Source organism: Streptosporangium sp. NPDC087985 (genome assembly GCF_044741965.1).
GTDB lineage: Bacteria > Actinomycetota > Actinomycetes > Streptosporangiales > Streptosporangiaceae > Streptosporangium.
In genome coordinates, this window is the sequence record NZ_JBIUTQ010000007.1 from 114,129 (window position 1) to 169,902 (window position 55,774).

Here is a 55,774-nt window from a genome sequence, read left to right on the forward strand (position 1 = left end):
GGAGATCCAGGGCTCGGTGCACTGGATCACCCACCGGGACGGCCCGGCGCGGCAGCTCAGCACCGGCCTGGCCGCCGGAAAGCCGCGCGTCCTCGGCCCGGACCAGGTGGTGTGGGTCTTCGACGACGGCGAACGGCAGGGATTGGAGATCAGCCCGGCCGGTGGCGGGGAGAGCCGCAGGATCGCGGCGGGTGAGCTCGGCGAGGTCGGTGACCTGGCCGTCGCGCCCGACGGGAACACGGTCGCGGTGGCCGCCAGAGACGGTCGGCTGCTCCTGACGGACGTGGCCTCCGGCGAGGTAACCGAGCTGACCCGCGCCAACGGTGAGATCGACGGGCTGGCCTGGTCGTCCGACTCCGCCTGGCTGGCCTGGTCACACCCGGACACCACGCGGCTGCGCCGGATCCGGCTGGCCCGCGTGGCGGACCGGGTCGTCACCGATGTCACCGACGGCCGGTTCGTGGACGTCTCGCCCGCGTTCGCCGGGGAGTATCTGGCGTTCCTGTCCCGGCGCGGCTTCGACCCGGTCTACGACGGGCACTCCTTCGACCTGTCCTTCCCGCTCGGCTACCGTCCCTACCTGGTGCCGCTGGCCGCGGCGACTCCGTCGCCGTTCGCGCCCAGCTCCGACGGGCGGCCCGTCGGCGAGCCCGATGACGACGACAAGAAGAAGCGCGAGGACGACGCCGCGATCACCGTCGATCTGGACGGCATCGCCGCCAGGGTCGTACAGGTACCGGTGCCCGAGGGGCGTTACTCGGAGCTCCGCGCGGTCAAGGGCGGGTTCGCCTGGCTGCGCGAGCCGCTGGCCGGAGAGCTCGGCGAGGACCGCGACAAGGTGGGGGGCGAGCCTCCCCGGCCCGCGCTGGACCGCTACGACCTGTCCAGGCGTACGCGCGAGGAAGTGGTCGACAAGCTCGACGGGTACTGGGTGAGCGGTGACGGTACCCAGCTCGTCGTCCGGGACAAGGGCACACTCACCGTCCGCCCAGTGACCGGCAAGAACGGGGGCGACGACGCGACCGTCGACCTGTCGCGGATCCGGATCACCGTCGACCCGCAGACCTACCGGCGGCACGCCTACACGCAGATGGGCCGCCGGATCCGGGCCGACTTCTGGGTCGAGGACATGGCGGACGTCGAATGGGACGCGGTGCTGGAGGAGTACCGGCCGCTGGTGGAGCGGGTCGCCACCGCCGACGACTTCGCCGACCTGCTCTGGGAGGTCGCCGGAGAGCTCGGCAGCTCGCACGCCTATGTCGACGCCGCCCCCTGGGGGCATCCCGCGTCCGACCCGGTCGGCCTGCTCGGAGCCGACCTGTCCAGGGACGGTGACGGCCGCTGGCAGGTGGACCGGGTGCTGCCCGGCGAGTCCTCCGACGTGCATGCCCGCTCGCCGCTGGCCGCGCCCGGCGTGGCGATCCAGCCGGGGGAGACGCTGCTGGCGGTCGACGGCCGTCCGGTGCCGCCGCAGGGCCCCGCGCCGCTGCTGGTCGGCGCGGTGGACAAGCCGGTCGAGCTGACCCTGGGGGGCGGGCGCAGGGTCGTCGTCACGCCGCTCGGCGACGAGCGGCGGCTGCGCTACCAGGACTGGGTGAGCGGGCGCCGGGCCCACGTCCGTGATCTCAGCGGTGGCAGGCTCGGCTACCTGCACATCCCGGACATGGTCGCCGAGGGCTGGGCGCAGTTCCACCGCGATCTGCGCAGGGAGATGACCTTCGAGGGGCTCGTCGTGGACGTCCGGGGCAACCGGGGTGGCCACACCTCCCAGCTCGTCATCGAGAAGCTGCTCCGCAGGGTCATCGCCTGGGATATGCCCAGGGGCATGGCGCCGGGCACCTATCCCGATGACGCCCCGCGCGGCCCGCTGGTCGCGGTCACCGACCAGGACGCCGGATCAGACGGGGACATCGTCACCGCCGCCTTCAAGATCTACAAACTGGGGCCGGTGGTGGGCACCCGCACCTGGGGCGGTGTCATCGGCATCGAGGGCGGCCACCGCCTGGTGGACGGGTCGCACATCACCGTCCCCCGGTACGGGTTCTGGTTCGAGGGGCTCGGCTGGGGAGTGGAGAACTACGGGGTCGACCCCGATGTCGAGCTGGACATCACTCCAGGTGACTGGGCTGCGGGCCGGGACCCGCAGATCGAGGAGGCCGTACGGCTCGCGCTGGCCGCCCTCGGCGAGCGGCCCGCGGTAACCCCGCCCGACACCGTGAGCCGTCCCTCCCGCCGCCGTCCGGCGCTGCCGCCCCGTCCGTAGAGGGATATCTGTCGTCCGGCGGACCTGAACGGTCCGGAGCCCACCGGCCTCGAGGACGTGATCGAGTCCGGTGGGCTCCGGTGGATGTCACCGACCGGACCGTCGCCATTCACGTCGTTCCGCAAAAGGTTGGTTCTGAACCGTATTTTTTCCCTGCGGTGGGGCACGGTAGGTCAGGGGTGGGGCACGGTAGGTCAGGGTGGAAGAGTGCATGAGAAGGGAGGCAGGCGGAATGCGCGTCACTGGAAAACCCGGAGCCCAGGTGGTCAGTGTCGGCAACCGGCTCGACGTGGGTACCGTCGCCGGGGTGCGTCCGCGGTTGCACCGAGCTGTCGACTCCGGCAGTGGCTACCTGATCGTGGACCTTTCCGGGCTGGAGATGATCGACGCCACCGGTCTCGGGGTCCTGGTGGGCACGCATCGTCGCGCGCTGGCCGCTGAACGTCGCCTCGTCCTGCGTGGGGTACCGCCGCGGGTCATGCGCGTGCTGGCCGTGACCCGGCTCAACAAGGTGCTCACCGTCGAGTCTCCCGTGGCCGCGGTTGCCTGACCCTCTCCGCCCGGCGACGTTCAGGTCAGGAAGGACCGGTGGAAGATGTGTACGGCGGTGCTGATCAGTTGATCGATCTCGGGAGGGTCGTCGACCAGCACCCACTCGATGAGCAGTTCCTGGATCGCCCCGATCACGCCCACCGTCAGCAGGTGCGGGTTGGCCTTGGTGGCCTCCGGCAGGTCGGAGACGTTGGTCTCGACGATCCGGGTGAACGCCGCCAGGGCCTGCTGCCGCGACCTGGTGAGGCAGTCACCCGCCCGGCGCACCTCCAGGTGCATGATCCGGGCGCGTCGCCTGTCCTCGGTGACGAAGCCGATGTATCCGGCGATGCCCGCCTCGATCCGGCCGGCCGGCGTGTCCGGGGCCTGTTCCAGGGAGTTCGACACCGACAGCAGCGTCTCCCGCACGCACCTGTCGTGCACCGCCTGCAGTAGCTCGTTACGGCCGGAGAAGCACTCGTAGAAGGCCCGATTGGAGATACGGGCCAGGGTGCACAGCTTCTCGATCGTGGTCTCTGGAAAACCCACGTCGGCGTATAGCGTGTATGCCGCAGAGATCAGGCGTTCCCGGCGCTCTGCCAGCCGCTCCTCCGCTGACATTCCTCTGTAAAATCGCTTATTCATGTCAAGCCCCCGCTGTCGATATGGACTTGACAAATGCTCGCTTTATCACTTCCACCTCATGATCCTGGCCCCCAGAATCCACCATTATGGGTGCAAGATCCTTTTTGCGGAAGAGTAAGTGTGCAACCGCTTCCATCATCCATGCAAGGAGGTGACAAGCCTGACTGGTCGGTCAAGTTCCCCGATGTGCGGGTGGGCGGGTCAGCGGTTGTTCCTTCCGCCTACCGGGTGATGAATCCTCGGTCCAGAGCCGTGGTCACGGCGGAGGTGCGGTCGGAGACGCCGAGCTTGCCGAAGATACGGAGCAGATGGGTCTTGACCGTGGTCTCGCGTCAGAACAGGGTGTCGTTGCGCTCGATGCCCCGTAGCCTGTCGTAGTCGAGGATGACGCAGTCGATGCCGCGGTCGCCGGCGAGCACGCGGGCCTGCGGCTTGATCTCCTGGGCGGCGAAGATACCCTTCACCGGGGCGAGGAGCGGGTCGCGGTTGAGGAGCTCCAGATAGCGGGTGAGCTGCTCGACACCGTCGATGTCACCCCGGCGCTTGAGCTCCACGGCCACGGTCGCCCCCGTGTGGTCGCGGCAGAGGATGTCCACCGGGCCGATCGCCGTCATGTATTCGCGGCGGACCAGCGTCCAGCCCGCGCCCAGCGTGGTGATGTGCTCGGCCAGCAACTCCTGCAGGTGCGCCTCGACGCCGTCCTTGATCAGGCCGGGGTCGACGCCCAGTTCGTGGCTGGAGTCGTGGAGGATCTCCTCCATGGTGAGGACGAGCTTCTCGCCGGTCTTGCCGTGGGTCACCGTCCAGGTGCCCTCCTCCTCGCGGAGCTTGCACGGCGGGTTCATCCAGTTCAGCGGCTTGAAAGCCCGGTCGTCAGCATGGATGGAGACGCTGCTGTCAGCCTTGATCAGGATGAGCCGAGGCGCCATCGGAAGGTGGGCGGTGAGCTTTCCGACGTAATCCACGCTGCACCGCGCGATGACCAGACGCATGCTCAGACCCTACCGGCCGGACGGGGCCCGGATCTCCAGGACCGGTCCGGCCACTGGGTTCCTTCGGTGAGGTGTCTCAGCATGGAGACGTAGTCCTGAAACGCCCGTCGTCCCTCGTCGGTGAGGATCAGCCAGGTCCGGGGGGCGTTTGCCCACGGACGCCTTCTCCACTCTGACGTAACCGGCCTCCTCCAGGGTGATGATGCGCTTGGAGAGCAGGGAGTCGCTGACCTCGATCGTTCAAGTGGCTTCCTCCTGCTCATGTCCGGTAGAGGGTCATAGGCGCGGTACCCTCCATTTTTTGGCCCTTTTTGGGCAGCAGGTTCCCTCGGGGAGACTGTTTCGGTGTCGGAACGGGCGATCGCCGGACCGGCCGGGATTTGGCGGGGCGATGCGGGTGCGGTGGGGAGAGCGATGACAGGCGCTTTTGAGATGGCCGGAGTGGTCGAGCTCGGCACGGCCGGGGTGCGAAGCATCCGCGACCAGCCATGAGCCCCCGTAAATCCCGCCGGCTGGACCCCTTCGCCCGCGGAGGTGGCCGTGGAGCCTCCTCCCGCCCCGTGGGGCAGTCCGTTCCCGGTATCGACCAGGTGGAGGAGTGGCCCGACGGCGACTGGCACGTGCGCCGGGTCACCGGGGCCGGAGCCGACAAGGTCTACCGGTGTCCCGGCTGCGACCAGGAGATCAGATCGGGCCTGCCGCACCTGGTGAGCTGGCCCGCCTGGGCAGGCGGGGAGGACGAGCGCAGGCACTGGCACACGGCGTGCTGGCGCAACCGTGTCAGGCGCGGTCCCGGCCGGACCCGATACTGAGGACGGTCGCCCCGCGCTTCTCGGACCCCCGGTCCACCGGTGCGGGGCCACGGACTGGGAACGATCGTACGGCGCCGACCCCCGGACCTCCGGTCCACCGGCGCCCGGTCATGAGACGGAGTGGAGAATTCATGGAGATCCGGGCCTCCACGGTGCTGCCCGCGCGCAGGGAACCGATCGAGCTGCACACCGGTGACGGGCTGACCCTCGTCGGTGAGCTGGCTCTTCCGATGGACAGGCCCCCGGTGGCCACACTGATCTGCCTGCATCCGCTGCCCACGCACGGCGGCATGATGGACAGCCACGTCTACAAGAAGATGGCCAACCGGCTGCCCGCGCTGGCGGATCTGGCCGTGCTGCGCTTCAACACCCGGGGCACCACCTCCGACCGGGGCACCTCCCAGGGCGCCTTCGGTGAGGGAGAGGAGGAACGCCTCGACGTCGCCGCCGCACTGGAGTACGCCGACTTCCACGACCTGCCCCGATCCTGGCTGGTCGGCTGGTCCTTCGGCACCGAGCTCGCCCTCAAGTGGGGTCACGATCCGCTGGTTGAGGGCGCCGTCCTGCTCTCCCCGCCGCTGCACCGGGCCACCGACGCCGACCTCGACGCGTGGGCGGAGTTCGGCCGGCCGTTGACCGCGCTGGTCCCCGAGTTCGACGACTACCTCCAGCCGGAGGAGGCCCGCGAGCGGTTCGCCCGGGTGCCTCAGGCCGAGGTCGTCGGGGTGGACGGCGCCAAGCACCTGTGGGTCGGTGAGCCGTACGTGCGGATCGTCCTCAACGAGATCGTCCGGCGGGTCAACCCGGCGGCCCATCCCCTCTCCACGGAGATCCCCGGCTCGTAGGCTTTCGGACGCCATCACAGACCGGTGTGAGTCGGGGGGTGCCAGATCGGAGGTCCGCGATTACGGTTGACTGCGTGCACCTGTACACGCGATCGGCCGGGGAGGGACTTCCCGTCGTCCTCCTCCACGCGTTCCCCCTGTCATCGGCCATGTGGCTGGCCCAGCGCGAGACTCTGGGCACTGTCTGCAAGGTCATCACCCCCGACCTGCGCGGCTTCGGCGGCTCGGTGCTCGGGGACGACGAACCCTCCCTTGACGTGATGGCAGACGACGTCGTGCGCCTGCTCGATCACGAGGGCGTCGACCGGGCCGTCGTCGGCGGCCTGTCGATGGGCGGCTACGTGACGATGGCCCTGTGCCGCCGCCACCCCGACCGGGTGCTGGGAGTGGTCCTCGCCGACACCAAGGCGAGCGCAGACCCCGAGGCGGCCAGGGCGAACCGGGAGCGCATCGCCGCCGCCGTGCTCGACAGGGGTACCTCGGTCCTCGTGGAGGAGACGCTTCCGACGCTGGTGGGGGCGACCACCGTGCAGCGCAGGGCGATGGTGTTCGGCCGGGTGCGCGGGCTGGTCCAGTCGGCCCCGCCGAAGGCCGTGGCCTGGGCCCAGCGGGCCATGGCGGGCCGCCCCGACTCCTTCGACACCCTGCGAGGGCTCAAGGTGCCCGCCCTGGTGATCGTGGGAGAGGAAGACGAGCTCACCCCGCCTGCCGACGCCGAGACGATGGTCGAGGCCGTGCCGGACGGCCGGCTGACCGTGATCGGGAGGGCGGGTCACCTGAGTGCGATCGAACAGCCCGAGGCGTTCAACCGCGCGGTGGCCGGCTTCATAGACGAGCTTGCCGGGGGATCACCACCTCGCGGATGATCAGCGCGATCGCCGCGGCCACCGGGATGGCCAGCAGTGCTCCGACGATGCCGAGCAGCGCGCCGCCGAACAGTGCGGCGATCACGGTGACCGCCGGGGCCACGTCCACCGAGCGTTTCATCACGCGCGGATAGATCAGGTAGTTCTCGATCTGCTGGTAGAGCAGGGAGATGATGGCACAGGCGATACCGAGCGTCCCCGACTGGAGCAGTGCCACCCCGCTCACCAGCACCGAGCCGATCGTCGCGCCGACCAGCGGGATCAGGTCGGTGACCGCCACCACCAGGGCGAGTGCCAGTGCGTACTCGACGCCCAGGACGGCGAGGAATCCCCAGGTGACCACACCGGCGATTACCGAGATCAGCAGGTTGCCGGCCACGTAGCCGCCGATGCCGCTGATGATCTCGTCGCCGAGCGCCTGGGCCCGCTCCCTGCGGCTGCTGGGCACGAGCCTGAACAGGTAGTCCTTGATCGAGGGCAGTGAGCCGAGGAAGTACAGCGTCAGGACCAGCAGCGTGACGCCGGAGAAGAACGCGTCGAACACCACCGCGCCCGCACCGACCAGCCCTCCCGCCACGGTCTCGGCGAGGCCGCCACTGGTGATGTAGACGCCGATCCTGGTCAGGATCTGGTAGTCGCTGTCCAGTTCCTTCAGGGTGGGGTTGGCGAGCAGTTCCTGGACGTAGCCGGGGACCGCGCTGACGAACGAGGCCGTCTCCTGGCTCACCGGCGGGACGATCGCCAGCCCGAAGAGCACGAAGAACAGGATCACCGCGCCGAAGACGATCGAGATCGCCCCGCGGCGGGCCAGCCCGCGCCGCTGCAGTGCCTCGACAGCCGGGTTCAGTCCGAGGGCGAGGAACATCGCCACCACGACCAGCACGATCACGCTGCGCGAGGTGACCAGGGCCTGGGCGAGGGCCCACGCGGTCAGTAGGCCCATTCCGGCGGTCAGGCCGACGAGGAAGGGGTTCTTGGCCAGTGGCTTGCCCGGCCGGCCGTACGGTGCCGCCTGCTCCTGGGGTGCCTCCGAGGCGGGGACGGGGCCGCCCACGGCCTCAGCCCGAAGAGCCTCGGCCGGGAGAGCCTCGGGGGAGGCTCCGGGGTCCGGGGCGGACGTCGTGAGAGCGTCGGCTGTCCGGGAGGCTTCAGGCACGGCTGCTCCTGGCTCTGGGGAACGCGAAACCGCGCTCCGGGGGTGCGGTGAGGGGGAGGCTCCGGAGGTGCGTGAGTGGGAGGGGAGGGCGGAAGACAGAGGGAGCCTGGCGACCGTCAAGGTCGCCAGGCTCTCACGTAGCCGTTGTCAACGCCCCAAGGCAACGGCGCCTACTCCTGCCACCACTCCGAGTCGTCGTCCTTCGCCTCGGCCTTGACAGGGGCCGGGGTCGGCGCGGAGGCCGGCTTCTCGCTGCCGTTGGCGGCCGGAATGGCCGGCTTGACGGGAGCCGCGGAGATGGCCGAATCCGGCTCGGCGGTCGGGAGCGGCGCGCCACCGAGCAGCTGGCGCAGCTGCGCGAGGTGGCTGGTGATGCTGTCGCGCTGGCGGGTCAGCTCGTCGACCTGGCGCTGGGCGACGGAACGGCTCCGCTCGGACTCGGTCTTGGCGTCGGAGACGATCGACTCGGCGCTCGACTTCGCCTCGGCGACGAGCTGGTCGGCGTTCTTACGCGCGTTGGCGAGCAACTGCTTGGCGTGCGTGTCGGCTTCGCGGCGGGTCTGCTCGGCCTGCTGGGTGGCCTTGGTGGCGCGCTGCTCGGCGGTGGCCGCGCGCTGCTCGGCCTCGGAGACCAGCTTCTGCGTGTTGGCCTGCGCGGTGGCGTGGCGCTCGGCCTCCTGGCGCTCGGCCTCCTCGCGGCGGCCGGCCAGCTGGATCTCGAACTCGGCCTCGTCCTGGGCACGCTTGGCCTCGGACTCCTCCAGGACCCGCTGGGCCTGGGCGCGCATCTCGTCGGCCTGACGCTTGGCGGTGGTGAGGATCTCGTCACGCTCGCGCTTGGTCGAGGCCCGCAGCTGGGCGACCTCGCGCTCGGTGGTGGTGCGCAGCTTGGCGATCTCGCGTTCGGCGTCCGCGCGCTTCTCGGCCACCTCGTGGTCGGCGGTGGCTCGCAGCTTGGCGACCTCGCGCTCGGTGGTGGCGGTCAGCTCGTCGGCCTCGCGACGGGCGGTCGAGCGGATCTCCTCGGCGTCACGCTCGGCGCTGGTGCGCATCTCTTCGACCTCGCGCGTGGCGAGGGCGCGCTTCTCGGCCGCCTCGTTCTCGGCGGCGGCCCGCAGGTCGGCGGCATCGACCTTGGACGCGGCCTTGATCTCGTTCGCCTCGGAGCGTGCGGCCTGGACCAGTTCGGTGGCCTGCTCCTCGGCGAGACGGAGCAGCTGCTCGATCCGCGCGCCAAGGCCCGAGTAGGTCGGACGCTCCTGCTCCTGCAGCTGGCGCTGGGAGTCGGACAGATCCCGCTGCAGGCTCTGAACCTGCTCCCGGGCCTGGCGCAGTTCGTTGTCGACCTGCTTCAGATGATCATGGACCTGGTGCCGGTCAAAGCCACGGAGCACCACGTCGAATTCCCGAGCGGGGGCGTCTTCAAAGAAGTTGTTGAGCTGGGCGTCGATGTCGGACTGCATGGAGGCTCGATCCTGGGTTGTCGAGACGGCTACACGGGCCGGACGGGGGATTTCGGACATCCGAGGCGGGAGCCGTGGCGGGATCCACGTCCGGTGGTAGGCCAGCGTACTCCGGTGTTGCCGTGTTGGAGGTCCCCTCGGACTTTCTGCGCGACTTGTTACGTATGAACCCTTCTTGCGTTTGACAGGAGGCTTGATCAGTGCTTCTGGGCCTGCACGAGTTCGGTCAGCATTCCCCCCACGTCCTTGGGATGCAGAAAGGCGATGGAGGAGCCCATTGAGCCGTGCCGGGGCTTCTCGTCCAGGAGCCTGACGCCCTTGTCTCCAATCTCCCGCATGGCCTCGGCGACGTCAGGCACGCCGAACGCGACATGGTGAACCCCCTCCCCGCGCTTGGCGAGGAACTTGCCGACCGGCGTGTCGGGACCGAGCGGTTCGAGGAGCTGGATATAGGAGCCGCCACCGTTGCCGTCGGCGATGTGCAGCATCGCCTCCTTGACGCCCTGCGCCTCGTTGACCTCGCGTGCCACCACCGTGAGCTCGAAGGTCTGCTCGAAGAGCGCGATTTTCTCCTCAAGGTTGTGGCAGGCGATTCCCACATGGTCGATACGCATGAACATAGTGCTGCCCTCCATGGCGATCGCTTAAGTGCTCATGGGTATGGTGGCAAAGTCATCCCCAGTCCCGTCAGGGAGGCCCCCTCTTATGTCTGGTTCGGTCATTGTCTCCGGAGCCCGTACTCCTATCGGCCGGTTGCTCGGCTCGCTTTCCGGCCTGTCGGCCGTCGAGCTCGGCGGCCTCGCCATCAAGGCGGCGCTGGAGCGTTCCGGTGTGGCCCCCGGAGCCGTGCAATATGTGATCATGGGCCAGGTGCTCCAGGCCGGAGCGGGTCAGATACCTTCCCGCCAGGCTGCGGTCAAGGCCGGGATCCCGATGAGCGTGCCGTCATTGACGATCAACAAGGTCTGCCTGTCCGGACTGGACGCCATCGCCCTGGCCGATCAGCTCATCAGGGCGGGCGAGTTCGACATCGTGGTCGCGGGCGGCATGGAGTCCATGTCTAACGCCCCGCACCTGCTGCCCGGCCTGCGCAGGGGAGTGAAGTACGGCGGTGCCGACATCCTGGACTCGATGGCCTTCGACGGCCTGACTGACGTCTACGACCAGGTGTCCATGGGGGAGTCCACCGAGCGGCACAACGCGCGTCTGGGCCTGACCCGCGAGGAGCAGGACGCGTTCTCCGCCCGCTCCCATGAGCTCGCCGCCGCCGCGATCAAGAACGGCGTGTTCGACGACGAGATCGTTCCGGTGTCGCTCCCGCAGCGCAAGGGCGATCCGGTGATCTTCTCCGCCGACGAGGGCGTGCGCGCGGACACCACCGTCGAGACCCTGGGGCGGTTGCGGCCGGCCTTCAGCAAGGACGGCACCATCACCGCCGGCTCCGCCTCGCAGATCTCCGACGGCGCCTGCGCGGTGGTTGTGATGTCCAAGGCCAAGGCCGAGGAACTGGGCCTCGAGTGGCTGGCGGAGATCGGCGCGCACGGCAACGTGGCCGGGCCCGACAACTCGCTCCAGTCCCAGCCCGCCAACGCGATCAAGCACGCCCTCGGCAAGCAGGGGCTCTCGGCCGACGACCTCGATCTGCTGGAGATCAACGAGGCCTTCGCCCAGGTCGTCCTCCAGTCGGTCAAGGAGCTCGGCGTCCCGCTCGACAAGGTCAACGTCAACGGTGGCGGCATCGCCGTCGGCCACCCGATCGGTGCCTCCGGCGCCCGCATCGTGCTCACCCTCGCCCACGAGCTCAGGCGCCGGGGTGGTGGGCTCGGTGCCGCGGGCCTGTGCGGCGGCGGCGGCCAGGGCGACGCCCTGATCATCCGCGTCCCCTCGGCCTGACCATGGGAGACTCCGGCATCGCCGACCGGGAAGGGCGCTCTCCGGCTGCGGAGATCTCCGAGGTGGCCGGGTCGGACGGGCGATCCCCGGCCGCGGAGGTCTCCGACCTGGTGGCGCGGGCGCGGAGCGGGCAGCCCCGCGCCGTGGCCAGGCTGATCTCCATGGTGGAGAACGGTTCGCCCCTGCTCAGGGAGATCACGGCGAGGCTCTGCGCGGACCGGCCGTCCCGGGCCCGGGTCATCGGGCTCACCGGCTCTCCCGGGGTGGGCAAGTCCACCTCCACCGGGATGCTGGTCCGGGCGTTCCGCAAGCGGGGCATGAAGGTCGGCGTGCTCGCGGTGGACCCGTCCTCGCCGTTCACCGGCGGGGCGCTGCTCGGCGACCGGGTGCGCATGCAGGACCACGCCACCGACCCGGAGGTGTTCATCCGGTCGATGGCCAGCCGCGGCCACCTGGGCGGCCTGTCCTGGGCCACGCCCCAGGCACTGCGCGTCCTGGACGCCGCCGGGTGCGAGGTCATCCTCGTCGAGACCGTCGGGGTCGGCCAGGCCGAGGTGGACATCGCCTCGCTGGCCGACACCACCATCGTGCTGCTCGCCCCGGGCATGGGGGACGGCATCCAGGCGGCCAAGGCGGGCATCCTCGAGATCGCCGACGTGTTCGTGGTGAACAAGGCCGACCGCGACGGCGCCCAGGCGACCGTCCGTGAGCTCCGTAACATGCTCGCTCTGGTTGAGCGGCCCTGGCGGCCGCCGATCGTGCCGACCGTGGCCTACCGGGGTGAGGGCGCCGATGAGGTGGTCGACGCCCTCGACGCGCACCTGGCCTACCTGGAGAAGTCGGGCGAGCTCGCCCGGCGGCGCCACGTCAGGGCCCGTGACGAGATCGAGGCCATCGCTCTGGCGGCCCTCCGCTCGCGCTTCGCGGACCTCCACGGTGACCAGCGCCTCGACGTCCTCGCCACCCGCGTCCTGGAGGCCGGTCTCGACCCCTACGGGGCCGCTGACGAGCTCCTGGCCGCCATCGGGTGATCAGGGCTCGTCGGCGAACCTGACGGTGACCTTCTCGAAGCCCAGGGTGCCCAGCATGCCCTGCACCATGGCCTTGGTGTTCTGGTCGGCGCGGTTACGCAGGTCGCCGGCCTGGGCGGCTTCGGCGATCTTCTTCTCGGCCAGCACGTAGAGCTCCTGCTGGTCGGAGGGGGAGGAGGACAGGAAGTCCTCGACCCTGTCCAGCAGGCCACGCTGCTGGGCGTAGACGTAGGAGCGCCTGTTGTCGAGGTTGGGCTTCTCCAACTGGGCGCGCGGCAGCCTCACCGTCACCTCCCTGTGGTCCGGCGAGACGGTCAGGGCGCCGGTGGTGAGGCCGCCGAAGTCGACGTAGGCGTCGACCCCGCCCGCGCCGACGAAGAGCGTCCGGCTCCCTTTGACGGCGTCCGGCAGGAAGGCGGCGTCCTTCTCCAGGTCCACGATGACCTGGAAGTCGCCGGTGGCCGCCTCGAAGCGGCTGAGGTTGTGGATGGACTGCAGCAGCGCGGGCTGACTGCGGTCGACCGTGGTCTCGCCGAACGGGTTCAGCCACGACCAGGTCAGGCGGGCGCCCACGACGAGAAGGATCACGACGACGAGCAGCCCGGCGAGGAAGCGCCAGCGGCGCCTGCGAGGCGCGGAGGGAGCCTCGGGCGGTGCTTCTGGGGGTGCTTTCACAGCGGTCCCCTTCCCCCGGTGGCCGCTTTCTCACGCCGAGCCTGCGCCGATCCTGTCAGCCCCGGTGCCGTGCCTCTCTCCTCGGTTTCTCGGCGGGGGCGTCCCCGGGGCTGTACGGCGCGACCGAGGGGAGGGGAGGCACGGCGGCGGGTGCCTGGTAGGGCGGGTTGACCTGCGGGTACGGCGCGATCTGGCCGGCCTGCCCTGGCTGCCCGGCCTGCCCGGCCTGCACTGTCTGTCCGGTATCTCCGACCTGTCCGGCGAAGTAAGTGCTCTGTAGCCGGCATCCGGCGAAATCGGAGTAGTGCTGCCGGAGCCACTCCCGCCGCTGGGCGTCGGTGAGGCCGGAGAACCACGCGGCGGCGTACTCGTGCTCGGGGAGCGGGCCGCTGGGCAGCGGCTTGCCGAGCAACCACGCGACAACGATGTCCCGGTATCCGCGCGCCGGGGTGTCCGTACATTCCTGGGCCAGGTTCTCGACGAACTCGTCGGCCACCTCGTCGGCGAATCCGGTGGCCAGGTCGTCCACGTGGATCGGGGCCGCACCGGCGGGGAGGGCGACGTCCCCGTTCCGGGGATGTTGCTCCAGCCGGGAGAACTCGCCGGGCGTCCCCGCCAGCCGAGAAGCGATCTTGACGAACGCGGAGCCGAGTTCGGGCAGGCCGGTGCGCATCCCCGGATGCACACAGACCATGATCGGCCATTCCTGGCAGCTGTAGACCACCCGCTGGGCGGAGATGGTCTTCGGCTCGCTGAGCAGCCGGGCCACCCCGGTCCCGGCGGCCAGTACGGCGAGCAGAGCGGCGGCCAGCACGAGCGCCTGCCGCGTCACCACCGCGGCCCACCCGAGCAGCAGCGCGGCGCTGACGCCCAGCAGCCACAGCGTCTGGTTGGTCAGGGCCGCGGCGCTGAGCCCCCGGAACGGGTCGTACGGCTCCCGCGTGGCGGGGGCGAGCCGGTCGGCCCAGGTGGCTCCCTGGACCAGCCAGGTGAACAGGCCGTAGCAGCCGAGGCCGGCGAACATCGGCGTGATCGTCCACGGCAGCAGCCAGCCGGTCACCCAGCCGATGGCGACGTACAGCGCCAGCCCGGCCATGCCCATCACCAGCCCGCTGGGCAGCAGCCGGCCCGCCTGCTCGGTGAGCATGGTCCTGACCGCCATGACCAGCAGCGTCGCGGTGAAGGAGCCGCCGACCACCACGAGGATGGCCAGTGGCGCGCGTACCGCCTGCCAGGTGGTCAGCGACTGCCTGCCGGTCCCGCGCCGTCTGCGCACCGCCACCCAGGCCGCGAACGCCGCGGCCACCGGGCCGGTGAGCCGTAGCGAGCCGATCACCGCGACGATGATGTTCTCCCACGCGGATACACCCGGAATAAGGACGCTCCACGCCGCGAACACACCAAGCACGAGCAGGACGGCGACCGCCACCAATGCGCTCTGCTGGAGTTCCTCGCGTGAAACGCCCCTGCGCTCACGCACCGGCACGCGTGGAACGGATCCACGCCGTGTCGGCCGATCGGCAGTCCGTGCGGCGTCTGAACGCCATTGAGTTGTCGGTCATCAAGCACCCCCCGTGCCGTGAATGCGGTAGCCGGTCCCCTCGGCGACCGATCCGGTCTGCATCCCCCGCAGGCCGGACTGAGTCCGCGTGGCCATTTGGCAACGCCCTCACCATTCGATGTGGGAACCATAACTGAGCGTGATGTTTGGTGCCCAGGTTCTTGGTGAAACCGTCAGTCCGGTGACTCTACGTATATGGGCGAATCGGGATGAGGTCGCGCTACCGTGTCCCTGTGGCTACAGGTCAGCTGAATCTGCCGTTCGACCCCATCGAGCGCGCCGCGGAGACGTGGCGCGTTCACTTCGGACCGTCCTCGGCCATGGCCGCCGTCACGTCGATCATGAGAGCGCACCAGATCCTGCTCTCGCAACTGGACACGCTACTCAAACCACATGACTTGACCTTTGCCCGGTACGAGGCGCTGGTTTTGCTGACCTTCAGCAAGACGGGGGCATTGCCGCTGTCCAGGATCGGCGAGCGTCTGATGGTGCACCCCACGAGCGTGACGAACACCGTCAACCGGCTGGAGCGGGCCGGGCTGGTCCGCCGCCTGCGCAACCCCCGGGACGGGCGCGGGGTGCTGGCGGAGATCACCGAGCGGGGCCGAGGGGTCGTGAGTCAGGCGACCGCCGATCTGATGGGCGCCGGCTTCGCCATGAGCATGTACGGCGAGGCGGAGCTGGAGCAGCTGTTCGGCCTGCTCCGGACACTGCGGGTGGAGGCGGGGGATTTCGAGGGCTGATCCGGTCTGGCCGGACCGGTCCGGGGTTGCGCTGGCCAATAATTACTAGGACATCCTAGTATTTTCCTAAGGCCACAAGCCAGGCAGAAGCCGCAAGCCGTACAAGGGAGTTGGCGATGAACGCCGAGGACATCGAGGCGGGACGGGCGCGCTGGCAGGCGCGGTTCGACGGGGCAGCCAAGCGGGAGGCCGAGTTCCGGACGCTCTCCGGCCTCGACGTGGAGCCGGTCTACGGGCCGGGTGGCGACGACCCGCGCATGGAGCGCATCGGCTGGCCGGGAGAGTACCCCTTCACCCGTGGCCTGCACCCCACCGGTTACCGGGGCAAGGCGTGGACCATCCGGCAGTTCGCCGGGTTCGGCAACGCCCGGCAGACCAACGAGCGCTACAAGATGATCCTCGGCGCGGGCGGCGGCGGGCTGAGCGTGGCCTTCGACATGCCGACGCTGATGGGCCGCGACTCCGACGACCCGCGTTCGCTTGGCGAGGTGGGTCACTGCGGAGTGGCGATCGACTCCGCGCTGGACATGGACATGCTCTTCGACGGTATCCCGCTCGGTGACATCACCACCTCGATGACGATCAGCGGCCCGGCCATCCCGATCTTCTGTATGTACGTCGTCGCCGCCGAGCGGCAGGGGGTGCCGGTCGGCAAGCTCAACGGGACGCTCCAGACCGACATCTTCAAGGAGTACATCGCGCAGAAGGAGTGGCTGTTCGCCCCCGAGCCGCACCTGCGGCTGATCGGCGACCTCATGGAGTTCTGCGCCGCCGAAATCCCCGCCTACAAGCCGCTCAGCGTCTCCGGCTACCACATCCGCGAGGCCGGCTCCACGGCCGCACAGGAACTGGCCTTCACCCTGGCCGACGGGTTCGGCTACGTGGAGCTCGGTCTGGCGCGCGGGCTGGACATCGACGTTTTCGCCCCCGGCCTGTCGTTCTTCTTCGACGCGCACATCGACTTCTTCGAGGAGATCGCCAAGTTCCGGGCGGCGCGCCGGATCTGGGCGCGGTGGCTGCGCGACGTCTACGGGGCCAGGACCGACAAGGCCCAGTGGCTGCGCTTCCACACCCAGACGGCGGGCGTCTCGCTGACCGCGCAGCAGCCGTACAACAACGTGGTGCGCACCGCGGTCGAGGCGCTCGCGGCCGTGCTGGGTGGCACCAACTCGCTGCACACCAACGCCCTGGACGAGGTCCTGGCGCTGCCCTCGGAGAAAGCCGCCGAGATCGCGCTACGCACCCAGCAGGTGATCATGGAGGAGACCGAGGTCGTCAACGTCGCCGACCCGCTGGGCGGATCCTGGTACGTCGAGGCGCTGACCGACCGGCTCGAAGCCGAGGCGGAGGCGATTTTCGCGAAGATCCGGGACATGGGGCACGACGGGTCGATGACCTCGGGGATCCTGCGCGGCATCGAGGACGGCTGGTTCATGTCCGAGATCGCCGAGGCGGCCTTCGACTACCAGCGCAAGCTGGAGAAGGGGGACAAGCGGATCGTCGGGGTCAACTGTCACACGGCCTCCATCGACGAGCCGCTGGAGATCCTGCGCGTCAGCCACGAGGTCGAGCGCGAGCAGAACCGCGTCCTCGCCGCCCGCCGCGCCGGCCGCGACCAGGGGGCCGTGGACGCCGCGCTGGCCACGATGGCGCAGGTCGCCAGAGGCGAGGGCAACCTGATCCCGCCCATGCTCGACGCGGTGCGCGCCGAGGCCACGCTGGGTGAGATCTGCGACGCGCTCCGCGCCGAATGGGGTGTCTACACCGAGCCCGCCCGCTTCTAGCGGTGGCGAGTCGGCGCAGTAATCGGGATACGGCAGGATTGGGGGTATGAGCCCAGCGGACTTCAATCGACCCGGATCGCTCTACGGTGCCGTGGACCTCGGCGCGCGCAAGCAGGCGCTGGACGCGCAGGCGCGGCGGGAGGCCACGGCACAGGAGAGCGGCGGGACCCCGGCGCAGGTCGTCTACGTCGATGACGCCAACTTCGCGACGGAAGTCGTCGAACGATCCATGAACAGCCTCGTGCTGCTGGAACTCACGGTGACCCGAGCCGAGCAGGCCAAGACATACAGCCTGCTGCTGGAGAAGCTTGCCGCCGAGAACGCCGGCAGGTGGACCCTCGCCCGGGTGGACGTCGAGGCCAGCCCGCAGATCGCGCAGGCGCTCCGGGTGCAGAACGTGCCCGCTCTGTACGCCCTCTTCCAGGGGCAGCCCGTGGCGGTCGTTCCCGGCATCGCCACCGAGCAGCAGCTGCGCGACTGGCTGTCGCAGCTCATGGAGGCACTGGCGCAGTATCTCCCGCCGGACACCGGGGGCGCCGAGGCCGAGGGCCGGCCGGAGGAACCGCCGGTCGACCCGGACGTGCTCGCCGCCGAGCAGGCCATCGACGCCGGTGATCTCGACGGTGCCGTGGCGGCCTACGAGCGGCTGCTGGCGCGCTCCCCGAACAACGAGGACGCCAAGCTGGGCCTGGCCGGGCTGGGCCTTATCCGGCGGACCCAGGACGTCGACCCCACCGAGGTTCAGCGGCGCCTGGCCGACCCCGCCGACCTCGACGCCCAGCTGCTGGCGGCCGACTTCGAGATGCTCTCCGGTGATGTGGACAAGGCCTTCGACCGGCTCGTCGAGGTGGTCCGCCGGACCTCGGGCGCCGACCGCGACCGGGTCAGGGTGCATCTGCTCGGCCTGTTCGACACCCTTCCCGGCGACGACCCGTCCCTCGGGCGTGCTCGCAGGAACCTGGCCAGCGCACTGTTCTGAATCCCGCACCTTGTCCTTCACGCCCTGCTTCAAGGGCGTGAAGAAGGCATCCGGGCGGTCACCGTCTCCGCGACCTACGGCGCCGCCGGCAGCGTGATCGGGCCGGCGGCATCCGGATGCCGGGGTGCTCCCCTCACCGACACGTGCGTGGAGTTGACTGTGACCGCCTCGACAGTGCTGAGCTGAACGAGTGCGGCGCGGTCACCTGTCCAGTGGTGGCACCATGGAAGCACCCAACCAAGTCGGTCGCAAAGGAGCGGATTGACGGTGGCCACCGTGCCGAGTGTGTCGTACTCCATCACCGTGCGCCTGGAGGTGCCGGCAGGTGGCAAGGCTGTCAGCCAGCTCACTCACGCCGTGGAGTCCGTGGGAGGTGTGGTCACCGCGCTCGACGTGACCACCGCCGGCCACGAGACCCTGCGTATCGACGTGACCTGTGCCGCGCGTGACACCGACCATGCCCAGACGATCGTTGACAGGCTCGACGCCGTCGAGGGCGTCGTCATCCACAAGGTCTCCGATCGCACCTTCCTCATGCATCTCGGTGGCAAGATCGAGATGAGGTCCAAGGTCCCGCTGCGCAACCGTGACGAGCTGTCCATGGCCTACACGCCCGGCGTCGCCCGGGTCTCCATGGCCATCGCCCGCAACCCCGAGGACGCCCGCCGCCTGACCATCAAGCGCAACAGCGTCGCCGTGGTCACCGACGGCTCGGCCGTGCTGGGCCTGGGCAACATCGGCCCGGCCGCCGCGCTGCCCGTCATGGAAGGCAAGGCCGCGCTGTTCAAGCGGTTCGCCGACATCGACGCCTGGCCGATCTGCCTGGACACCCAGGACGTGGACAAGATCGTCGAGATCGTCCGCTGTATCGCCCCCGGCTTCGGCGGCATCAACCTGGAGGACATCTCGGCGCCCCGCTGCTTCGAGGTGGAGCGGCGGCTACGCGATCTGCTGGACATCCCGGTCTTCCATGACGACCAGCACGGCACCGCGATCTGCGTGCTCGCCGCGCTCACCAACGCGCTGCGCGTGGTCGGCAAGGATCTGAGCGAGGTCCGCATCACCCTCGCCGGCGCCGGCGCCGCGGGTACGGCGGTGCTGCGCCTGCTGCTCGCGGCCGGCGCGCACAACGTCATCGTCTGCGACTACCTGGGCGCGGTGCACGGCGGCCGGGAGGATCTGGACGATTCGCTCCGGTGGATCGCCGACCACACCAACGCCGACGGCTACGCAGGTGACCTGCGAGGCGCGGTCAAGGGCGCCGACGTGTTCATCGGGGTCTCGGCCCCCGGCATCCTCACCGGTGACGACATCGCCACGATGGCCGAGGGCGCGGTGGTCTTCGCGCTGGCCAACCCCGAGCCCGAGGTCTCGCCGGACGACGCCCGTGAGCACGCCGCCGTGGTCGCCACCGGCCGCTCGGACTACCCGAACCAGATCAACAACGTGCTCGCCTTCCCCGGTGTCTTCCGCGGCCTGCTCGACGCGCAGGCGAGCGTGGTCAGCGAGGAGATGCTGCTGGCGGCTGCCGGGGCGCTGGCCTCCGTGGTCACCGACGAGGAGCTCGGCCCGAACTACATCATCCCGAGCGTGTTCCATGCCGACGTCGCGGGCGCCGTCGCGGCGGCCGTGCGCGAGTCGGCCGGGGGCCGGGTCCGCAGCGGTATGACCGAGGCGTAGCGGACCGGAGGAGACCCACCGGCCCGGCGGCGAGAACCAAGCCGTCGGGCCGGTGAGATGTGAGGCCGGTGGGGGTCGTGCCGGAACGTGGGACGCCGATCGGCGAGAGGGGCCGATTGGAATGGGCCAACGGAGTCTTCAGGGGCGGCGCGGGTGTAAAGATGGAGGTATGGCGGAGGCGATCTACGTCGGTGGGCTGCTGGTGGCGACACCGAAGCTCGACGACCCCAACTTCCGGCGCAGCGTGGTTCTGGTTCTGGAGCATGATCTCGACGGTGGCACTCTGGGCGTGGTGCTCAACCGGCCCAGCGACATCTCGGTGACGCAGGTGCTGCCCACCTGGGATTCCATGGTGACCGGGCCGCCTGTGCTGTTTCAGGGCGGCCCCGTGCAGACCGACAGCGCCCTGGCCCTGGCCGCGGTCCCGAGTGGCCAGGAGCCCCTCGGATGGCGGCGGCTGCACGCGGGCACCGCGGCGGTGTCCCGGCTCGGCACCGTCGACCTCGACGCCCCGCCGGAGATCCTCGCCGGAGAGATCGTCCAGATGCGGATCTTCGCGGGCTACGCCGGTTGGACCGCCGGTCAGCTGGAGGCCGAGATCGGCGAGGGCGCCTGGTACGTCGTGGACTCCGAACCCGGCGACACCTTCCACCACGACCCCGGATCGCTGTGGCGCGCGGTGCTCCGCCGCCAGCGGGGAGAGCTCGCCTATGTGGCGACCTGCCCCGATGACCCTTCGATGAACTAGCGGGCGCGGTCCCAGCCGGGGCGCAGCGAGCGTTCGGCCAGGGCCAGCGTCGCCTCCAGGTGCCCGGCCAGGGCGGTGAGGTCGTGACTGCCGTCGGGCTCGCAGAACTCCAAGCCGACCCGGGTCACGGCGGTGAAGAGCGTGACGACGAAGTGGGCGAGGAGGTCGTCGGGGGGGATGCTCTCGCGCCGGGCGATCTCGGCGACAAGCCGCCGCTCGTTCTCCATCATCCGCCGCACGCTCCCGGCGAAGAGCGTGGGAGTGGTGTCGATCAGTTCACGCGCTCGGAGGAACCTGGCTCTGTCGGCGAGATCCCCCTCTGCCACCATGGAGACCAACGCGCGCAGGGCATGGCTGAGCGCGGTGAACGGCGGCTCCTCCGCGGGCCGGGCGGCCAGCTCGGTGAGCACGACCTCAAGCCCGTCGAGGGGCAGGCAGAGGGCGACGTCCTCCTTGGTGGCGAAGTAGCGGAAGAACGTGCGGGGCGAGACCTCCACGGCGGCCGCGATCTGGTCGACGGTCGTGGCCTCGTACCCCTGCGTGGTGAACAGGTCGAGGGCGGCGTCGACCAGCGCCAGCCGCGTCTTCTGTTTCTTGCGTTCGCGTAGGCCGGGCTGACCCATGCATGTCACCCCTTTGAGCTCATTATTCACATAATGCCATAAGTCATGATCTGCCTTATAAAACGATTTGTCGTATGTCAGAGGCTGACATAAATTACCCTGGCTTGTGCGTCCCGTACCGGGGGCGGATCCAACTCACGAGGGGACCCTTCCATGACAGAGGTCAAGACGGTGGACACGGAGCCACCGTCGGACTCCGGCACGTCGTCGAGGCAGGGGCACCCGTGGCTCACGCTCCTGGCGGTGTCGCTCGGGGTGATCATGGTGATGCTCGACGGCACCGTCGTCGCCATCGCCAACCCGGCGATCGCCAGGGACCTCAACGCCTCCCTGGCCGACCTGCAGTGGGTGACGAGCGGCTACCTGCTCGCGCTCGCCGTGTTCCTGATCACCGCCGGCAAGCTCGGTGACCTGTTCGGGCACAAGATGATCTTCCTGGTCGGAGTCGCCGGCTTCGCGCTCACCTCGCTCGCGATCGGCCTCAGCTCCTCGGTCGGCATGCTGATCGGACTGCGCGTGCTCCAGGGCCTGTTCGGCGCCCTGCTCCAGCCGGCGGCCCTCGCCCTGCTGAGGGTCGCCTTCCCCGGCGAGCGGCTGAAGATGGCGATGGGCGCCTGGGGCGGGATCATCGGCCTGTCCAGCGCCGCCGGCCCGATCGTCGGCGGCCTGCTGGTCGAGCACGTGAGCTGGCAGTCGGTGTTCTTCATCAACGTCCCCGTGGGCGTCGTGGCCATGGCCATGGGCCTGTGGGTGCTCGCCGAGAGTAAGGCACGGACCCTGTCGAGAGTCGACTGGCTGGGCGTCGCGCTGCTGTCGGGTGCGATGTTCTCTCTGGTCTGGGCCATCATCAAGGCTCCCGCGTGGGGCTGGGGCGACCCGCTGACCATCGGTTTCCTCGGCGCGGCCATGGGGATCGGGGCCGCGTTCGTGTGGTGGCAGAGCAGGGCCGCCGAGCCGCTCCTGCCGCTGAGCCTCTTCGGCAACGTCTCGGTCTCCATCGGCACCGGCCTGATGATGCTCGTCGCGTTCTCGATGTTCGGCGCGATGTTCTTCCTGACGTTCTTCTTCCAGGGCGTGCACGGGCTCACGCCCCTGGAGTCCGGTCTCCGGATGCTGCCGATGAGCGCGGGCATGATCGTCGCCTCGCCGCTCGCCGCCGTGCTCATCGGCAGGTTCGGCACCAAGATCACAATCACGGGCGGCATGCTGGTCACCGCCACGGCGATGTTCCTGATGTCCCGTCTCAGCCTCGACGCCGCGTTCATCGACAGCGCGATCCCGTTCGTCCTGCTCGCCTTCGGGCTCTCCCCGGTCTTCGTCGGCGCCACCGAGATCATCGTCGGCAACGCCCCCGAGGATCTCAGCGGCGTCGCGGGCGGCATCCAGCAGTCGGCCATGCAGGTGGGCGGCGCGCTCGGCACGGCCATCCTGGGGGCGATCGTGTCGGCGAGGGTGGCGAGCGTCTACGCCGGCCACTGGGCCCAGGCGGAGCTCCCGGCGCTTCCGGCCGAGCAGATCGAGCCGTTGAAGAGTCTGGCGACCTTCGGCGGGGCGCCCACGTCCCAGATGATGCCCGGTCTGCCCGAGGAGCTCGTCCGGGGCATCGCCGGCGTGTCGCACCTGTCCTTCCTGGACGGCATGCACCTCGGCTTCCTGGTCAGCACCGGTGTCGCGGTCCTCGCGGCCCTGCTCGCGCTGTTCGTCAAGGCGGGCCGCAAGCTGGAGGACGCCCAGGTGCACCTGGGCTGACCTCACCGTTCCTCCACGGCTCTCGCCCTCGTCCGGCGGGAGCCGTACCCGTCGACCTCGGACCTGGCCGTGAAGCCGGGACGGCCGGATCGCGACATGGCGGACGCCGGAGCGGTGACCGCGCCGCCGCGGGCATAAAATCTGCAGGATGAGCACGAAGATTCTCCCTGAGAGCGACATCCGGCCGGACCTGTCGCACGGTGACGGCGACCACGAGCGGTTCGCCCACTACGTTGAGAAGAACAAGATCATGGAGAGCGCGTTCAGCGGCACCCCGGTGCGCGCGCTCTGCGGCAAGGTCTGGGTGCCGAACCGGGATCCGCAGAAGTTCCCGGTCTGTCCCGAGTGCAAGGAGATCTACGAGGGGCTGCCCAAGGGCGAAGACAAGAACGAGTGAGTGTTGTTCATGGGTGATCGCCGCCGATGAGGCTACGGTCGGGATGCCGCGGGGGAGCGGCAGTCGGCCAGCGGATGTGACCTGTCGGGGGAGTGCATGGCGTGGCGTGCGATCGCCGCTGTTTCGGTGTGCCTTCTCACAGCGGGCGCCACTCCTGCCGTCCCCGCCTCGGCATCCGCTGTGACCGACCACCCGGGATGTGCCGGGGTCGCGCGGACCACGACCTCCGGACGCGGGACCGAGCCGCACGCGCCGGGCCCGGAACAGGTCGCGGAGATGCTCGCCGACCTGAGGCGCCGTCAGTCGGGGATGCGCCGTGGGGACTGGATCCCGATCACGGTCTCCACCTGGGTGCACGTCATCACCGCCGGCCCCCTGGGGGCGCAGGACAGCGCCGTGCGCAACCAGATCGCGACGCTCAACGCCGCCTACGGTGGCCGGTTCGGCGGGGTCGACACCGGGATCCAGTTCCGCCTCGACGGCCTCACCCGGACCGACAACGCCGCCTGGTTCAGGGAGCCGCTCACCTACGAAGCGGCGATAAAGCGGGACCGCAGGGGCGGAGCCGAGACCCTCAACCTCTACATCGCCCAGCTCAGCCAGCTGGTGCTCGGCTACTCCACCTACCCGTACTGGTACAAGAAGGAGCCCGCGCTCGACGGCGTGGTCATCGACTGGCGCAGCCTGCCCGGAGGGTCGCTGCGGAACTTCAACCGCGGATTCACCGGGGTTCACGAGATCGGCCACTGGCTGGGGCTCCTGCACACCTTCGAGAACGGCTGCGTGCCCCCGGGCGACGGGGTCGCCGACACCCCGCCGGAGGGCACGCCCACCGAGGGCTGTCCGGCGCACAAGCGCACCTGCGAGGGTGACAGCGCCGACCCGATCCACAACTTCATGGACTACACCCACGATCGCTGCATGTCGGAGTTCACCTCCGGCCAGGCCGCCAGGATGCACGAGATGTGGGCCGTTTACCGCGGTTCGGGGCCGGCCACTACCCTTGACGGGTGACGGCACCGAAGACGATCGACGCTCCCTCCGGACCCCCTCGGATCTTCGGCTCCGAATACCGCACGGCCACCCTGGGCATCCTGCTCGTCGTCACGCTGATCGCCTTCGAGGGCATGTCGATCGGCGCGGTCATGCCCGCGGTGTCCAAGGACCTCGACGCGCTCGACCTGTACGGCATGAGCTTCTCGGCCTTCCTCATCGCCGGCCTGCTCGCCAACGTCGTCGCCGGGCTCTGGTCCGACCGGCGGGGACACGCCCTGCCCTTCCTGCTCGGCGTGGGCCTGTTCGTGACCGGCATGGTCATGGCGGGCGCCGCCGGGTCGAAGGAGCTGTTCATCGGGGGCCGCGTCGTCCAGGGACTGGGCGGCGGCGCGGTCATCGTGGCGATCTACGTGATGATCGTCCGGGTCTACCTCCCCGACGCCAGACCCAGGGTGTTCGCCGCACTGTCGGCCGCCTGGGTGCTGCCCGCGCTGGTCGGGCCCGGCGTCGGCGGGATCGTCGCCCAGACGGTCGGCTGGCGCTGGGTCTTTTTCGGGATCGTGCCCCTGGTGATCCCCGCCCTGATGATGCTCCTGCCCGCGCTGCGCACCGGTGAGGCCCCCACGCCCGCACCGGCAGCCGGCCCCCGCTCCCGGCCGCTGGCGATGACCCTGGCGGCCGCGGCCACGGCGGGCGGCGCCGGAGCGCTGCTGTACGGCGTGGACCGGCTGCACACCACCCCGCTGCCCGGAGGGATCGCCGCCGCCGCCGGGCTGGTCGCGCTGACCGCGGGCCTGCCCAGGCTGCTGCCTCCGAGGGCGCTCAGGTTCGGCAGGGGCCTGCCCACCACGGTCATGATGCGCGGCGTGCTCTGCTCGGCGTTCTTCGGGATCAACGCGTTCATCCCGCTGCTCCTCACCAAGGTGAGCGGCCTGTCGGTTGCCCAGGCCGGTGTCGCGCTCACCACCGGGGCCCTGGGCTGGACCGCCGGCTCCTATCTGCAGAGCCGCCGCGAGTACGACCGTCCCCGGCTGGTACGGCTCGGCGCGGCCGCTGTCACCACCGGCATCCTGCTGACCATGCTCGCGCTCGTTCCCGGCGTCACCGGCTGGGTCACCGTGCCCGCCTGGGTCGTCGCCGGATTCGGTATGGGCATCGGCGTCACCAGCGTCAGCGTCACCGCGATGCGCCAGTCGCCCGACGAGGAGCAGGGCGCGAACTCCGCCGCACTCCAGGTCGTCGACACCCTGGGCGGCGCGCTCACGATCGGCTTCGGTGGCGTGTTGATCAACCTGATCGGCCACGACGACATCGCCGCCGGCTACACCACGATCGCCGCCCTCATGGTGGCCGTGGGACTGTTCGGAGTGGTCGTTGCCGGACGCGTGCGGGACGTCTCCTGACGCATCGGTCCCTCTCATAACGGCGGTCACCTATGGCCGGACCGTGCCCGGGGAGGCATGGTAGGACGGTACGACCGTGACCGCCGGGAGGAGGCGTCGTGGACGAACGTCCTCACCGGGCGTGGCCGCCGGAGGAGCCCGAGCGCAGGGGGCAGCATCGGGCGCGACCGCCGGAGGACGATCTCCCGCCTTCGGCCCGCCGGTACGGCGCACCGGCCCCCCCACCCCGACGGGTCCGGGGCCGTCTCGGCCGCCTGCTCAGACCGGTCGCCCTGGTGGTCTGCGCCGGCGCCGTCATCGCCGGGGGCGTCGTCCTGGTGCCGCGGATCCTGCCGTCCTCCCCGCCCCCGGTCTCGTCGCCCGCCACGGTGAGCGACCCTCTCGCGGGCGTGGACTACCCGCTCCCCGCGGGGTGGCGGGCCGGCGCGGTGCCCCCGGTCACCGGGTTCACCTCGGTGGTGGGCAGCGAGGGGGCGGCGACGGTGATGGTCAGGCCGGCGGAGCCGGTGAACGACGTGCACAAGGCCACGGTGGAACTCGCCGACCTGTACACCCGGCTGCTGCTCCACGGGGACGAGGTGAAGGTCGTGGACGACCGGGCGGTGACGGTGGGCGAGCGGGCCGGCCACAGCCGTTCCCTCCGGGCGGAGTACGAGGACGTCAACCGCCCCAGCTATCTCCGTGTGGTGTTCCTCACCGGCTCCGGAGGGCCGCCGGTCGTCGTGGTGGGCATGGCCCAGCCGGACGGCCCCCGGCTGCGGGACGAGATCGACACCGTGATCGCCGGGGTGCGTTAGACGTGGTGGCGGCCCGCGCCACCCGCCCGATGGGCGCCCGCGGCGGGGGTGCCCGGCGGGCGGTCCGAGGCACCGGGCGGGCGGTCCGGGATGCCGGGTGGCGGGGCCGTACGGAGGCCGGAGATCACTATCACGTGGAGGTGATCTTGGCGAGGATCTTGCCGGATCGGCACGTCTTGTCGGCGACTCAGATTACGCTGGGGACACTGTGAGCACTTCCGCCGCATCCCACCTGTCACCCTCGTATCCGGACCGTGCCCCCTGGGGCACCGCGCCGAAGCTCCGCGCCTGGCAGCAGGAGGCGCTTGACCTGTACTCCAGGCGTGAACCACGCGACTTTCTCGCGGTCGCCACGCCCGGCGCGGGCAAGACGACCTTCGCGCTGCGCATCGCCAGTGAGCTCCTGTCGCGAGGGATCATCCGGGCTGTGACGATCGTCACACCTACCGAGCATCTCAAGCAGCAGTGGGCCGACGCCGCCTCCAGAGTCGGCATCGCCATCGACCCGGAGTTCAAGAACAGCCAGGGCGCGACCTCGCCGAGCTATGCCGGAGTGGCCGTCACCTACGCCCAGATCTCCATGCACCCGGCGCTGCACCGCGCCCGGACCGAGGCGCGCAAGACGCTCGTCATCTTCGACGAGATCCATCACGCGGGCGACGCGAAGTCCTGGGGCGACGGTATCCGGGAGGCGTTCGAGCCCGCCGCGCGCCGCCTGGCGCTGACCGGCACGCCGTTCCGGTCCGACGTCAACCCGATCCCTTTCGTCGCCTACATGGAGGACGGGGAGGGCGTCCGGCGCAGCGTCTCCGACTACTCCTACGGGTACGGCCCGGCGCTGGCCGACGGCGTCGTCCGGCCGGTCATCTTTCTCGCCTACGCGGGCGAGATGCGCTGGCGGACCCGCGCGGGTGACGAGATCGCCGCGACCCTCGGCACCCCGCTCACCAAGGACCAGCTCGGCCAGGCGTGGAAGGCCGCGCTCGACCCCAAGGGCGACTGGATCCGGCAGGTGCTCCATGCGGCCGACCGGCGGCTGACCGAGGTGCGCAGGGGCGTGCCCGACGCCGGGGCTTTGGTCATCGCCACCGACCACGAGACGGCCCGCGCCTACGCCAAGCACATCCGCACGATCACCGGCGAGGGCGCCACGGTCGTGCTCTCCGACGACCCCGAGGCGTCAAAGAAGATCAAGCAGTTCTCCGCGTCCCAGGAGCGCTGGATGGTCGCGGTCCGCATGGTCTCCGAGGGCGTCGACATTCCCCGGCTGGCCGTCGGGGTCTACGCCACGAGCACCTCGACCCCGCTGTTCTTCGCCCAGGCCGTCGGCCGTTTCGTCCGGGCGCGCAAGCGTGGCGAGACCGCCTCGGTGTTCCTGCCCTCGGTGCCCAACCTGATGGGGCTGGCCGGGGAGATGGAGGTCGAGCGCGACCACGTGCTCGACCGCAGCCTGCCCGAGGAGGGGCTGGACGACTTCCTCCTCGACGACGCCCAGCGCCAGAAGGACAACCCCGACGTCCTGGGTGACGAGCTGCCCTTCGAGACGCTGGAGGCGGTCGCCACCTTCGACCGGGTGCTCTTCGACGGCGGCGAGTTCGGCACCGCCGCCGAGCCCGGATCGCCCGAGGAGGAGGACTTCCTCGGTCTGCCCGGCCTGCTGGAGCCCGACCAGGTGCGGGCCCTGCTGAGCAAACGCCAGTCCGACCAGCTCAGAGCCAAGCGTGACAGGCCCGAGCCCAAGCAGCCCCAGCCGGCCCCGCACGAGCTCATCGCCAACCTCCGCAAGGAGCTCAACGGACTGGTCGGCGCGTGGAACCACCGCACCGGCCAGCCGCACGGCGTCATCCACGCCGAGCTCCGCCGGGCCTGTGGCGGGCCGGCCATCGCGCAGGCCACCGCCGAGCAGGTCCAGGGGCGGATCGACAAGATCCGCCACTGGGCCACCCAGCGGTCGCGTTAGCCCCGGATCAGCGGATCGCCGCTGAGCCGCACTCCGGCGGCGTCGAGCTCGGCCAGCGCGGCCTTGGTGGTGGACCGGGCCACCCCGGCGGTCAGGTCCAGCAGCACCCGTACGGCCAGGCCGTTGCCGGCCGCGTCCAGGGCGGTGGCGCGCACGCAGTGGTCGGTGGCGATGCCGACGACGTCCACCGTGTCGACCCGGCGCTCGGCGAGCCAGCCGGCCAGGTCCGTGCCGTCGGGGGCGGTGCCCTCGAAGCCGCTGTAGGCGGCGGCGTGGGCGCCCTTGCTGAACACCTCCTCGACGCGTCTGGTGTCGAAGGCGGGGTGGAATCCGGCGCCCGCGGTCCCGGCCACGCAGTGGACGGGCCAGGAGCTCACGTAGTCGGGTTCGGCGGCGAAGTGCTCACCGGGGTCCACGTGGAAGTCGCGGGTGGCCACGACGTGGTCGTAGCCGTGCGAGGCGGCGTGCCGGGAGATGGCCGCGGCGACCTCGGCGCCACCGCCCACCGGCAGGCTGCCGCCCTCGCAGAAGTCGTTCTGGACATCAACGATGATCAGCGCGGTTGCCATGGAACTAGTCAAACACGGTCGGAATGGCGGCATCGCCCCGCGACAGCTGGTGGGCCGTGAGCGGGAGCTCGGCGACGGCCTCGCGGTGCCGGCGGCGGGCCGCGGCCAGCTCCTCCCTGCCGATGATCTCGCCGTCGCGGACCAGCTCGACCTGGAGCGGGCGAGCGTCCCCCGGCCGGTCGCCGGAGACGGTGACCAGTTCGGCGACCGCGGTCCCCGCGGCGTCGAGCTGCCGGAAGGCGTCCTTGCGGCCGCCCCGGCTGGGCTTGCCCACCGATCTCTTGGCCACCGGCCGCATGACCCCCTCGGCATCCTCCCGGACGACGAGCTTGTAGACCAGCGCGGCCGTCGGGACGCCGGAGCCGGTGACCAGCGAGGTGCCGACACCGTAGGCGTCCACGGGGGCCGACGACAGCGCCGCGATCGCGTACTCGTCCAGGTCGCTGGTGACGAGGATGCGGGTCTTCCCGGCACCCAGCGAGTCGAGCTGCCCGCGGACGGCGTGGGCGACCTCGGCCAGGTCGCCGGAGTCGAGGCGGACGGTCCCCAGCTCCGTGCCCGCCAGCTCCACCGCGGTCCGTACGGCCTCCGCCACGTCATAGGTGTCGACCAGCAGAGTGGTGCCGGTGCCGAGCGAGTCGATCTGGGCCTGGAAGGCCTGCCTCTCCGAATCGTGCACCAGCGTGAACGCGTGGGCCGCGGTCCCGGCGGTCGGCACGCCGTACCGGTGGCCGGCCATCAGGTTGGAGGTGGAGGCGAAACCGCTCAGGTAGGCGGCGCGCGCGGCGGCCACCGCCGCCATCTCGTGGGTGCGACGCGAGCCCATCTCGACGAGCGGCCTGGATCCGGCGGCGTGAACCATGCGGGAGGCGGCGGTGGCGATCGCGCAGTCGTGGTTGAGGATCGACAGGATCACCGTCTCCAGCAGCACGGCCTCGGCGAACGTGCTCTCGACGGTCAGGATGGGGGAGCCGGGGAAGTAGCACTCGCCCTCGCGGTAGCCGTACAGGTGACCGGAGAACCGGTAGCCGGCGAGGAAGTCCAGCGTGGGGGCGTCGACCACCTGGTTGTCACGGAGGAACGCGAGCTCCTCGTCGCCGAACCGGAAGTTCTCCAGTGCCTCCAGCACCCGGCCGATCCCGGCGACCACACCGTAGCGCCGTCCCCCGGGCAGCTGCCGCGCGAACACCTCGAACACCGCACGTCGCGAGGCTGCTTCACTGCGTAGTGACGCCTCCACCATCGTCAGCTCATAGTGATCTGTCAGCAACGCCCGGCTCATGCTCATCATCACGAGTCGAAGACTAAGCCCGCCGTAGGGCAGACTGGTCTGCGTGGGTAGTACAGCTCCGATGGAGGTCGAGCGTCCGTCGATCGATATCCGGCCTGATCTGCCGTGGCTGACGATCGTCTGGAACGACCCGGTCAACCTGATGTCCTATGTCACGTATGTTTTTCAGTCCGTCTTCGGGTACTCGAAGGAGAAGGCGGAGAAACTGATGCTCGACGTGCACCAGAAGGGCAAGGCGGTGGTGTCCAGCGGCACTCGTGAGGAGATGGAGCGCGACGCGCAGATCATGCACTCCTACGGTCTCTGGGCCACCGTGCAGCGGGACTCATGAGCGGCGAGTCCGGCTCGGCCCGTTCCGTCGGCACCTTCTCGGCAGGTGGGGAGCGGGCATTGCGGGAAATGAGCGAGGAGCGGTGAGCGAGCGGTGAGTTCGGGGTTCAAACGGGGGCGCGATGGCAGTGTGATCACCGTCTTCGACGCCGCCGAAGTGGCGATCCTGCGTTCGCTGGTATCCCAGATCCTCGACCTGATCGAGCCCGGGGAGACCGGGGACGACCCGCTGGAGCGGGCGCTCGGCATCGGCCCGTCCGAGCAGTCGGCGGATCCGGTGCTGGCCCGGCTGTTCCCCTCGGCCTACGAGGACGCGGAGCAGTCCGCCGAGTTCCGCCGCTACACCGAGGCGACGCTACGCGACGGCAAGCGGGCCGACGCCCAGACCATGCTCGACAGCGCCGAGCCGGGGCGGGTCGAGCTCACCCCCGAGCAGGCGCAGGCGTGGATGCGGGCGCTGAACGACGTACGGCTCGCGCTCGGCACCCGGCTTGAGGTGACCGAGGAGGTCCACGACGAGATCGCCGAGATGGCCGAGGACGATCCGCGTTATCCGGCCTACGTCACCTATGACTGGCTGACCTACCTCCAGGACACCCTGGTCCGTGCCCTTTGGTAGCTTCCTGGCATGCTCACGATCTCGCGGGAACTGACTGACAAGATCATCGCCCATGCCAGGGCCGACCACCCGGACGAGGCCTGCGGCGTGATCGCCGGGCCGATCGGTTCCGACTCCCCCGAGCGGTTCATCTCGATGGAGAACGCCGAGCGGTCGCCCACCTTCTACCGCTTCGACTCGCTGGAGCAGCTGCGGGTCTGGCGCGAGATGGACGACCGTGACGAGGAGCCGGTGATCATTTACCACTCCCACACCTCGACCGAGGCCTATCCCTCAAGGACCGACATCGCCTACGCCTCCGAGCCCAACGCCCACTACGTGCTGGTCTCCACCCGCGAGGAGCTGGGCGACGAGGTGGAGTTCCGTTCCTACCGGATCGTCGACGGCGTGGTCCGGGAGGAAGAGGTCACGATCACTTCGGGGTGACCGGCGGACCGAGGGCCGGTCCGGCCGTGAGAGGAATCGCCCCTTTGGGTAAGCTGATGACCATGTCGACCGTTGACCCGAGCCTGGAGGACGCCGTGCTCGTACGTACCGGCGCATCGGCCCGGCACGCGGGGCTCGTGGCCGTGCAGAGCTTCCTGTTCGCCCACACCCCCTCCGTCGTCGTCTACGACTGTCGCTGACCGGCAGTTCAGGAATTCCCCCGTGCCCGCCGGTGTTCGGATCCGGTGGGCGACACTCCCATTGACGACAAGAGGAGATTGACCCGCGATGGCCATCGAGGTCCGTATTCCGACCATCCTGCGCACCTACACCGACGGCGCCAAGGCCGTCGACGCCAAGGGCGCGACGCTCGAGGAGCTGATCGGCGATCTGGAGTCCCGGCACCCGGGGCTGAGGGACCGCCTGGTCGACAAGGGCGCGCTGCGCCGCTTCGTGAACGTGTACCTGAACGATGAGGACGTCCGTTTCCTGGGCGGTCTGGAGACCCCGCTCTCCGACGGTGACACGGTCACTGTTCTCCCGGCCGTGGCCGGCGGCGCCCGCTAGCGGCGCATGCCGATGTTCCTTGTCCGGCACGACGAGGCGGAAGCCGTACACCATGCGTTTTGACTCACTGATCGACTCCGTGGGCCGCACCCCCCTGGTCGGCCTGCCACGGCTGTCCCCGTCGGCGGACGTGCGGATCTGGGCCAAGCTTGAGGATCGCAACCCGACCGGTTCCATCAAGGACCGGCCGGCGCTGTGGATGATCGAGCAGGCGGAGAAGGACGGTCTTCTCCGGCCCGGCTGCACGATCCTCGAACCCACGAGCGGCAACACGGGCATCTCGCTGGCGATGTCCGCCCGGCTCAAGGGCTACAAGTTGATCTGCGTGATGCCGGAGAACACCTCGGAGGAGCGCCGCCAGCTCCTGCGGATATGGGGAGCGGAGATCATCTCCTCCCCGGCCGCAGGGGGCTCCAACGAGGCGGTCCGGGTCGCCAAGGGCCTGGCCGAGGAGCACCCGGACTGGGTGATGCTCTACCAGTACGGCAACCCCGCCAACTGGCTCTCCCACTACGAGACGACGGGGCCGGAGATCCTTGAGGACCTGCCGACCGTCACCCATTTCGTGGCGGGTCTCGGGACGACCGGAACCCTGATGGGCGTCGGCCGGTTCCTGCGCGAGCGCGTCCCCGGCGTGAAGATCGTGGCCGCTGAGCCGCGTTACGGCGAGCTGGTGTACGGCCTGCGCAACGTGGACGAGGGCTTCATCCCCGAACTCTACGACCCCGAGGTCCTGACCACCCGGTTCTCCGTCTCCTCGGCTGACGCGCTCCGGCGCACGAGAGAGCTGCTGGTCACCGAGGGCATCTTCGCCGGGGTCTCCACCGGAGCCGCCCTGCACGGTGCGCTCGGCATGGCGGCCAAGGCGGTCAAGGAGGGGGAGCGGGCCGACATCGTGTTCGTGGTGGCGGACGGCGGCTGGAAATACCTGTCCACCGGCGCCTACGAGGGCACCCTGGACGAGGCCGAGGAGCGGCTCGAAGGCCAGCTCTGGGCCTGAGCCCGCGGGTCCGCCCCGGGTCCGGAACCTGTGGGGTCCTCGGCCGGCGTTGCCGGCCGAGGACATACCGTCCGGGGGACAGGACCTAGTCGAACAGGACCCGCAGGGAGAACGAGGAGTCGCTGCCCGACTGCGTTCCGCTGATGCCGACGGCGCGCAGCTGCTGGAGGTTGGCCTTGGCGTCGCCCTGCACGCCCTGGAGGTAGAACTTCTCCACCTTGTTGAGGTCGACGTAGATGGCGAAGGTCGCGTTGTCGGCGTCGGGGACCGCGAGCTTGAAGCTCTCGTCGTCCGCCAGGGTGCCTTCCTTGGCGAGCTCGGCGGCATACTCCGGGGAGCTGGCGAGCACGAGGCTGCCGTCACCGGGGACCTTGGCGAGCGGCAGAGTGCTGCCCGCGTCGGCGAGGAGCTTCTCGATCTTGCCGATGACCTCCTGCGCCTTGGCGGGGTCGGTGACGATGCGGGCGCCGACCTTGGGCTGGTCGCTGTCGAGACCGTTTCCGTCCACAGCCAGGGTGAGGTTCTTGCCGAGCAGCGTCACCAGGTCGGCGGGGAGCTTCAGCCCGTAGTTCTGCTGGGCCTGGTCGGCGAACTGCTTGAATTCCTGGCCGCCGCCTGCCTTCTCGGCCGACTTGATGACCTGGTCCCACTGCCTGCCGACCGCGTCACCGAGACCGGAGATCGAGATCGCACCGGCGGTGGAGGCCGGGAGCCTGCCGATCGTGGTGGCCTCGGGACTGCCCATGCCCTCCATGACCTCCGCGCCGCGGGCGATGCCGGCCAGCTCGACGTAGTTGCTGTCGAAGCGGAACGCGCCGGCCACGCGGGCGTTCTTGAGCTGCGCGAGGGCGGCCGGGTCCGGGAGGTCTGCCTTGGGGACGGTTTGTGCGATCTTGTCGGCGTCCACCCAGAAGGAGAGCACGCCGGTCTCGCCGAGGGCGTCCAGGTCGTCGGAGAAAGTGGGGTTGTTGGCGAGCGGCGCCGCCTGGGCGGCCCGGTCGGTGTCCGCCTGGGTGCCGGCGAGCAGCGCGTAGTCCTCACGGAACGTGAGGCCGTACTCCCCTCCCTTGCCCGCCAGCTTGGCGATGCCGGCTTTCGCCTTGGCCTCGTCGGTCACCTGGATGGCCGCCACGAAGCCCGGGTCCTCGCCGCTCTTGGCGGGCGGGAGCACGGCCACGCCGACGCGGCTGCCGAGCCACGGCTCGACGTCGGCGGCGTAGTCAACCTTGTCGGTGCTGCCGGCGTTCTCGTTGATCAGGTCGAACAGGGCCTTACGCGGGTCGTCGCCGGTGAAGGAGTCCTTGGTGGTGGTGAACTTCCGGGCGATGCCGAACAGCGCCAGCTTCTGGTTGGCGGCCGGGTCGAGGTCGAGGCGCACATACCCGATGGCGTTACCGGGCAGCACGTCGTGCGGCTGGGTACCGCCGCCGCTGAGCAGGCTGATCGCGTAGGCGCCGCCGCCGCCCACGAGGGCGACGACCAGGGCCGCGACCACCGCGATCAGCCAGCCCTTGCCGCTCTTGCGGGTGGGCGGGGCCGGCGGCTGTCCCATGCCGAGAAAGTCAGGGCTCTGCTGCTGCCAGCCGGGCTGCTGGCCGTAGGCCTGCTGCTGGTAGCCGGGGTAGCCGCCCTGGCCCTGCTGCTGGCCGTAGTTCTGCTGGGGGTAGCCGGGCTGACCCTGCTGGTATCCCCCGGACGGCGGCTGCTGCGGGTAACCGCCCTGCTGGGGATGGCCCTGCGGGTGTGACGGGCTGTTCTGCTGCGCACCGTCATTCTGACGGTAGGCGATCGTTCTGTCGGGATCCTGTCCCGGCATGGGCGACGGGCCGGGGGGATTGTTGGCAGACATGCTCACTCACAAGGTGGATTTATCGGATATAGAAAAGCTAGTGCACATCGCTAGCAGGCGGCTTGCATTTAACTAACCGGTCGATTGTCCTGTCCGAGGAGAATCAAATCCGCTCCGGCCTTTTGACGGCTCTCCGGAGGCGGTACGTGGGGGAGACCGGGGAGGCGCGGGTCGCGCGAGCTGAGTAAAGTAAGCGCTCTAGAACAAGGTTCGGGAGTGTGGATGACGAAGTTCGACGAGGCGACGCAGGCCATCCGGGTGGACGAGAACACCTATGACGTGTGCCTGGACCCCGGATACTCGATCGGAGGGCCGCTCAACGGCGGCTATCTGATGGCCGTGCTCCTGCGTGCCGTCGTGGACGCCTCCCCGCACGGACATCCGGTGACCACCAGCGCGCAGTTCCTGCGCGCACCCCTGCCCGGCCCGGCCCGGGTGCGGCTGGAGCAGATCAAGACCGGCCGAACCGCGACGATGACCCGCGCGACCCTGGTCCAGGACGACAGGTCCTTCATCGAGACCCTCGTCACGACGGCGACCCTGGGTGACGCCGCGCCTGACTGGACGGACGGTCCCTCGGCGGTCATGCCGCCCATCGAGCAGTGCGTCAGGCTGCCCGACCCCAGGCCGGAGTCGAACATGACGCTCAACGCGCAGATGGAGATGGCATTCGACCCGCCCACCGTCGGCTGGCTCGACGGCAACCCCACCGGCCGCCCCGAGGCCCGCGCCTACTTCCGGATGGCCGAGCCGCAGGATCCCGACCCCTATGTGCTGGCGCTGGCCGTGGACGCCCTCCCGCCGGTGGTCTTCGCCGCCGGCAGAAGGGGCTGGGCCCCGACCGTGGATCTCACCTGGCATCTGCGCGCCCTGCCCGCCCCCGGCTGGCTCACCCTGCTCGGCAGCGGCCGGATGATCAGCGACGGCTGGTTCGACGAGGAGGTCGAGGTCTGGGACGCGACCGGCCGCCTGGTCGCCCAGTCCCGCCAGCTCGCCCGGGTAGGGCGAGGCTGAGCCACGAATCAGCGCTGTGAGGATTCTTACCGTGAGTCGCAGCCCGGGGTCCCCTAACCTTGGGAACCGTGTCGCAAGCGAGTATCGGAATCTTTGACAGCGGGGTGGGCGGCCTCACGGTCGCCAGGGCGATCATCGATCAGCTGCCCGACGAATCGATCTTCTACGTGGCCGACACGGCGCGGCAGCCGTACGGTCCCAAGACCATCGCGCAGGTCCGTGCCTACGCGCTGGAGGTGATGGACCACCTCGTCGAGCACGACGTCAAGATGTTGGTGATCGCGTGCAACAGCGCCAGCGCGGCGGTGCTGCGGGACGCGCGCGAACGCTATGCCGTACCCGTCGTCGAGGTGATCCAGCCGGCGACACGCCGGGCGGTGCGGGCCACCCGCAACGGCCGGGTCGGTGTGCTGGGGACCAGGGCCACGATCGACTCGATGGCCTACCACGACGCGTTCGCCGCCGCCCCCGACGTCCTGCTGACCGGCGTGGCGGCCCCCCGGCTGGTGGAGTTCGTGGAGCGCGGAGAGACGATGAGCGAGGAGCTCATCGAGGTCATCCGCGGCTACCTGAGGCCGGTGCTGGCAGACGGGTGCGACACGTTGATCCTGGGATGCACGCACTATCCGCTGCTCACCGCCCCCATCTCCTACGTCGCCGGAGACGGCGTCACGCTGGTCTCCAGCGCCGAGGAGACGGCCAAGGACGTCTACCGCATCCTGCACGACCGGGGCCTGGCGGCCGTGGACGGCGCTCCCCGCCACCGCTTCGGCGCCACCGGTGACACCGCGCTGTTCGAGCGGCTCGGACAGCGCTTCCTGGGGCCGGAGATCCAGGCGGTCGAGCTCGCGCCGGTGGGGGACGTCTCCGGCAACGGGCACCACCCGTAAGGACCGTGGACACCGGCACCGGGCCGTGACCTGTGCCGCCGCCCTATGAGTAGGCAACGTGAGAAGGAGGAGGCCGCCGTGAAATTAACGATCATCGGGTGCTCTGGGAGCTTCCCCGGCCCGGACAGCCCCTCCTCCTGCTATCTGCTGGAGGCCGAGGGGTTCCGCATGCTGCTGGACTTCGGCAACGGCGCCCTGGGCGTGCTCCAGCGGCACATCGGCCTCTATGACGTGGACGCGATCCTCCTGTCCCACCTGCACGCCGATCACTGTCTCGACATGTGCTCCTACCACGTGGCGCGCACCTACTCCCCGCACGGCCCGCTTCCCCGGGTGCCCGTCCACGCCCCCGCCGACGCGCCCCGCCGCCTGGCCGCCGCCTACGGCATGCCCGACGAGCCAGGACTGGAGACGGCCTTCGACTTCGCACGGCTGACACCGGGCGTGTTCGAGGTGGGCCCGTTCGAGGTGACGGCCGCGCCGATGAACCACCCGGTCGAGACCTACGGCTTCCGGGTCTCCTACGGCGGACGGTCGGTGGCCTACTCCGCCGACACCGGCGAATCCGCCGAACTGGTCAAACTCGCCGCGGGGGCGGAGCTGCTCCTGTGTGAGGCGTCCTTCCTGGAACGGCCCGGCCTCCCCACCGGCCTGCACCTGACCGGCCGCCAGGCCGCCGAGCACGCGGCCAGGGCGGACGTGGGCACTCTGGTGCTGACCCACCTCGTGCCCTGGTACAACCGGGAGCAGATTCTCCAGGAGGCCTCCCGGGGCGGCTTCGGGGGGCGGATCGAACTCGCTCGGAGTGGGGTCCTATATGACCTAGGGTGAGTTCATGGCCCGTGCAGATGGACGTTCTCCCGATCAGCTTCGCCCCGTCACGATCACCCGCGGCTGGCTCGCGCACGCCGAAGGCTCGGTGCTCGTCGAGTTCGGCGGTACCAAGGTGCTCTGCGCCGCCTCCGTGCAGGACAGCGTGCCACGCTGGCGCCGGGGGAGCGGCCAGGGCTGGATCACCGCCGAGTACGCCATGTTGCCCCGCGCCACGAACACCCGTAACGACCGCGAGTCGGTGCGCGGCAGGATCGGCGGCCGGACGCATGAGATCTCCCGCCTGATCGGCCGGTCCCTGCGGGCCTGCGTCGACTACAAGACCCTCGGCGAGAACTCGATCGTCATCGACTGCGACGTGCTCCAGGCCGACGGCGGCACCCGTACGGCCGCCATCACCGGCGCCTATGTGGCGCTGGCCGACGCGGTGACGTGGATGCGTGAGCGGAAGATGTGCAAGGGCGACCCGCTGATCGACTCGGTCGCGGCCGTGTCGGTCGGTGTCGTCGGATCCACGCCCCTGCTGGACCTCTGCTACACCGAGGACGTCGCCGCCGAGACGGACATGAACGTGGTGATTACCGGGGCCGGCGAGTTCGTCGAGGTCCAGGGCACGGCCGAGGGCAAGCCGTTCAACCGGGGCGCCCTCGACGAACTGCTCGACCTGGGCGTCGCCGGGTGCGCCGAGCTCACCCGCCTGCAGCGGGAGGCACTGGCGTGAGCACGGAACGGACCGGGACGGCGGGTGCGGACCGGCTGGTCCTGGCCACCCGTAACACCGGCAAGATCGTCGAGCTCCGCCATATCCTGGCCGACGCCTCGGTGCCGCTGGAGATCATCGGCCTGGAGGAGTTCCCCCAGATCGGCGACATCGCCGAGACCGGCCTGACCTTCGCCGAGAACGCCCTGATCAAGGCCCACGCCGTCGCCCGGGCATCGGGTCTGCCCGCGATCGCCGACGACTCGGGCCTCTGCGTCGACGTGCTGAACGGCATGCCGGGCATCTTCTCGGCCCGCTGGTCCGGCAGACACGGCGACGACGTGGCGAACCTGAACCTGCTGCTCGCGCAGGTGTCCGACGTGGCGCAGGAGCACCGGAGCGCCCATTTCGCGTGTGCCGCGGCGCTGGCCCTGCCCTCGGGAGAGGAGCGGGTGACCGAGGGTGTGCTGCGCGGTCTGATCGTCGACACTCCTCGCGGGACCAACGGCTTCGGCTACGACCCGATCTTCGTGCCCGAGGGGGAGAGCCGGACGGCCGCCGAACTGTCGGCAGCGGAGAAGAACGCCATCAGCCACCGGGGCCGGGCCTTCCGCACGCTGGCCCCGCTCCTCGCCGAAGTGATCTCCTAGACGGTTCCGGGGGGTGCCGCTCTGAACAGGGACCCGGTGCGGTGCTCCTGCCTGCCGGCGTGCTGAGGCCTGTCCACCGATGACGCCCGGAGCGGGGCCCGGTAACCGGTATGTAAGGTTCTGTGCCCCCAAGAGGCGTACCGTCGGAGGATGGAGAGCAACAGGCGCGTGCCCGTGTGGGCGGCGGCTCTGATCGGCCTGGTGGCCGGCACTGTGGCGGTCGGGGTGTCCCTGCTGGTCGCGGGAGTGGTGAAGGCCTCGGCCTTCCCGGTCGTCGCGGTCGGCAACGCCGTTGTCGACCTCACCCCGGCGGCGCTGAAGGATTTCGCGATCCGCACCTTCGGCGAGAACGACAAGACCGTCCTGCTGACGGGCATCTTCCTGGTGCTCGCCGCGACAGCCGTAGCCATCGGCTTCCTGGCCGTCCGTGACCTCCGGTACGGCCTGGCGGCCCTGGCAGCCTTCGGCGTCGTCGGCATCCTGGCCGTCCTGACCCGCCCCGGCGCGGGAGTCATGGACGTCGTCCCCACGGTGGCGGGCGTCGCCGCCGCCATGTTCGCCCTGCGCCGTCTCACCGGGCGGGCCCTTGTCCCCGCGAGCGGCTCCCGTGAGGCGGGCCGGCCGGACGGCCCGCGAGGTGAGGTCCCGCCCGCCGGGGCCGAGCGGGAGGAACGGTACGACGTGCCCGCTCCGCCGGTCATGCGGGCGGGGAACGGCCGTTACTCGTTCGACCGGCGGAGGCTGCTGGTCGGGGCCGCCGGGGGCCTCGTCGTCGCCGGAGCGACCGGTCTGATCGGGCGGATGCTGTCGGGGCGCGCGGAGGTGGCCGCGGCCCGGGGTGGCCTGAAGCTCCCCCGCCCCGCCGTCCCCGCCCCACCGCTCCCTGCCGGTGCCGACCTGAGGATCAGGGGACTGTCGCCGTTCGTCACTCCGAACCACGACTTCTACCGGGTGGACACCGCCCTCATGGTGCCCCAGGTGGACCCGCGGAGCTGGACCCTGAGGATCCACGGCATGGTCGACAGGCCTGTCGAGCTCACCTTCGCCGACCTGATGAAACGCCCCCTGAAGGAGGCCGACATCACACTGTGCTGCGTCTCCAACGAGGTCGGGGGACCCTACATCGGCAACGCCCGCTGGCTGGGCACCAGCCTGGCCGGAGTCCTGCGCGACGCCGGGGTGCAGAAGGGGGCCGACATGCTGCTCAGCACCTCCGCCGACGGCTGGACCTGCGGCACCCCGGTCGACGTCGTCCTCGACGGACGCGACGCGCTGCTGGCCTTCGGCATGAACGGCCAGGCGCTGCCGTTCGACCACGGCTTCCCGGTCCGCCAGGTCGTTCCCGGCCTCTACGGCTACGTCTCGGCCACCAAGTGGGTGACGGATATCGAGGTCACCCGGTTCGACCAGGCCGAGGCCTACTGGACGTCCAGGGGATGGTCGGCCATGGGGCCGATCAAGACGGAGTCGCGCATCGACCTGCCGAAGGACGGCGCCCGCGTCGCGCCGGGCCGTACCGTGATCGCCGGTGTCGCCTGGGCGCAGCACAAGGGGGTGGACGCCGTCGAGGTCAGGATCGACCGCGGGCCGTGGCGCCGGGCGCGCCTGGCCGAGGCGCCGACCGCCGACACCTGGCGGCAGTGGGTGATCGACGACTGGGACGCCACCCCGGGCAGCCACACCATCGAGGTGCGGGCCACGGACGCCACCGGCTACACCCAGACCGCCGACCGCGTCGGCGTGGTCCCCGACGGAGCCACCGGCTGGGACAGCGTCCGCGTCGACGTGGCCTGAGCCGGACCACTCCCGAGGTGCCGGTGCCACCTGAACCCGCCGGACGTTCGCGGCATCGGGATCGGTGCCGGCCGAATCCGCTCCATGGCCACGGCGCCGCCCCCTGATTTGGTCAACTTGCCCGAGCCGCGGCGAGGACGGCCCTAGCATCGGGCCAGAGGCGGACGGGCTAGGGGGACCGGGTGACACAGTTGTTTCTGCCCGCGGGAGGCTACAACCCCGTCGTGACCGCGGACGGGCAGCGGTGGCGCGATTTCGAACTGGAGGCGCTCCCCGGGCCTGCCGTGGTGGCCGCGCCACAGGAGCCCGAGCGGGTTCAGCGGTGGCAGCCGCCATCGCTGGAGCGCTCCAGGCCCTATGGGGTGCCCGGGGGCCTGGCCCGGCCCGACCCGCAGACCCAGGAGGACATCGTGCGGGCCGTACCGGTCACGGAGCAGGGGACGCCCCGGCGGTTCCCCGACCCTCGCGGTATGTGGATCAGGCTGATCAACGGGGCCGGCGCCGCCGAGGACCCGTTCCGGGCGACCAACGCGGTGGACTGCGCGCTGGCGGTGCTCTCGACCTGGTACGGCGCGCCGACGGTGGCCGCGCCCCGGCGGCCGGAGTACGACCGGGTCGGCAAGCCGCTGCTCACCGGTGAGGCGGGCGGAGTGGCCCGGGCCGAGCGGTGGCTGGGCCAGCGCTTCCAGTACGTCGGGCAGGGGCGCCACGCCTACGTACCGATCGGGCAGGCGCTCCAGGCCGGGGGACACGGTGCCGCCGCGATCATCATCAACCGCTGGCCGGCCGGTGGCAGCCACGCGTGGAACGCGGTCAACTCCGCCGGAGAGGTGATCTGGATCGACGCGCAGCGCGGGCACATGGCCGTCGGGCCGCCGTATGAGTCGGTGACCGGCGTCTTCTGCGTGGTGATCGACAGCGAGGGGCGGCGGCTGTGAACTCCGACCAGGCCAGGGCCATCGCCGAGGAGTACTTCAACGGTGCCCGCAGCCAGGGCTCCGCCGCCGAGATCAGGATATATACCTTCAGCGAGGGTTACGTCGCTTGGTCGAAGGAGCCCGAGCCCGACGACCCCGGCGTGCTACCCGAGACCGTCGGCGGCGGCTGCGTGGTGATCGACAAGGCCACCGGTGAGATCGTCATCCGGCCCCTGCTCAATCCCGAGACCGTGGCGGAACAGTGGCCGGGGCACCGCCCCCGATAGAAGGCGCCCCGGCCATCAGAGGGACCCCGGTCAGCCGCCGGCGAGCGAGCCCACGATGGAGGCGCGCGCCGCCCTGCGGGCGGGCAGCACGGCGGCGAGCACTCCGGCCAGGCCGGACAGCGCCATGAAGGCAAGGATCTGCGGCACCGGGACCTGGAACACGATGTCGTCCGTCGCCGTCCGCGCCGCGGCCCAGCCGAACACGGTGCCGAGCACCACACCGACCAGCGCGCCGATGAGCCCCAGGATCAGCGCCTCGACCGAGAGCATCCGCCGCAGCTGGGGCCGGGTCAGGCCGAGCGCCCGCAGCAGCGCCGACTCGCGGGTCCGCTCGTGGACCGACAGGGAGAGAGTGTTGGCGATGCCCAGCAGGGAGATGAGCACCGCCAGACCCAGCAGGCCAGTAATGATCATCACTATCATGTCGAGCGCCTCCTCGAACTCGCCCCGCATGTCCGTCGAGCTGGCGACCTTCGCCGTCGGATACGGCTGCGCGGCAGCCTCGACCACCTTGCGGGCCTCGTCGAGATCGACGCCGCCCTTGGCGTTGACCAGCACCTGGCTGTCGCCGACCGTGCCGAAGTAGCGCTCGAAATCCCGGTCAGGCACGGTCACGCTTGCCAAGTCGGTGTCCTGCGGGTTGAAGGTGGACACGATCGTGAGGTCGACCATGCCCGCCTTGACGGTCCGCACCGGGATCCGGTCGCCGACCCTGAGACCGAGCTCCTTGGCGACGTCGTCGGCGACGATCGCGGTCCCGGGCCTGAGGAGGCCGATCGAGCCGGTGCTGAGCCTCGGCCTGAAGTCCGAAGGCGCGGTGAACGTCCCGACCTGATACTTGCGGTCCCTGCCCCCGGCCTTGGCGAGGGTGTGACGGAACGCGGCGACCGAGGTCAGCTCGGGTCTGGTCCGCAGGTCGTCGGCCAGCGCGCGGGGCAGGTCCGAGCCGCGGCTCTGGGCCATGACCATGTAGTCGACGGGGAACTGCTCGTCGAGCTTCTGGGCATACGTCACCCGCAGGGTGCCGGTGAGCACGGAGATGAACGTCATAAGCGTCACACCCACCGTGAGCGCCACAGTCGTGGTCGCCGACCGCCTGGGGTTGCGGCGGGAGTTGTCCATGGCCAGCCTGCCGGGCACCCCGAAGAGCCTGGCGGGAAGCCAGCCCACGAAGACACCGAGAGGCCTGACGATCACCGGGCCGAGGATCAGCACCGCGAGGAAGACCAGCGAGCCACCGGCCATGACCACCAGAAGCGCCGTCTCACCGGCCTCCATGGTCACCCCTGCCGCCGTGGCCCCCACGCCCGCGATCAGGAGCACCGTCGCGGAGATCACCCGGACCAGGCCGGCCCTGAAGGTGTGCTCCTCCACCTGCGAGCGCAGCGCCGCGATCGGCGCCACCTTCGTCGCCGACCGGGCGGGCAGCAGCGCCGCACCCACCGTGACGACCACGCCGATGAGCACGGCGAGACCGATCGTGCGGGGCGCCAGGGTCGCGCTCGCGGCGGGCAGCGGCGCGCCCACCGAGGTCAGCACGGCAAGCGCCCCCGCGCCCAAGCCGTACCCCAGCAGCAGACCCAGAACCGAGGAGAGCAGGCCGACCACGACGGACTCCAGCACGATCGAGCCGAACACCTGCCCGCGGGTCGCGCCGATACAGCGCAGCAGCGCCATCTCCCGGGTCCGCTGGGCGACCAGGATGTTGAAGGTGTTGTAGATGACCAGCGCGGCCACGAACATCGCCACCAGGCCGAACAACAGCAGACCCATCGTGAGGAAACCGCTGTCGGCGCCGTTGGCCTCGGCCATGTCGGCGGCGTACTGCCCGCCGGTCCTGACCTTGTACCCCGGTCCCAGGGCCGTGGCGATCGAGTCGCGCACCGTCTCCTGCGTCACGCCCCCAGCAGCCACGACGTCGATCTCCCGGAACCCCTTCTCCCCGGTCATCGCCCGGGCCGTACCGGTGGTGAAACCGACCGCGCCGAAGTAGGCGACCTCCCGGTCGAGACCGGCGTCGAACAGGCCCACCAGCGTGAACTCATGCCTGACGTCCGCGGAGTCCAGCACCGCGATGGCGTCACCCACCTTGAAACCGCGGGCCCTGGCGGTGTTCTCGTCGAGCACGGCCTGCGTCGCGGACTCCGGAGCGGAGCCACTGGTGATCGGGGTACGGTTCAGCGGGCCCTCGGGAATGGAGATACCGGCCGTGGGATAGTCACCGGCGGCCCTGCCATCCTTGCCGATCAGCGCGGACGTGCCCCGCACGAGACCCTGCGCGTCGGCCACGCCGCCGACCGCGCGGATCTTCTCCAACGCGGCGTCGGAGACACGCGGCGGCGTGCCGGAGTCCCCCTCCGGCCCGGGCAGCACGGCGACGTCGATCCTGTCGGCCGCCGCCGCGAACTTCTGGGTGAAGCCCACGTCGATGGTGTCGGTGAGCACGAACGTGCCCGCGATGAAACCCACGCCCAACGCGATCGCCAACGAGGTGAGCAGCAGACGCAGCTTGTGCGCCCGCAGACCGGCCAGAGTCGTCTTTATCAACTCAGGCCTCCAGCTTCATCAGCGTGTCGAGCACGGTCTGCGGGGTCGGCTGGAGGAGCTCGCTGACCAGCAGGCCGTCGCGCAGGAACACCACGCGGTCGGCATAGGCGGCAGCGGCCGGGTCATGGGTGACCATCACGATCGTCTGACCGAGCTCGTGCACCGAGGTGCGGAGGAAAGACAGCACCTCGGCGCCGCTGCGCGAGTCCAGATTGCCGGTCGGCTCGTCGGCGAAGATGACCTGCGGCTTGCTGATCAGAGCACGGGCCACCGCGACCCGCTGCTGCTGCCCCCCCGACAGCTCGGCCGGCCGGTGACCGAGCCGGTCATGCAGGCCCACAGTCTCCACCACCCGGCCAAACAGGTCCTGATCCATCTGACGCCCGGCGATCTCCAGCGGGAGCCGGATGTTCTGCTCGGCGGTCAGCGTCGGCAGCAGGTTGAACGCCTGGAAGATGAACCCGATCCGCTCGCGGCGCAGCAGGGTGAGCCGTCTGTCGCCGAGCCCCGTGAGCTCCACGTCACCGATATGGACCTGCCCGCCGCTGACCGTGTCCAGCCCGGCCAGACAGTGCATCAGCGTGGACTTGCCGGACCCGGAGGGCCCCATGATCGCGGTGAAGGCGCCCGTCGCGAAGGAGACATCCACCCCCCGGAGGGCGTGTACGGCCGTATCCCCCTGACCGTAGACCTTGGTCAGCCCTCTGGCCGTTACGGCGTCCGCCGCGCCCTCCCGCGCCCTCCACGCGCCGACCTCTCCGGTGATGGTCACATCAGTCCCCTTCAGCAAAATCCGCGTTATTACGGGGTAAACGCTATTGCCGGAGAAAGCGCAGGCCATCGGCCTCCAGGACGGACTTCACCTCAGCCAGACGGCTTCCCCGGAAGGACCACTGCCACCTCCGGAGGAGCCCCGCCTCGGCCATTCGGCCGAGGCGCTCCTCTCACAGAGTCCCGGTCAGCCCGCCGAATGGGGAGTCACAAGGCCCGACTCGTAGGCATACACCACCACCTGGGCCCGATCCCGCAGACCCAGTTTGGCCAGCACCCGGCCCAGATGCGTCTTGACCGTCGCCTCCGCCAGATCCAGCCGACCGGCGATCTCCATGTTCGACAGTCCCCGGGCCACCAGCACCAGCACCTCCCGCTCTCGCGCCGTCAACCCGCCGAGCGTCACCGGCTCCGCCGCGCCCGGGGACGGAAGATGCACCGCGAAGCGCTCCAGCAGCCGCCGCGTCGTGCTCGGCGCCACCACCGCGTCCCCGCTGTGCACCGAACGGATCGCGCTGACCAGGTCCGAAGGCGGCACATCCTTCAACAGAAATCCCGAAGCACCCGCCTTCAACGCCGCGAACGCGTAGTCGTCCAGATCGAACGTGGTCAGGATCAGCACCCTGGGCCTCTCCGCGGCCGCACAGATCAACCGGGTCGCCTCCACCCCGTCCATGACCGGCATCCGCACATCCATCAACACGACGTCGACCTCCACCGCACGCACCGCCTCGACCGCCGCGGCCCCGTCACCCGCCTCCGCGACAACCTCGATGTCCGGCTGCGCGCCGAGCACCATACGGAAACCCACCCGCAGCAACTCCTGATCGTCCACCAGCATGACCCGGATCACCGGCCGCTCACCGCTCCCCGCCCGTCCCGATTCCCGGACAGCCCGACCCCACCCCGGCGGCACCGCCCACCACACCGGATCCCTCCCATCACGCGGCCCGGCTCCGCCCGGCCTCCCCTGTCGGCAGCCGTGCGACCACCCGGAACCCCCCATCCGGCCGGGGCCCGGCCTCCAGACTCCCGCCGAACAGGGCGGCACGCTCCCGCATCCCCACCAGACCGTGCCCACCGGGATGACCCGGCGCCGCCGCGCCACGGCCATCGTCGCTCACCCGCAGAACCAGCTCACGCATGCCGTACTCCATCTCCACCACGGCACCGGTACCCGGACCGCCGTGCTTGAGCGCATTGGTGAGCGCCTCCTGAACGATCCGATACACCGTCAGCTGCTCACCCTCCGGAAGATCCTGCGGAACACCGACGACCCGGAAGTCAACCGGCAACCCCGACGAACGGACCTGCGCCACCAGCTCCTCCAACTGCGACAGACCCGGCTGCGGAGCGTACCCCTCCCCGGCCGCGGCACCCTCCGCCGCGGTCCGCAACACCCCCACCATCCTGCGCATCTCGGCCAGCGCCTGCCGGCCCGTCGTGGAGATCGCCCGCATGGCCTCACGCGCGTCCTCGGGAGCGCTGTCGATCGCGTAACTCGCCCCGTCGGCCTGGACGATGATCACACTCACGTTGTGCGCCACCACGTCATGCAGCTCACGGGCGATCCGGGCCCGCTCCGCCGCCGCAGCCAGCTGCGCCCGCTGGTCCCGGTCCCGCTCCGCCCGCTCCGCCCGCTCCTCCAGACTCTCCAGATAGCGGCGGCGGGTGTTGGCGTAGATCCCCGCGATCCATATCGCGACAACGAACACCGAAGCACTGGCGAAACTAACCGGATCGGGAACCGTCGTCAGCTGACCGAAGGAGAGGGCGAGCCCCAACTCGGCCACCAGACCCGCCGCGACGGCCCAGCGCAACGAGCAGAGCGACGCCACCGCATACATCGCGATGAGCACGGCCACGTTGAACGGCGCCGGCTCCGTACCGGAGAGCCACTGGCCGAAACTCGTCACCGAGACGATCGCGAACACCGTCAGAGGCCGGCTCCGCCGCCAGAACAGCGGGACGACCAGCAGAAGCCCCAGCACCAGATAGCCCCAGAGGGCCGGTCCGCTCCGGTGGGGGTCCGGCCTCAGCGCGAGTACCAGAAGCATGCCCAGACAGGCCAGCGCGAACGGCGCCAGCCACAGGGCGTCCACGACACCGGGACGGCGCCGGCTCCAGGCGCGTAATCTGCCAAACACATCACCACAATACGTATTCGCAGATCAACGCCCTTCCCCCTCAAGGGGGAGCCTCTCCTACGACCCAGGTCGCACACCGGCTCACGGCTTACACGGCCTTTACCACCTCTTGGGCACCATGGTTTCCGGGAGCACCCTCCGGGGTGAGTAAGGGGAGAATGTTTGTGATGGCGGATCACAATCACGCCGGGTCGCGCGGTGAAGAGGATGCACCGCGCGACCCGACGGCCCAGACCACCGCCGCCGGCTGACCCCTGGTATCCGCGGGGACCGGTAAAACAGCCCCCACTCCAACCTCCGGGAACTCCCTTCCCGGCACCCGGCCGATGAGCATCCGCCGGGTTTAACCAGTGGCACTCCACCTCGGATTCAGGCATATTCCCTCGGATGGAACGCCAGCTGATCAGCCACATCGCCCACGACGACCACCCGATCGCCGCCCCCGTGAGCGAAGCACATCTCAACCGTCTGCTCACCCGGGCCAAACTCCCCACCGGGGCACGCATCCTCGACCTCGGATGCGGAGAGGCCGAGTGGACACTACGGGCGTTGGAACTCCACCCAGGCTCGGTCGCCGACGGGGTCGACATCTCCGAACACGGACTCACCGCCGCCCGCAAGGCCGCCGACCGCCGCGGACTGTCCGACCGGATCCACCTCCACAACACGCCCGCCGCCGACTTCACCGGCACCGGCCCCTACGACCTCGTGCTCTGCGTGGGCGCCACCCACGCCTACGGTGACCTGACCAGAACCCTGCACGCCGTACGCCACCACCTCCGCCCCGGAGGACTCGCACTGGTCGGAGAGGGCTTCTGGGAGACAACCCCCACACCGGAGGTGCTGACCGGACTCGGCGCCCACCCCGACGACTACGCCGATCTGCCGGGGACCGTGACCCTCGCGGAGAGCGCCGGATACGCCACCGTCTACGCCCACACCAGTGAACGTGCCGAATGGGACGAGTACGAATGGTCCTGGACCGGCACCCTCACCAACTGGGCACTCGACCACCCCGGCCCCGACGGAGACGCCGCCCTCGCCGCCGCGCGCGACCACCGCGACATGTGGCTCAACGGCTACCGTGACATCCTCGGCTTCGTCACCCTCCTGCTCCGCCGCACCGGCTGAGACCGGCCCCGCGACCGGCCGGCCGCGCCACCCGCCGGACGCGGCGGCGCGCTCCTCTTCGAGGGTGGCCTCACGCAGCAGTTGTAGTGCTTTTCGTATGACTGCGGATCTCGATTTGGCGCCTTTTTCATTCCGGTAGTATTCGATGAAAAATGCATCCTGAGGCGAGATGGTGACGGCGGTGTCTATTGACTTAAGGCTCGTCGAGTAATTATCAATATATTTGTGGGGCCGCCGGGATTCGAACCCGGACTGCGCACTACCTAAAAGTGCTGCCTCCTGCCGTTGGGCTACGGCCCCTCTGTTTTTTCCTGCGAAGTTCTCTGTCTGAGAATGGCAGTTCGGACAGAGGAATCGCAAGTTATTTATTCTGTTGTCAAGCCAATCGCCACTGATATGGTCGACGTGCAGCGTGAGCGGCCCGCCTTCCCAAGTGCCCTCGATCTTACAGCCACTGCAGCGATAGGGCACGCCCGCTTCCCGAAGAGCCCGGCGTAGTGTGGTGGGCTTGATCCTGTGGGAGCCCGGTGGGCGTACGCGGAGAACCTGGTTCGGTGACATGCGCCTGGCCGAGGGCTGTCCCCGATGGTGGGCTTGACCCAGGAAGTGAGAGGTGTCGATCCCGAAGCGCTTCAGCTGGCGGCTGATGTGGGCGTGGTTGCCGCCCGCGATGGTGATGCCGAGGCGGCGGAGGACGTCGGCGATGCTCAGTGACTCCGCTGCGGCCTTGGCCAGCATTTCGGGGGTGTACTTGTATTTGGTCGGCATGCCCCAAGAATAGGCAATGGAACTGACAATTCTTGGGGCATGCGCGGGCCGTACTAAATGGTGAAAAATGGTATTTAGTCGAGGCCGAGTTCGCGGCGGAGGCGGGCTACGTGGCCGGTGGCCTTCACGTTGTAGAGGGCCTTTTCGATTTTCCCGTCGGGGTCGATGACGAAGGTGGAGCGGATGACGCCGAGGGAGGTCTTGCCGTACATCGTCTTCTCGCCGTAGGCGCCGTAGGCCTTGTGGACCTCCAGGCCGGGGTCCGACAGGAGGGGGAAGGTCAGGGCGTCGTGCTCGACGAACTTGGCGAGCTTCGCCGGGGTGTCCTTCGACACGCCGAGGACCACGATGCCCGCGGCGGTCAGGGAGGCGAGGCTGTCGCGGAAGTCGCAGGCCTGCTTGGTGCAGCCGGGGGTCATCGCGGCGGGGTAGAAGTAGAGGATGACCCGCTTGCCGCGGTAGGTGTCCAGGGACACGGTGGTGCCGTCGGCGGCGGGAAGCGTGATGTCCGGGGCGGCGTCGCCTGGCTCGAGTTTCATTCTGGCTCCTCCGAGGAATCGTTCCCACGTCAACTTACCGGCCTGCCCGAAGTGCCGTGGGAGGGTCGGACCTGACAGACTGATCAATGTCAAGGGCGATGAGAGGAGAGCCATGGCGGACACCGATCCTGCGGAACTGGAGCGTCGGATTGAGCGGACCCGTGCGGAGTTGGCCCAGACGGTCGACGCCATCGCCGATCGGGTGAGCCCGAAGAACGTCGCGAGACGGACCGTTGCCAAGGCGGAGTCGAACGCGAAGCAGTTCCTGGTCTCCGTGGGCGACCGGGTCGGCGAGATGGTTGGGGGCGTGCCTCGGCCGGCGAGGCCGGGGGATGAGCCCGACGATCTGTGGGCGGACGAGCAGCCGGATCTCGCGCCGATTCTGATCGGTGTGGGGGCTGTGCTGGCGGTCAGCGCGATGATCATTCTCTGGCGGCGCCGGAGCCGGTGATCCGGTGGGCACCGTCCTAGGCTGATCAGGCCGGGTGACCGCCGGCGTTCAGAGGAAGGTGCGGCCTTCGCCGCGGTAGGTGGGGACCTCGTCGACGATCCTGTCGCCGTCGATCAGGTGCAGGCCGGCGAAGCGTTCGCAGAGCTCGCCGGCTTTGGCGTGCCGGAACCAGACGCGGTCGCCGACGCGCAGGTCCTCGGCCGCCTGGCCGAGGAGGGGGGTCTGGACCTCACCGGCGCCTTCGCTGGGGTCGTAGCGTAGCCCGCACGGCAGGTAGGGCTGGGGGAGGCGGTTGGTGCCGGGGGCGCCGGAGGCGTGGTAGCCGCCGCCGAGGACGGTGACGATGCCGGGGGCGGGGCGGCGGACGACGGGGAGGGCGAACAGGGCGGCGGGGCGGCCGGTGAAGTCGCGGTAGAAGTCGAACAGGCGGGGGTGGAAGAGGCCTGATCCGGCGGCTATCTCGGTGATGACCTTCTCGCGGGTGGTTTTCTCGATGCTGCCGGTGCCGCCGCCGTTGACGAACTCCAGGTCGGTGATCTGGGTGACGGCCCGGACGATGCGGCCTCTGCGCGTGATGAGTTCGCGCTGTGACCGGGCCTGCATCCAGCGGATGGCCCGGGTGAGGGCGGGGTTGCCGGGAGGGTCGTCGCCGACTCCGGCGATCTGCGCTTCGTAGGCCATGAGGCCGACGAGGCGGAAGCCGGGGCGTTTGGCGATGTCGGCGGCCAGGTCGGCGGCCTGGTCGGCTTCGCGGATGGGGGAGCGGTGGGCACCTGCTCGGAATTTGCCGCCGAGGGCGACGAATCCCGCGTCGATGTCCAGACATGTACGGATCTCGTGGCGGTCGCGGATGTCGGCGACGGCCGACTCGATGAAGTCCAGATGCTCGGCCCGGTCCACCATCACCGTGATCTCCTGGGCCGCGCGGGTGTCGGCGGCCAGGGTGGCCAGTGCGGCGCGGTCCGCGGTGGGGTAGGCGACGAGCACGTCCTGAAGCCCGGTGGAGACCAGCCAGAGGGCTTCGGGCAGGGTGAAGGCCATGATCCCGGTGAAGCCGTCCAGGGCGAGGACGCGTTCCAGGACGGCCCGGGAGCGGATTGACTTGCTGGCGACTCTGATCGGTTTGCCGCCGGCTCGCCGGGTCATGCCGGAGGCGTTCGAACGCAGGGCCGCCAGGTCGAGCACGGCGAAGGGGGGATTCAGGTGTGCGGTGACCCGGTCATAGCGCTGACGGTCGTCCATGACGGCAGGATAACTCCATCCGACCGAATGTGAGTATCGTTCATGTTGGTGGTCCGGCCGGTAAATTCTCCTGCCAGGGTGATCCCAAGATCGTGCAAGTGGCCGGTCGGGCCTCACGTGAGATGCCCGGGCCGCGTAGACCTGACCGGGTGATGAGCACCCTCCAGGACATTGTGACGAGCGCGGGCGGCACGGCGGGCGGGGAGAACCTGCATGCGATCCGCCGCCGGTCGCTGCGGTTGCTGAGGCCGGACAGGACTCCGGCCGGTGTGGTGGTCGCCCTGACGACGTCTCTGGTGCTGTCCGCCGCGACCGGTGTGACGGTGGGCCTGGTGACGGGCTCGTGGTTCGGGCGGATACCGTACCGGCAGCTCGCCGCCTGGGCCGGTGCGGCGAAGTGGTCCGACCCCGTCCCGCTCGCCGTGGCGCTGGTCGCGTTGGTGGCCGGGGCCGTGATGCTCGCGCTCGCGGCGCTGCCGGGGAGGACCCGGCTGGTGCCGTTGGAGTCCGCCGATCCACGGCTGGTGATGGGTATGACCAGGGCCGGGCTGCGCCGCACGCTGCGGGCGGCGGCCCGGTCGGTCGACGACGTGGACAGGGCGCGGGTGCGTCTGGGATGGCGGAACGTCGAGATCACGGTGGTCAGCGACGCGGACCGGACCGGTCTCCTGCTGCGCCAGGTCGGTACGGCGGTGGGTGACCGGATGGCGAGTCTGGGCGCGCTGTGCGGGGGTGAGGTCGTGGTACGGCTGCGCAGGCGGGGGATCTGATGAAGGCGTATCCGGGTAATCGGATCGGCCTGGCCGTCACCGGAGCGGTGCTGGCCGGGGCCGGGCTCTACGGGTTCCTGCGGGGGCGGGGCAGGATTCACCAGCCGCGCGGGGACCGGATTCTGGACAGGGGGCTCCCCGGCCATCTGGCCGAGCATCCCTGGATGGGGTGGCTGGCCGCGCTGTTACTCATGGCGTTGACGCTGCTGGCGATCCGGTGGCTGATGGGCGCTCTGGGGTGGGGGCGGTGGGGCAGCAGGACCGGGAGCGGGACGGCGATGTTGGGGGTCGCGCTCAAAGAAGTCGAAGACCTCAGGCGCATCCAGGTCAGGTCGGTGGCGGGTGACCGGCTGCGGATCGGGGTGAGCTGCGGGCCCACCACTGACGTCGCCAGACTGGTGGCGCGGCTGAACAAGGACGCCGTCGGCAAGGTCCGCAGGACGGTCGGTGACGACGGGCTCGGAGCGGTTGTCCGCCTGCACGTCCGGCGGCGTTGACCGCCGCCTGCTGAAGGCCAGTCCGGCGGCCAGGCACACCAGCGGCAGGGCGGGCACCACGTAGCGATGGTCGAAGGCCGCGATGAGGGGGGGAAGGACCAGCAGCATGGTTCCCGTGGCCCACGGCATCAGGACGGTGCCGCCGAGCCGTCGCCAGCGTGTCAGGACACCGGCGAGGCCGATCAGCAGGATCACGGCGACGAACGGGCCGCGCAGGAAGCCGTACGCCTGGTAGGCGCGTAGCCAGCCCGCGTAGGGCTCGGCCAGGGAGGGCGCGCCGGAGGTGCCCTGGTAGGCCACGGTCAGTTCCTCGGCGGTCCTCCCCTGGGAGGCGACCCCCTTGGGGAGGGGTCTGGCCGTCTCGGGGAAGATGTACGCGCTCTGCGGGCCGGGGGTGGGGTAGACCCTGCGGGTCCAGTCGAAGATGTGGGCCACGTCGGCCAGGCCGGCCCGCAGGAAGTCCAGGGGCTGGGCCTTGATGGCCTGGAGGGCGAAGTCGCCGGCGAGTCTGTCGCGTTCGGCCCACGTGCCCTTGACCTTGTTGAGCGGTGACGCGCCGTCCCAGATGTAGACCGGGGGTGGTCTGCGTCCGCTCACCGGGTCGGTGGGGCAGAGCGCGGCCTCCGGTCCGGCGGGTCTGATCGTCGCGCAGTCGGCGAAGGTCACCGTGCGGGCCCACAGGAAGGCGTTGCCGCGGGTCAGTCCGTAGGTGCCGTGCTCGGACTCGAACCAGACGGCGTAGGTGCCCAGGCCGAGCGCGGCGGTCAGTGCGGTCGCGGCGACCGCCTTCCATCCGGCGCGGCCGATCACCAGGCAGACCAGTACCACGGCGAGCAGCGGCAGCCCGATCGTCCGGGTGACGGTCGCCGCGGCCAGCAGGAGTCCGGCGAGGAGGGCGGCCCACACCGGTGGCCGCCGCCACCACAGGAGCAGCGTGACCGCTCCGACCGCCAGGAACTCCATCAGCAGGTCGGCCATGACGAGGTGTTCGAGCTGGATCTGGTGGACGTCCAGCAGTGCCGGCAGCGCGGCGAGCGTCGCGCCCCATCCCGGCAGCCGGCCCAGGCGGCGCAGCAGGAGGTAGACGCAGAGGGCCACGGCCAGGCCGAGCAGGTGCTGGACGACGACCACGGCCTGGACGCTGGAGAGCGGCTGCAGCGTCCACAGGAACAGCGAGTAGCCGGAGGGGCGCGACTCCATGGGGCGTGGGTCGAGTCCCCCGCTGAGGTAGACGAAGGAGTCGGCCCAGAACCACAGGGCCGGCCGGTAGCCGAGTACGGCGAGGGCTCTGAGGCCGGCACCGGCCAGCAGGGCGGCCAGGAAGAGCCGGTGGGTGTGGAGGAAGTGGTGCGCCGGGCGTGCTTCCGGCGGGTTTGCCGGGTTTACTCCCGTTGACACCAGAACCTCCCGAGCCTCCGCGACAAGGTCACCCAGCATAGGCGTGAGGCCGGGTGGTCCTGTACGAGATGAGGGAGCTCGTGCCGACGGTGACCCGCCCCTGCCCGGCTCAGCACTCGATGACGTTGACGGCCAGGCCGCCGCGGCTGGTCTCCTTGTACTTGTCGAGCATGTCGCGGCCGGTGTCGCGCATCGTCTTGATGGCCTTGTCCAGGGAGACGAAGTGGCGGCCGTCGCCGCGTAGCGCGATCCGGGCGGCGGCGATGGCCTTGATCGAGGCCACCGCGTTGCGCTCGATGCATGGGATCTGGACCAGGCCGCCGATCGGGTCGCAGGTCAGGCCCAGGTTGTGCTCGATGCCGATCTCGGCGGCGTTCTCCACCTGCTCCGGGGTGCCGCCCAGCACCTCGGTGAGCCCGGCGGCGGCCATGGAGCAGGCCGAGCCGACCTCGCCCTGGCAGCCGACCTCGGCGCCGGAGATGGAGGCGTTCTCCTTGAACAGCACGCCGATCGCCCCGGCGGTGAGCAGGAAGCGGACCGCGCCCTCGTCATCGGATTTGGGGATGAAGCGGTCGTAGTAGGTGAGCACGGCAGGGACGATGCCCGCGGCACCGTTGGTCGGGGCGGTGACGATCCGGCCGCCCGCCGCGTTCTCCTCGTTCACCGCGAGGGCGTACAGCGAGACCCAGTCCATGGTCTGGAGCGAGTCCTTCGCGGGGGACTCGGCCTGGAGCTGCCGGTGGAGCTGGTGGGCGCGGCGGCGGACCTTCAGCCCGCCGGGCAGCACGCCTTCCTTGGCGATGCCGCGCCGGACGCACTCCGTCATGACCTGCCAGAGGTTCAGCAGCTGGGCGCGGATCTCGGCCTCGGTACGGCCGAAGGCCTTCTCGTTCTCCAGCATCAGCCCGGAGATCGACAGACCGGTCTCCGCGCAGTGGGCGAGCAGACCGGCGGCCGTGGTGAAGGGGTACGGCAGGGTGGTGTCGTCGGGCTTGATCCGGTCGGCGCCGGTGGCGTTCTCGTCCACGACGAAGCCGCCGCCCACCGAGTAGTAGACCTTCTCGCGGAGCGGCTCGCCCGTATCGGAGAAGGCGGTGAAGCGCATGCCGTTGGGGTGGTGCGGCAGCGAGATCTTGCGTTCGAAGACGAGGTGCTCGCCGACCACGAAGGGGATCTCGTGGGAGCCG

55 protein-coding genes, 1 tRNA gene and 2 pseudogenes (2 of these 58 only partly in view) are annotated in these 55,774 nt (G+C 70.0%); 35 read left to right on the top strand and 23 right to left on the bottom strand.

What is annotated here, in order from left to right:
* Together ACIN94_RS16655 and ACIN94_RS16660 are read left to right on the top strand one after the other, a co-directional pair.
* Positions 1 to 2,263 carry the 3' portion of a S41 family peptidase gene (locus ACIN94_RS16655; protein WP_400706190.1) on the top strand. It extends 893 nt beyond the left edge of the window, so the window shows 2,263 of its 3,156 coding nt (coding positions 894-3,156); its start codon lies beyond the left edge, outside the window; it ends in the stop codon at positions 2,261 to 2,263.
* A gap of 232 nt (positions 2,264 to 2,495) precedes the next feature.
* Positions 2,496 to 2,813, top strand: coding sequence for an STAS domain-containing protein (locus ACIN94_RS16660; protein ID WP_400706193.1), 318 nt, complete (start codon positions 2,496 to 2,498; stop codon positions 2,811 to 2,813).
* Positions 2,814 to 2,833: 20 nt separating this feature from the next.
* Here the strand turns inward: ACIN94_RS16660 and ACIN94_RS16665 are convergent, their stop codons facing one another.
* From ACIN94_RS16665 to ACIN94_RS16680, 4 genes and pseudogenes are all read right to left on the bottom strand, one after another.
* Positions 2,834 to 3,439 carry a TetR/AcrR family transcriptional regulator gene (locus tag ACIN94_RS16665; protein WP_400706196.1) on the bottom strand — a complete coding sequence of 202 codons (606 nt, stop codon included), beginning with the start codon at positions 3,437 to 3,439 and terminating at the stop codon, positions 2,834 to 2,836.
* A gap of 221 nt (positions 3,440 to 3,660) precedes the next feature.
* Positions 3,661 to 3,756 (bottom strand): annotated as a pseudogene (locus ACIN94_RS16670) (DNA-binding response regulator); the annotation flags it as partial.
* Positions 3,757 to 3,771: 15 nt separating this feature from the next.
* Positions 3,772 to 4,431: an endonuclease NucS gene (gene nucS, locus ACIN94_RS16675; RefSeq protein WP_400706199.1), complete on the bottom strand. Its 660-nt coding sequence runs from the start codon at positions 4,429 to 4,431 to the stop codon at positions 3,772 to 3,774.
* Between the two features lie 9 nt (positions 4,432 to 4,440).
* On the bottom strand, positions 4,441 to 4,668 hold the full coding sequence (locus ACIN94_RS16680; RefSeq protein ID WP_400706639.1) for a hypothetical protein: 228 nt from the start codon (positions 4,666 to 4,668) through the stop codon (positions 4,441 to 4,443).
* A 323-nt stretch (positions 4,669 to 4,991) separates the two neighbouring features.
* Between ACIN94_RS16680 and ACIN94_RS16685 the strand changes: the two genes are divergently transcribed.
* The 3 genes from ACIN94_RS16685 to ACIN94_RS16695 all read left to right on the top strand — a co-directional run bounded on the left by ACIN94_RS16685 (position 4,992) and on the right by ACIN94_RS16695 (position 6,954).
* Positions 4,992 to 5,243: an ATP/GTP-binding protein gene (locus ACIN94_RS16685; RefSeq protein ID WP_400706202.1), complete on the top strand. Its 252-nt coding sequence runs from the start codon at positions 4,992 to 4,994 to the stop codon at positions 5,241 to 5,243.
* 131 nt (positions 5,244 to 5,374) lie between these two features.
* Positions 5,375 to 6,088 (top strand): alpha/beta hydrolase, encoded by a 714-nt coding sequence (locus ACIN94_RS16690; RefSeq protein ID WP_400706205.1) that lies wholly within the window; start codon positions 5,375 to 5,377, stop codon positions 6,086 to 6,088.
* Positions 6,089 to 6,162: 74 nt separating this feature from the next.
* A complete protein-coding gene (locus tag ACIN94_RS16695; protein WP_400706208.1) occupies positions 6,163 to 6,954 on the top strand; it encodes an alpha/beta fold hydrolase in 792 nt (263 codons plus the stop codon).
* Here the strand turns inward: ACIN94_RS16695 and ACIN94_RS16700 are convergent.
* The 3 genes from ACIN94_RS16700 to mce form a co-directional block, all read right to left on the bottom strand.
* Positions 6,914 to 8,110: an AI-2E family transporter gene (locus ACIN94_RS16700; protein WP_400706211.1), complete on the bottom strand. Its 1,197-nt coding sequence runs from the start codon at positions 8,108 to 8,110 to the stop codon at positions 6,914 to 6,916. The genes ACIN94_RS16695 and ACIN94_RS16700 overlap by 41 nt on opposite strands.
* Before the next feature lie 170 nt (positions 8,111 to 8,280).
* On the bottom strand, positions 8,281 to 9,573 hold the full coding sequence (locus ACIN94_RS16705; RefSeq protein WP_400706214.1) for a DivIVA domain-containing protein: 1,293 nt from the start codon (positions 9,571 to 9,573) through the stop codon (positions 8,281 to 8,283).
* A 197-nt stretch (positions 9,574 to 9,770) separates the two neighbouring features.
* Positions 9,771 to 10,193 (bottom strand): methylmalonyl-CoA epimerase, encoded by a 423-nt coding sequence (gene mce / locus ACIN94_RS16710; RefSeq protein ID WP_400706217.1) that lies wholly within the window; start codon positions 10,191 to 10,193, stop codon positions 9,771 to 9,773.
* An 85-nt stretch (positions 10,194 to 10,278) separates the two neighbouring features.
* On the opposite strand from mce, the gene ACIN94_RS16715 reads away from it, so the two are divergent.
* Positions 10,279 to 11,466, top strand: a complete 1,188-nt coding sequence (locus tag ACIN94_RS16715) for an acetyl-CoA C-acetyltransferase (protein ID WP_400706220.1) — start codon at positions 10,279 to 10,281, stop codon at positions 11,464 to 11,466.
* A 2-nt stretch (positions 11,467 to 11,468) separates the two neighbouring features.
* Positions 11,469 to 12,497 (top strand): methylmalonyl Co-A mutase-associated GTPase MeaB, encoded by a 1,029-nt coding sequence (gene meaB / locus ACIN94_RS16720; protein WP_400706223.1) that lies wholly within the window; start codon positions 11,469 to 11,471, stop codon positions 12,495 to 12,497.
* Here meaB and ACIN94_RS16725 read toward each other — a convergent pair whose 3' ends face one another.
* Positions 12,498 to 13,172: a DUF4230 domain-containing protein gene (locus ACIN94_RS16725; RefSeq protein ID WP_400706226.1), complete on the bottom strand. Its 675-nt coding sequence runs from the start codon at positions 13,170 to 13,172 to the stop codon at positions 12,498 to 12,500.
* Positions 13,173 to 13,227: 55 nt separating this feature from the next.
* A complete protein-coding gene (locus ACIN94_RS16730) occupies positions 13,228 to 14,658 on the bottom strand; it encodes a hypothetical protein (protein WP_400706229.1) in 1,431 nt (476 codons plus the stop codon).
* A 284-nt stretch (positions 14,659 to 14,942) separates the two neighbouring features.
* On the opposite strand from ACIN94_RS16730, the gene ACIN94_RS16735 reads away from it, so the two are divergent.
* The 5 genes from ACIN94_RS16735 (at position 14,943) to ACIN94_RS16755 (ending at position 20,667) form a co-directional block, all read left to right on the top strand.
* Entirely contained in the window at positions 14,943 to 15,476 is a 534-nt protein-coding gene (locus tag ACIN94_RS16735) for a MarR family winged helix-turn-helix transcriptional regulator (RefSeq protein ID WP_400706232.1), read from the top strand.
* A 116-nt stretch (positions 15,477 to 15,592) separates the two neighbouring features.
* The gene (locus ACIN94_RS16740; protein WP_400706235.1) at positions 15,593 to 17,260 is read left to right on the top strand and encodes a methylmalonyl-CoA mutase; all 1,668 of its coding nucleotides are present in this window, start codon (positions 15,593 to 15,595) and stop codon (positions 17,258 to 17,260) included.
* A 46-nt stretch (positions 17,261 to 17,306) separates the two neighbouring features.
* Positions 17,307 to 18,239, top strand: coding sequence for a co-chaperone YbbN (locus tag ACIN94_RS16745; RefSeq protein WP_400706238.1), 933 nt, complete (start codon positions 17,307 to 17,309; stop codon positions 18,237 to 18,239).
* A gap of 267 nt (positions 18,240 to 18,506) precedes the next feature.
* Complete coding sequence (locus tag ACIN94_RS16750) at positions 18,507 to 19,919, top strand: NAD-dependent malic enzyme (protein WP_400706241.1); 1,413 nt, start codon at positions 18,507 to 18,509, stop codon at positions 19,917 to 19,919.
* Positions 19,920 to 20,088: 169 nt separating this feature from the next.
* Positions 20,089 to 20,667 carry a YqgE/AlgH family protein gene (locus tag ACIN94_RS16755; RefSeq protein WP_400706244.1) on the top strand — a complete coding sequence of 193 codons (579 nt, stop codon included), beginning with the start codon at positions 20,089 to 20,091 and terminating at the stop codon, positions 20,665 to 20,667.
* On the opposite strand, the gene ACIN94_RS16760 is transcribed toward ACIN94_RS16755, so the two are convergent.
* A complete protein-coding gene (locus ACIN94_RS16760; protein WP_400706247.1) occupies positions 20,664 to 21,290 on the bottom strand; it encodes a TetR family transcriptional regulator in 627 nt (208 codons plus the stop codon). The genes ACIN94_RS16755 and ACIN94_RS16760 overlap by 4 nt on opposite strands.
* Before the next feature lie 153 nt (positions 21,291 to 21,443).
* Here ACIN94_RS16760 and ACIN94_RS16765 point away from each other — a divergent pair, with 153 nt between their 5' ends.
* The 6 genes from ACIN94_RS16765 to ACIN94_RS16790 all read left to right on the top strand — a co-directional run bounded on the left by ACIN94_RS16765 (position 21,444) and on the right by ACIN94_RS16790 (position 28,592).
* On the top strand, positions 21,444 to 23,039 hold the full coding sequence (locus ACIN94_RS16765) for an MFS transporter (protein WP_400706250.1): 1,596 nt from the start codon (positions 21,444 to 21,446) through the stop codon (positions 23,037 to 23,039).
* A 148-nt stretch (positions 23,040 to 23,187) separates the two neighbouring features.
* Complete coding sequence (locus tag ACIN94_RS16770) at positions 23,188 to 23,436, top strand: DUF3039 domain-containing protein (RefSeq protein WP_400706253.1); 249 nt, start codon at positions 23,188 to 23,190, stop codon at positions 23,434 to 23,436.
* 180 nt (positions 23,437 to 23,616) lie between these two features.
* Positions 23,617 to 24,450 carry a zinc metalloprotease gene (locus ACIN94_RS16775; RefSeq protein ID WP_400706256.1) on the top strand — a complete coding sequence of 278 codons (834 nt, stop codon included), beginning with the start codon at positions 23,617 to 23,619 and terminating at the stop codon, positions 24,448 to 24,450.
* Positions 24,447 to 25,835 (top strand): MFS transporter, encoded by a 1,389-nt coding sequence (locus ACIN94_RS16780; protein ID WP_400706259.1) that lies wholly within the window; start codon positions 24,447 to 24,449, stop codon positions 25,833 to 25,835. The genes ACIN94_RS16775 and ACIN94_RS16780 overlap by 4 nt, the downstream gene beginning before the upstream one ends.
* Before the next feature lie 98 nt (positions 25,836 to 25,933).
* Complete coding sequence (locus ACIN94_RS16785) at positions 25,934 to 26,632, top strand: hypothetical protein (protein WP_400706262.1); 699 nt, start codon at positions 25,934 to 25,936, stop codon at positions 26,630 to 26,632.
* A gap of 208 nt (positions 26,633 to 26,840) precedes the next feature.
* Complete coding sequence (locus ACIN94_RS16790) at positions 26,841 to 28,592, top strand: DEAD/DEAH box helicase (RefSeq protein WP_400706265.1); 1,752 nt, start codon at positions 26,841 to 26,843, stop codon at positions 28,590 to 28,592.
* Here ACIN94_RS16790 and ACIN94_RS16795 read toward each other — a convergent pair.
* Positions 28,589 to 29,161: an isochorismatase family protein gene (locus ACIN94_RS16795; protein WP_400706268.1), complete on the bottom strand. Its 573-nt coding sequence runs from the start codon at positions 29,159 to 29,161 to the stop codon at positions 28,589 to 28,591. The two genes, ACIN94_RS16790 and ACIN94_RS16795, sit on opposite strands and share 4 nt — an antisense overlap.
* 4 nt (positions 29,162 to 29,165) lie before the next feature.
* Positions 29,166 to 30,452, bottom strand: coding sequence for a nicotinate phosphoribosyltransferase (locus tag ACIN94_RS16800; RefSeq protein ID WP_400706642.1), 1,287 nt, complete (start codon positions 30,450 to 30,452; stop codon positions 29,166 to 29,168).
* A 43-nt stretch (positions 30,453 to 30,495) separates the two neighbouring features.
* Here ACIN94_RS16800 and clpS point away from each other — a divergent pair, with 43 nt between their 5' ends.
* The 6 genes from clpS to ACIN94_RS16830 all read left to right on the top strand — a co-directional run bounded on the left by clpS (position 30,496) and on the right by ACIN94_RS16830 (position 33,394).
* Positions 30,496 to 30,783 (top strand): ATP-dependent Clp protease adapter ClpS, encoded by a 288-nt coding sequence (gene clpS, locus ACIN94_RS16805; protein ID WP_400706271.1) that lies wholly within the window; start codon positions 30,496 to 30,498, stop codon positions 30,781 to 30,783.
* Between the two features lie 93 nt (positions 30,784 to 30,876).
* On the top strand, positions 30,877 to 31,401 hold the full coding sequence (locus ACIN94_RS16810) for a DUF2017 domain-containing protein (protein ID WP_400706274.1): 525 nt from the start codon (positions 30,877 to 30,879) through the stop codon (positions 31,399 to 31,401).
* 9 nt (positions 31,402 to 31,410) lie between these two features.
* The gene (locus tag ACIN94_RS16815; protein WP_400706277.1) at positions 31,411 to 31,827 is read left to right on the top strand and encodes a Mov34/MPN/PAD-1 family protein; all 417 of its coding nucleotides are present in this window, start codon (positions 31,411 to 31,413) and stop codon (positions 31,825 to 31,827) included.
* A 62-nt stretch (positions 31,828 to 31,889) separates the two neighbouring features.
* Complete coding sequence (locus ACIN94_RS16820; RefSeq protein ID WP_400706280.1) at positions 31,890 to 32,027, top strand: hypothetical protein; 138 nt, start codon at positions 31,890 to 31,892, stop codon at positions 32,025 to 32,027.
* A gap of 88 nt (positions 32,028 to 32,115) precedes the next feature.
* Complete coding sequence (locus ACIN94_RS16825; RefSeq protein ID WP_400706283.1) at positions 32,116 to 32,394, top strand: MoaD/ThiS family protein; 279 nt, start codon at positions 32,116 to 32,118, stop codon at positions 32,392 to 32,394.
* Positions 32,395 to 32,446: 52 nt separating this feature from the next.
* Entirely contained in the window at positions 32,447 to 33,394 is a 948-nt protein-coding gene (locus tag ACIN94_RS16830) for a PLP-dependent cysteine synthase family protein (RefSeq protein ID WP_400706286.1), read from the top strand.
* An 85-nt stretch (positions 33,395 to 33,479) separates the two neighbouring features.
* Here the strand turns inward: ACIN94_RS16830 and ACIN94_RS16835 are convergent, their stop codons facing one another.
* Positions 33,480 to 35,243 (bottom strand): DUF3352 domain-containing protein, encoded by a 1,764-nt coding sequence (locus ACIN94_RS16835; RefSeq protein WP_400706289.1) that lies wholly within the window; start codon positions 35,241 to 35,243, stop codon positions 33,480 to 33,482.
* Between the two features lie 222 nt (positions 35,244 to 35,465).
* On the opposite strand from ACIN94_RS16835, the gene ACIN94_RS16840 reads away from it, so the two are divergent.
* From ACIN94_RS16840 to ACIN94_RS16875, 8 genes are all read left to right on the top strand, one after another.
* Positions 35,466 to 36,257, top strand: a complete 792-nt coding sequence (locus tag ACIN94_RS16840) for a thioesterase family protein (protein WP_400706292.1) — start codon at positions 35,466 to 35,468, stop codon at positions 36,255 to 36,257.
* Between the two features lie 68 nt (positions 36,258 to 36,325).
* The gene (murI, locus tag ACIN94_RS16845) at positions 36,326 to 37,147 is read left to right on the top strand and encodes a glutamate racemase (RefSeq protein WP_400706295.1); all 822 of its coding nucleotides are present in this window, start codon (positions 36,326 to 36,328) and stop codon (positions 37,145 to 37,147) included.
* A 78-nt stretch (positions 37,148 to 37,225) separates the two neighbouring features.
* The gene (locus tag ACIN94_RS16850) at positions 37,226 to 37,978 is read left to right on the top strand and encodes an MBL fold metallo-hydrolase (RefSeq protein WP_400706298.1); all 753 of its coding nucleotides are present in this window, start codon (positions 37,226 to 37,228) and stop codon (positions 37,976 to 37,978) included.
* Positions 37,979 to 37,982: 4 nt separating this feature from the next.
* The gene (gene rph / locus ACIN94_RS16855; RefSeq protein WP_400706301.1) at positions 37,983 to 38,699 is read left to right on the top strand and encodes a ribonuclease PH; all 717 of its coding nucleotides are present in this window, start codon (positions 37,983 to 37,985) and stop codon (positions 38,697 to 38,699) included.
* A complete protein-coding gene (locus tag ACIN94_RS16860) occupies positions 38,696 to 39,328 on the top strand; it encodes an XTP/dITP diphosphatase (RefSeq protein WP_400706304.1) in 633 nt (210 codons plus the stop codon). Before rph ends, ACIN94_RS16860 begins: the two co-directional genes overlap by 4 nt.
* Positions 39,329 to 39,478: 150 nt before the next feature.
* A complete protein-coding gene (locus tag ACIN94_RS16865; RefSeq protein WP_400706307.1) occupies positions 39,479 to 41,122 on the top strand; it encodes a molybdopterin-dependent oxidoreductase in 1,644 nt (547 codons plus the stop codon).
* 182 nt (positions 41,123 to 41,304) lie between these two features.
* A complete protein-coding gene (locus tag ACIN94_RS16870; protein ID WP_400706310.1) occupies positions 41,305 to 42,060 on the top strand; it encodes a toxin glutamine deamidase domain-containing protein in 756 nt (251 codons plus the stop codon).
* A complete protein-coding gene (locus tag ACIN94_RS16875) occupies positions 42,057 to 42,326 on the top strand; it encodes a hypothetical protein (RefSeq protein WP_400706313.1) in 270 nt (89 codons plus the stop codon). Before ACIN94_RS16870 ends, ACIN94_RS16875 begins: the two co-directional genes overlap by 4 nt.
* Positions 42,327 to 42,356: 30 nt before the next feature.
* Here ACIN94_RS16875 and ACIN94_RS16880 read toward each other — a convergent pair whose 3' ends face one another.
* The 4 genes from ACIN94_RS16880 to ACIN94_RS16895 form a co-directional block, all read right to left on the bottom strand.
* Positions 42,357 to 44,873, bottom strand: a complete 2,517-nt coding sequence (locus ACIN94_RS16880) for an ABC transporter permease (protein WP_400706316.1) — start codon at positions 44,871 to 44,873, stop codon at positions 42,357 to 42,359.
* A gap of 1 nt (position 44,874) precedes the next feature.
* The gene (locus ACIN94_RS16885) at positions 44,875 to 45,645 is read right to left on the bottom strand and encodes an ABC transporter ATP-binding protein (RefSeq protein ID WP_400706319.1); all 771 of its coding nucleotides are present in this window, start codon (positions 45,643 to 45,645) and stop codon (positions 44,875 to 44,877) included.
* A gap of 186 nt (positions 45,646 to 45,831) precedes the next feature.
* Entirely contained in the window at positions 45,832 to 46,497 is a 666-nt protein-coding gene (locus ACIN94_RS16890; RefSeq protein ID WP_400706322.1) for a response regulator, read from the bottom strand.
* Positions 46,498 to 46,585: 88 nt separating this feature from the next.
* Entirely contained in the window at positions 46,586 to 47,791 is a 1,206-nt protein-coding gene (locus ACIN94_RS16895; protein ID WP_400706325.1) for a sensor histidine kinase, read from the bottom strand.
* A 387-nt stretch (positions 47,792 to 48,178) separates the two neighbouring features.
* Between ACIN94_RS16895 and ACIN94_RS16900 the strand changes: the two genes are divergently transcribed.
* Positions 48,179 to 48,922, top strand: coding sequence for an SAM-dependent methyltransferase (locus ACIN94_RS16900; protein ID WP_400706328.1), 744 nt, complete (start codon positions 48,179 to 48,181; stop codon positions 48,920 to 48,922).
* 226 nt (positions 48,923 to 49,148) lie between these two features.
* Here the strand turns inward: ACIN94_RS16900 and ACIN94_RS16905 are convergent.
* The 3 genes and pseudogenes from ACIN94_RS16905 to bcp all read right to left on the bottom strand — a co-directional run bounded on the left by ACIN94_RS16905 (position 49,149) and on the right by bcp (position 50,229).
* Positions 49,149 to 49,222 (bottom strand) — tRNA-Leu (locus ACIN94_RS16905).
* A gap of 30 nt (positions 49,223 to 49,252) precedes the next feature.
* Positions 49,253 to 49,483 (bottom strand): annotated as a pseudogene (locus tag ACIN94_RS16910) (HNH endonuclease); the annotation flags it as partial.
* 281 nt (positions 49,484 to 49,764) lie between these two features.
* A complete protein-coding gene (gene bcp, locus ACIN94_RS16915) occupies positions 49,765 to 50,229 on the bottom strand; it encodes a thioredoxin-dependent thiol peroxidase (RefSeq protein WP_400706331.1) in 465 nt (154 codons plus the stop codon).
* Between the two features lie 112 nt (positions 50,230 to 50,341).
* On the opposite strand from bcp, the gene ACIN94_RS16920 reads away from it, so the two are divergent.
* A complete protein-coding gene (locus ACIN94_RS16920) occupies positions 50,342 to 50,680 on the top strand; it encodes a DUF3618 domain-containing protein (protein WP_400706334.1) in 339 nt (112 codons plus the stop codon).
* A 48-nt stretch (positions 50,681 to 50,728) separates the two neighbouring features.
* Here the strand turns inward: ACIN94_RS16920 and ACIN94_RS16925 are convergent, their stop codons facing one another.
* Positions 50,729 to 51,922, bottom strand: coding sequence for an amino acid deaminase/aldolase (locus tag ACIN94_RS16925; RefSeq protein WP_400706337.1), 1,194 nt, complete (start codon positions 51,920 to 51,922; stop codon positions 50,729 to 50,731).
* 152 nt (positions 51,923 to 52,074) lie between these two features.
* Here ACIN94_RS16925 and ACIN94_RS16930 point away from each other — a divergent pair, with 152 nt between their 5' ends.
* The gene (locus ACIN94_RS16930; protein ID WP_400706340.1) at positions 52,075 to 52,692 is read left to right on the top strand and encodes a DUF6286 domain-containing protein; all 618 of its coding nucleotides are present in this window, start codon (positions 52,075 to 52,077) and stop codon (positions 52,690 to 52,692) included.
* Between the two features lie 185 nt (positions 52,693 to 52,877).
* Here ACIN94_RS16930 and ACIN94_RS16935 read toward each other — a convergent pair whose 3' ends face one another.
* Both ACIN94_RS16935 and ACIN94_RS16940 read right to left on the bottom strand, forming a co-directional pair.
* Positions 52,878 to 54,587 carry a hypothetical protein gene (locus tag ACIN94_RS16935; RefSeq protein ID WP_400706343.1) on the bottom strand — a complete coding sequence of 570 codons (1,710 nt, stop codon included), beginning with the start codon at positions 54,585 to 54,587 and terminating at the stop codon, positions 52,878 to 52,880.
* 109 nt (positions 54,588 to 54,696) lie between these two features.
* Positions 54,697 to 55,774, bottom strand: the 3' portion of a protein-coding gene (locus ACIN94_RS16940; protein WP_400706346.1) for an L-serine ammonia-lyase. The gene runs 299 nt beyond the window's last position; only the last 1,078 of its 1,377 coding nucleotides appear in the window; the start codon falls outside the window, past its right edge; the stop codon is at positions 54,697 to 54,699.

Bases quoted from the DNA above. Each gene is read 5' to 3' on its own strand.
- ACIN94_RS16690 (WP_400706205.1), top strand. From the start codon at position 5,375: ATGGAGATCCGGGCCTCCACGGTGCTGCCCGCGCGCAGGGAACCGATC.
- bcp (WP_400706331.1), bottom strand. From the start codon at position 50,229: ATGAAACTCGAGCCAGGCGACGCCGCCCCGGACATCACGCTTCCCGCC.
- rph (WP_400706301.1), top strand. From the start codon at position 37,983: ATGGCCCGTGCAGATGGACGTTCTCCCGATCAGCTTCGCCCCGTCACG.
- ACIN94_RS16660 (WP_400706193.1), top strand. From the start codon at position 2,496: ATGCGCGTCACTGGAAAACCCGGAGCCCAGGTGGTCAGTGTCGGCAAC.
- ACIN94_RS16815 (WP_400706277.1), top strand. From the start codon at position 31,411: ATGCTCACGATCTCGCGGGAACTGACTGACAAGATCATCGCCCATGCC.
- ACIN94_RS16705 (WP_400706214.1), bottom strand. From the start codon at position 9,573: ATGCAGTCCGACATCGACGCCCAGCTCAACAACTTCTTTGAAGACGCC.
- ACIN94_RS16840 (WP_400706292.1), top strand. From the start codon at position 35,466: ATGACGAAGTTCGACGAGGCGACGCAGGCCATCCGGGTGGACGAGAAC.
- ACIN94_RS16770 (WP_400706253.1), top strand. From the start codon at position 23,188: ATGAGCACGAAGATTCTCCCTGAGAGCGACATCCGGCCGGACCTGTCG.
- meaB (WP_400706223.1), top strand. From the start codon at position 11,469: ATGGGAGACTCCGGCATCGCCGACCGGGAAGGGCGCTCTCCGGCTGCG.
- ACIN94_RS16715 (WP_400706220.1), top strand. From the start codon at position 10,279: ATGTCTGGTTCGGTCATTGTCTCCGGAGCCCGTACTCCTATCGGCCGG.
- ACIN94_RS16760 (WP_400706247.1), bottom strand. From the start codon at position 21,290: ATGGGTCAGCCCGGCCTACGCGAACGCAAGAAACAGAAGACGCGGCTG.
- ACIN94_RS16920 (WP_400706334.1), top strand. From the start codon at position 50,342: ATGGCGGACACCGATCCTGCGGAACTGGAGCGTCGGATTGAGCGGACC.
- ACIN94_RS16800 (WP_400706642.1), bottom strand. From the start codon at position 30,452: ATGATGAGCATGAGCCGGGCGTTGCTGACAGATCACTATGAGCTGACG.
- ACIN94_RS16820 (WP_400706280.1), top strand. From the start codon at position 31,890: ATGTCGACCGTTGACCCGAGCCTGGAGGACGCCGTGCTCGTACGTACC.
- ACIN94_RS16865 (WP_400706307.1), top strand. From the start codon at position 39,479: ATGGAGAGCAACAGGCGCGTGCCCGTGTGGGCGGCGGCTCTGATCGGC.
- ACIN94_RS16835 (WP_400706289.1), bottom strand. From the start codon at position 35,243: ATGTCTGCCAACAATCCCCCCGGCCCGTCGCCCATGCCGGGACAGGAT.
- ACIN94_RS16740 (WP_400706235.1), top strand. From the start codon at position 15,593: ATGAACGCCGAGGACATCGAGGCGGGACGGGCGCGCTGGCAGGCGCGG.
- ACIN94_RS16665 (WP_400706196.1), bottom strand. From the start codon at position 3,439: ATGAATAAGCGATTTTACAGAGGAATGTCAGCGGAGGAGCGGCTGGCA.
- ACIN94_RS16900 (WP_400706328.1), top strand. From the start codon at position 48,179: ATGGAACGCCAGCTGATCAGCCACATCGCCCACGACGACCACCCGATC.
- ACIN94_RS16755 (WP_400706244.1), top strand. From the start codon at position 20,089: ATGGCGGAGGCGATCTACGTCGGTGGGCTGCTGGTGGCGACACCGAAG.
- ACIN94_RS16795 (WP_400706268.1), bottom strand. From the start codon at position 29,161: ATGGCAACCGCGCTGATCATCGTTGATGTCCAGAACGACTTCTGCGAG.
- ACIN94_RS16830 (WP_400706286.1), top strand. From the start codon at position 32,447: ATGCGTTTTGACTCACTGATCGACTCCGTGGGCCGCACCCCCCTGGTC.
- ACIN94_RS16930 (WP_400706340.1), top strand. From the start codon at position 52,075: ATGAGCACCCTCCAGGACATTGTGACGAGCGCGGGCGGCACGGCGGGC.
- ACIN94_RS16765 (WP_400706250.1), top strand. From the start codon at position 21,444: ATGACAGAGGTCAAGACGGTGGACACGGAGCCACCGTCGGACTCCGGC.
- ACIN94_RS16825 (WP_400706283.1), top strand. From the start codon at position 32,116: ATGGCCATCGAGGTCCGTATTCCGACCATCCTGCGCACCTACACCGAC.
- ACIN94_RS16735 (WP_400706232.1), top strand. From the start codon at position 14,943: ATGAGGTCGCGCTACCGTGTCCCTGTGGCTACAGGTCAGCTGAATCTG.
- mce (WP_400706217.1), bottom strand. From the start codon at position 10,193: ATGTTCATGCGTATCGACCATGTGGGAATCGCCTGCCACAACCTTGAG.
- ACIN94_RS16745 (WP_400706238.1), top strand. From the start codon at position 17,307: ATGAGCCCAGCGGACTTCAATCGACCCGGATCGCTCTACGGTGCCGTG.
- nucS (WP_400706199.1), bottom strand. From the start codon at position 4,431: ATGCGTCTGGTCATCGCGCGGTGCAGCGTGGATTACGTCGGAAAGCTC.
- ACIN94_RS16925 (WP_400706337.1), bottom strand. From the start codon at position 51,922: ATGGACGACCGTCAGCGCTATGACCGGGTCACCGCACACCTGAATCCC.